The sequence below is a fragment of the Methylobacterium sp. 17Sr1-1 genome (genome assembly GCF_003173775.1).
Lineage (GTDB): Bacteria > Pseudomonadota > Alphaproteobacteria > Rhizobiales > Beijerinckiaceae > Methylobacterium.
The window spans coordinates 2,137,785-2,194,344 of record NZ_CP029552.1 but is presented as its reverse complement, the minus strand read 5'-3'; the positions used below and the strand labels follow the sequence as shown (position 1 = coordinate 2,194,344).

Annotated in this window: 50 protein-coding genes, 4 tRNA genes and 1 pseudogene (1 of these 55 running past the window's edge); 13 read left to right on the top strand and 42 right to left on the bottom strand. The window is 70.7% G+C overall.

Annotated elements, in window-relative coordinates; genetic code table 11:
- The 26 genes from DK412_RS09895 to DK412_RS09770 all read right to left on the bottom strand — a co-directional run.
- A protein-coding gene (locus tag DK412_RS09895; protein ID WP_109971812.1) for a lipoprotein-releasing ABC transporter permease subunit crosses the window boundary here: on the bottom strand, positions 1-637 show its 5' end (the start). 668 nt of this gene lie to the left of the window's left edge; 637 of the gene's 1,305 nt are visible here — the first part of the coding sequence; it begins with the start codon at positions 635-637; its stop codon lies off the left edge, out of view.
- Between the two features lie 4 nt (positions 638-641).
- The gene (gene proS / locus DK412_RS09890; protein ID WP_109971811.1) at positions 642-1,976 is read right to left on the bottom strand and encodes a proline--tRNA ligase; all 1,335 of its coding nucleotides are present in this window, start codon (positions 1,974-1,976) and stop codon (positions 642-644) included.
- 459 nt (positions 1,977-2,435) lie between these two features.
- A complete protein-coding gene (locus DK412_RS09885) occupies positions 2,436-2,768 on the bottom strand; it encodes a DUF1467 family protein (RefSeq protein ID WP_348629381.1) in 333 nt (110 codons plus the stop codon).
- Positions 2,765-3,169 carry a methylmalonyl-CoA epimerase gene (gene mce, locus DK412_RS09880; protein WP_109971810.1) on the bottom strand — a complete coding sequence of 135 codons (405 nt, stop codon included), beginning with the start codon at positions 3,167-3,169 and terminating at the stop codon, positions 2,765-2,767. Before mce ends, DK412_RS09885 begins: the two co-directional genes overlap by 4 nt.
- Before the next feature lie 325 nt (positions 3,170-3,494).
- Entirely contained in the window at positions 3,495-5,168 is a 1,674-nt protein-coding gene (locus DK412_RS09875; protein WP_109975173.1) for a ribonuclease J, read from the bottom strand.
- Between the two features lie 203 nt (positions 5,169-5,371).
- Complete coding sequence (locus DK412_RS09870; protein ID WP_109971809.1) at positions 5,372-6,172, bottom strand: biotin--[acetyl-CoA-carboxylase] ligase; 801 nt, start codon at positions 6,170-6,172, stop codon at positions 5,372-5,374.
- Positions 6,173-6,176: 4 nt separating this feature from the next.
- Positions 6,177-7,622 carry an NADH-quinone oxidoreductase subunit NuoN gene (gene nuoN / locus DK412_RS09865; RefSeq protein WP_109971808.1) on the bottom strand — a complete coding sequence of 482 codons (1,446 nt, stop codon included), beginning with the start codon at positions 7,620-7,622 and terminating at the stop codon, positions 6,177-6,179.
- Between the two features lie 10 nt (positions 7,623-7,632).
- A complete protein-coding gene (locus DK412_RS09860) occupies positions 7,633-9,153 on the bottom strand; it encodes an NADH-quinone oxidoreductase subunit M (protein WP_109971807.1) in 1,521 nt (506 codons plus the stop codon).
- Between the two features lie 22 nt (positions 9,154-9,175).
- Positions 9,176-11,323 (bottom strand): NADH-quinone oxidoreductase subunit L, encoded by a 2,148-nt coding sequence (nuoL, locus tag DK412_RS09855; RefSeq protein WP_109971806.1) that lies wholly within the window; start codon positions 11,321-11,323, stop codon positions 9,176-9,178.
- An 80-nt stretch (positions 11,324-11,403) separates the two neighbouring features.
- Positions 11,404-11,709 (bottom strand): NADH-quinone oxidoreductase subunit NuoK, encoded by a 306-nt coding sequence (gene nuoK / locus DK412_RS09850; RefSeq protein ID WP_048425446.1) that lies wholly within the window; start codon positions 11,707-11,709, stop codon positions 11,404-11,406.
- Between the two features lie 122 nt (positions 11,710-11,831).
- A complete protein-coding gene (locus DK412_RS09845; protein WP_109971805.1) occupies positions 11,832-12,452 on the bottom strand; it encodes an NADH-quinone oxidoreductase subunit J in 621 nt (206 codons plus the stop codon).
- A gap of 191 nt (positions 12,453-12,643) precedes the next feature.
- Positions 12,644-13,132, bottom strand: a complete 489-nt coding sequence (nuoI, locus tag DK412_RS09840) for an NADH-quinone oxidoreductase subunit NuoI (protein WP_048447551.1) — start codon at positions 13,130-13,132, stop codon at positions 12,644-12,646.
- A 23-nt stretch (positions 13,133-13,155) separates the two neighbouring features.
- Complete coding sequence (nuoH, locus tag DK412_RS09835; protein ID WP_109971804.1) at positions 13,156-14,178, bottom strand: NADH-quinone oxidoreductase subunit NuoH; 1,023 nt, start codon at positions 14,176-14,178, stop codon at positions 13,156-13,158.
- A gap of 13 nt (positions 14,179-14,191) precedes the next feature.
- Positions 14,192-16,273 carry an NADH-quinone oxidoreductase subunit NuoG gene (nuoG, locus tag DK412_RS09830; RefSeq protein ID WP_109971803.1) on the bottom strand — a complete coding sequence of 694 codons (2,082 nt, stop codon included), beginning with the start codon at positions 16,271-16,273 and terminating at the stop codon, positions 14,192-14,194.
- Between the two features lie 9 nt (positions 16,274-16,282).
- Positions 16,283-16,492, bottom strand: coding sequence for a hypothetical protein (locus DK412_RS09825; protein ID WP_109971802.1), 210 nt, complete (start codon positions 16,490-16,492; stop codon positions 16,283-16,285).
- A 5-nt stretch (positions 16,493-16,497) separates the two neighbouring features.
- Positions 16,498-17,799, bottom strand: coding sequence for an NADH-quinone oxidoreductase subunit NuoF (nuoF, locus tag DK412_RS09820; protein ID WP_099905378.1), 1,302 nt, complete (start codon positions 17,797-17,799; stop codon positions 16,498-16,500).
- 49 nt (positions 17,800-17,848) lie between these two features.
- Positions 17,849-18,940 carry an NADH-quinone oxidoreductase subunit NuoE gene (gene nuoE / locus DK412_RS09815; protein ID WP_109971801.1) on the bottom strand — a complete coding sequence of 364 codons (1,092 nt, stop codon included), beginning with the start codon at positions 18,938-18,940 and terminating at the stop codon, positions 17,849-17,851.
- Positions 18,941-18,998: 58 nt separating this feature from the next.
- The gene (locus DK412_RS09810) at positions 18,999-20,189 is read right to left on the bottom strand and encodes an NADH-quinone oxidoreductase subunit D (RefSeq protein ID WP_109971800.1); all 1,191 of its coding nucleotides are present in this window, start codon (positions 20,187-20,189) and stop codon (positions 18,999-19,001) included.
- Positions 20,190-20,195: 6 nt separating this feature from the next.
- Positions 20,196-20,858 (bottom strand): NADH-quinone oxidoreductase subunit C, encoded by a 663-nt coding sequence (locus tag DK412_RS09805; RefSeq protein WP_109971799.1) that lies wholly within the window; start codon positions 20,856-20,858, stop codon positions 20,196-20,198.
- Positions 20,859-20,866: 8 nt separating this feature from the next.
- Complete coding sequence (locus DK412_RS09800) at positions 20,867-21,448, bottom strand: NADH-quinone oxidoreductase subunit B (protein WP_048453079.1); 582 nt, start codon at positions 21,446-21,448, stop codon at positions 20,867-20,869.
- A 53-nt stretch (positions 21,449-21,501) separates the two neighbouring features.
- Positions 21,502-21,867, bottom strand: coding sequence for an NADH-quinone oxidoreductase subunit A (locus DK412_RS09795; RefSeq protein ID WP_048453080.1), 366 nt, complete (start codon positions 21,865-21,867; stop codon positions 21,502-21,504).
- A gap of 332 nt (positions 21,868-22,199) precedes the next feature.
- A complete protein-coding gene (locus DK412_RS09790; protein WP_245447534.1) occupies positions 22,200-22,676 on the bottom strand; it encodes a CAP domain-containing protein in 477 nt (158 codons plus the stop codon).
- Positions 22,677-22,844: 168 nt separating this feature from the next.
- Positions 22,845-24,512 carry a cache domain-containing protein gene (locus DK412_RS09785; protein WP_245447532.1) on the bottom strand — a complete coding sequence of 556 codons (1,668 nt, stop codon included), beginning with the start codon at positions 24,510-24,512 and terminating at the stop codon, positions 22,845-22,847.
- A gap of 144 nt (positions 24,513-24,656) precedes the next feature.
- A tRNA-Asp gene (locus DK412_RS09780) sits at positions 24,657-24,733 on the bottom strand.
- Positions 24,734-24,789: 56 nt separating this feature from the next.
- Positions 24,790-24,866, bottom strand: a tRNA-Asp gene (locus DK412_RS09775).
- A gap of 44 nt (positions 24,867-24,910) precedes the next feature.
- Positions 24,911-24,987 (bottom strand) — tRNA-Asp (locus DK412_RS09770).
- Between the two features lie 205 nt (positions 24,988-25,192).
- Between DK412_RS09770 and DK412_RS09765 the strand changes: the two genes are divergently transcribed.
- Positions 25,193-25,268 (top strand) — tRNA-Val (locus DK412_RS09765).
- Positions 25,269-25,404: 136 nt separating this feature from the next.
- Here DK412_RS09765 and DK412_RS09760 read toward each other — a convergent pair.
- The 3 genes from DK412_RS09760 to tpiA all read right to left on the bottom strand — a co-directional run bounded on the left by DK412_RS09760 (position 25,405) and on the right by tpiA (position 27,024).
- On the bottom strand, positions 25,405-25,770 hold the full coding sequence (locus tag DK412_RS09760) for a BrnA antitoxin family protein (protein WP_245447530.1): 366 nt from the start codon (positions 25,768-25,770) through the stop codon (positions 25,405-25,407).
- Positions 25,721-26,014, bottom strand: coding sequence for a BrnT family toxin (locus DK412_RS09755; RefSeq protein WP_109971796.1), 294 nt, complete (start codon positions 26,012-26,014; stop codon positions 25,721-25,723). The genes DK412_RS09760 and DK412_RS09755 overlap by 50 nt, the downstream gene beginning before the upstream one ends.
- Before the next feature lie 248 nt (positions 26,015-26,262).
- Positions 26,263-27,024, bottom strand: coding sequence for a triose-phosphate isomerase (tpiA, locus tag DK412_RS09750; RefSeq protein ID WP_109971795.1), 762 nt, complete (start codon positions 27,022-27,024; stop codon positions 26,263-26,265).
- A gap of 165 nt (positions 27,025-27,189) precedes the next feature.
- Here tpiA and DK412_RS09745 point away from each other — a divergent pair, with 165 nt between their 5' ends.
- Both DK412_RS09745 and trpE read left to right on the top strand, forming a co-directional pair.
- Positions 27,190-29,094, top strand: a complete 1,905-nt coding sequence (locus tag DK412_RS09745) for a peptidylprolyl isomerase (RefSeq protein ID WP_109971794.1) — start codon at positions 27,190-27,192, stop codon at positions 29,092-29,094.
- A 4-nt stretch (positions 29,095-29,098) separates the two neighbouring features.
- The gene (gene trpE / locus DK412_RS09740) at positions 29,099-30,613 is read left to right on the top strand and encodes an anthranilate synthase component I (protein ID WP_109971793.1); all 1,515 of its coding nucleotides are present in this window, start codon (positions 29,099-29,101) and stop codon (positions 30,611-30,613) included.
- A 258-nt stretch (positions 30,614-30,871) separates the two neighbouring features.
- On the opposite strand, the gene DK412_RS09735 is transcribed toward trpE, so the two are convergent.
- From DK412_RS09735 to DK412_RS09725, 3 genes are all read right to left on the bottom strand, one after another.
- The gene (locus DK412_RS09735) at positions 30,872-33,973 is read right to left on the bottom strand and encodes an efflux RND transporter permease subunit (RefSeq protein WP_109971792.1); all 3,102 of its coding nucleotides are present in this window, start codon (positions 33,971-33,973) and stop codon (positions 30,872-30,874) included.
- A gap of 98 nt (positions 33,974-34,071) precedes the next feature.
- Positions 34,072-35,292, bottom strand: a complete 1,221-nt coding sequence (locus DK412_RS09730; RefSeq protein ID WP_109971791.1) for an efflux RND transporter periplasmic adaptor subunit — start codon at positions 35,290-35,292, stop codon at positions 34,072-34,074.
- Positions 35,289-35,963, bottom strand: a complete 675-nt coding sequence (locus DK412_RS09725) for a TetR/AcrR family transcriptional regulator (RefSeq protein ID WP_245447528.1) — start codon at positions 35,961-35,963, stop codon at positions 35,289-35,291. Before DK412_RS09725 ends, DK412_RS09730 begins: the two co-directional genes overlap by 4 nt.
- A 139-nt stretch (positions 35,964-36,102) precedes the next feature.
- Here DK412_RS09725 and DK412_RS09720 point away from each other — a divergent pair, with 139 nt between their 5' ends.
- Positions 36,103-36,282: a hypothetical protein gene (locus tag DK412_RS09720; RefSeq protein ID WP_099901822.1), complete on the top strand. Its 180-nt coding sequence runs from the start codon at positions 36,103-36,105 to the stop codon at positions 36,280-36,282.
- Positions 36,283-36,667: 385 nt separating this feature from the next.
- Here the strand turns inward: DK412_RS09720 and DK412_RS09715 are convergent, their stop codons facing one another.
- The gene (locus DK412_RS09715) at positions 36,668-37,336 is read right to left on the bottom strand and encodes a DJ-1/PfpI family protein (RefSeq protein WP_109971789.1); all 669 of its coding nucleotides are present in this window, start codon (positions 37,334-37,336) and stop codon (positions 36,668-36,670) included.
- Positions 37,337-37,435: 99 nt separating this feature from the next.
- Entirely contained in the window at positions 37,436-38,284 is an 849-nt protein-coding gene (gluQRS, locus tag DK412_RS09710) for a tRNA glutamyl-Q(34) synthetase GluQRS (protein ID WP_245447527.1), read from the bottom strand.
- Positions 38,285-38,290: 6 nt separating this feature from the next.
- Here gluQRS and DK412_RS09705 point away from each other — a divergent pair, with 6 nt between their 5' ends.
- Positions 38,291-38,992 (top strand): DNA-3-methyladenine glycosylase, encoded by a 702-nt coding sequence (locus DK412_RS09705; protein WP_109971788.1) that lies wholly within the window; start codon positions 38,291-38,293, stop codon positions 38,990-38,992.
- A 49-nt stretch (positions 38,993-39,041) separates the two neighbouring features.
- Entirely contained in the window at positions 39,042-39,722 is a 681-nt protein-coding gene (locus DK412_RS09700; protein WP_109971787.1) for an alpha/beta fold hydrolase, read from the top strand.
- 16 nt (positions 39,723-39,738) lie between these two features.
- Here DK412_RS09700 and DK412_RS09695 read toward each other — a convergent pair whose 3' ends face one another.
- Positions 39,739-40,521: an aldolase/citrate lyase family protein gene (locus tag DK412_RS09695; RefSeq protein ID WP_109971786.1), complete on the bottom strand. Its 783-nt coding sequence runs from the start codon at positions 40,519-40,521 to the stop codon at positions 39,739-39,741.
- A 357-nt stretch (positions 40,522-40,878) separates the two neighbouring features.
- Here DK412_RS09695 and purC point away from each other — a divergent pair, with 357 nt between their 5' ends.
- Positions 40,879-41,673: a phosphoribosylaminoimidazolesuccinocarboxamide synthase gene (gene purC, locus DK412_RS09690; protein ID WP_109971785.1), complete on the top strand. Its 795-nt coding sequence runs from the start codon at positions 40,879-40,881 to the stop codon at positions 41,671-41,673.
- 173 nt (positions 41,674-41,846) lie between these two features.
- Here the strand turns inward: purC and DK412_RS09685 are convergent, their stop codons facing one another.
- The 4 genes from DK412_RS09685 to DK412_RS09670 all read right to left on the bottom strand — a co-directional run bounded on the left by DK412_RS09685 (position 41,847) and on the right by DK412_RS09670 (position 46,589).
- A complete protein-coding gene (locus DK412_RS09685) occupies positions 41,847-43,460 on the bottom strand; it encodes a glycosyltransferase family 2 protein (protein ID WP_109971784.1) in 1,614 nt (537 codons plus the stop codon).
- Positions 43,457-45,292 carry a glycosyltransferase family 2 protein gene (locus tag DK412_RS09680; protein WP_245447728.1) on the bottom strand — a complete coding sequence of 612 codons (1,836 nt, stop codon included), beginning with the start codon at positions 45,290-45,292 and terminating at the stop codon, positions 43,457-43,459. The genes DK412_RS09685 and DK412_RS09680 overlap by 4 nt, the downstream gene beginning before the upstream one ends.
- A 143-nt stretch (positions 45,293-45,435) precedes the next feature.
- The gene (locus DK412_RS09675) at positions 45,436-46,065 is read right to left on the bottom strand and encodes a hypothetical protein (protein ID WP_109975169.1); all 630 of its coding nucleotides are present in this window, start codon (positions 46,063-46,065) and stop codon (positions 45,436-45,438) included.
- Between the two features lie 20 nt (positions 46,066-46,085).
- The gene (locus DK412_RS09670; RefSeq protein ID WP_244539420.1) at positions 46,086-46,589 is read right to left on the bottom strand and encodes an invasion associated locus B family protein; all 504 of its coding nucleotides are present in this window, start codon (positions 46,587-46,589) and stop codon (positions 46,086-46,088) included.
- Between the two features lie 292 nt (positions 46,590-46,881).
- On the opposite strand from DK412_RS09670, the gene DK412_RS09665 reads away from it, so the two are divergent.
- Positions 46,882-47,280, top strand: coding sequence for a hypothetical protein (locus DK412_RS09665; RefSeq protein ID WP_109971782.1), 399 nt, complete (start codon positions 46,882-46,884; stop codon positions 47,278-47,280).
- Positions 47,281-47,282: 2 nt separating this feature from the next.
- Here the strand turns inward: DK412_RS09665 and DK412_RS09660 are convergent, their stop codons facing one another.
- Together DK412_RS09660 and phaZ are read right to left on the bottom strand one after the other, a co-directional pair.
- Entirely contained in the window at positions 47,283-48,026 is a 744-nt protein-coding gene (locus DK412_RS09660; protein ID WP_109971781.1) for a SprT family zinc-dependent metalloprotease, read from the bottom strand.
- A 148-nt stretch (positions 48,027-48,174) separates the two neighbouring features.
- Complete coding sequence (gene phaZ, locus DK412_RS09655) at positions 48,175-49,446, bottom strand: polyhydroxyalkanoate depolymerase (protein WP_109971780.1); 1,272 nt, start codon at positions 49,444-49,446, stop codon at positions 48,175-48,177.
- 317 nt (positions 49,447-49,763) lie between these two features.
- On the opposite strand from phaZ, the pseudogene DK412_RS09650 reads away from it, so the two are divergent.
- The 3 genes and pseudogenes from DK412_RS09650 (at position 49,764) to DK412_RS09640 (ending at position 52,783) form a co-directional block, all read left to right on the top strand.
- Positions 49,764-51,166: pseudogene (locus DK412_RS09650) on the top strand (ActS/PrrB/RegB family redox-sensitive histidine kinase).
- 42 nt (positions 51,167-51,208) lie between these two features.
- On the top strand, positions 51,209-51,808 hold the full coding sequence (locus DK412_RS09645; protein ID WP_093567068.1) for an ActR/PrrA/RegA family redox response regulator transcription factor: 600 nt from the start codon (positions 51,209-51,211) through the stop codon (positions 51,806-51,808).
- Positions 51,809-51,979: 171 nt separating this feature from the next.
- On the top strand, positions 51,980-52,783 hold the full coding sequence (locus DK412_RS09640) for a class I SAM-dependent methyltransferase (protein ID WP_162596168.1): 804 nt from the start codon (positions 51,980-51,982) through the stop codon (positions 52,781-52,783).
- A 7-nt stretch (positions 52,784-52,790) separates the two neighbouring features.
- Here the strand turns inward: DK412_RS09640 and DK412_RS09635 are convergent, their stop codons facing one another.
- Complete coding sequence (locus tag DK412_RS09635) at positions 52,791-54,389, bottom strand: gamma-glutamyltransferase family protein (protein ID WP_109971778.1); 1,599 nt, start codon at positions 54,387-54,389, stop codon at positions 52,791-52,793.
- Positions 54,390-54,578: 189 nt separating this feature from the next.
- Here DK412_RS09635 and DK412_RS09630 point away from each other — a divergent pair, with 189 nt between their 5' ends.
- Together DK412_RS09630 and DK412_RS09625 are read left to right on the top strand one after the other, a co-directional pair.
- On the top strand, positions 54,579-54,758 hold the full coding sequence (locus DK412_RS09630) for a hypothetical protein (protein WP_204165599.1): 180 nt from the start codon (positions 54,579-54,581) through the stop codon (positions 54,756-54,758).
- 114 nt (positions 54,759-54,872) lie between these two features.
- Entirely contained in the window at positions 54,873-56,432 is a 1,560-nt protein-coding gene (locus tag DK412_RS09625) for a glucan biosynthesis protein D (protein ID WP_109971776.1), read from the top strand.
- Positions 56,433-56,560 lie beyond the last annotated feature (128 nt).

The following is a 56,560-nucleotide window of genomic DNA, read 5'->3' as shown; positions in this document are numbered from 1 at the left end:
CGACGTTGTAGCTCTTGATCCGCGGCGCGGTGCCGAACGGCGTCGTGGCGCCCTTCGGCGTCGCCAGCGTGATCGTGTCGCCGGCCTGGAGCCCGAGGGATTCTGCGAGCCGCTTGCCGATGGCGACGCCGCCGCCGGTGTCGAAGTTCTCCAGCGTGCCGCCCCGGATGGTCTTGGCGACGGACGGGATTTTTTGCAGGTCGTCGGCCCGCACGCCGCGCACCAGCACGCCGGAGCCGCCGAATTGCGACGAGGCGAAGGCCTGGCCCTCGACCATCGGCAGGGCGAGGTGGACGCCCGCCACCTTGCCGAGCCGGTCCGACAGATCGGCGAAGTCGGTCAACGGCCGGTCGATCGGCGCGACGAAGATGTGGCCGTTGATGCCGACGATCTTGCTCAAGAGCTCCTTGCGAAAACCGTTCATCACCGAGAGCACGATGATGAGGGTGGCGACGCCCAGCATGATCCCGAGGAACGAGAACAGGGCGATGACCGAGACGAAGCCCTCTTTCCGCCGGGTGCGCAGGTAGCGCCCGGCGATCGTCCACTCGAAGGGCGCGAAGGGCAGCGTGGCGCCCCCGCCGAAGATGCGCCCGCCGAATTTCGGAAGGCGGTCGCGGATCGCGGCGAGGGCCATCGGCTCAAGCGGTCCGGTTCTGGCGGAGGAACTCGGGCACCGCGTCGGGCGCCACGGTCTCGCGGGCGCCGGTGGCGCGGCGCTTCACCTCGACCTTGCCGTCGGCGAGGCCCTTCGGGCCGACGATGACCTGCCAGGGCAAACCGATCAGGTCGGCGGTGGCGAACTTTCCGCCCGGGCGCTCGTCGCGGTCGTCGTAGAGCACGGTGAAGCCGGCGGCCTCAAATTCGCCCTGGAGCTTGGCGCAGGCCGCATCGGTGGCGGAATCCCCGACCTTGAGGTTGAGGAGCGCCACGTCGAACGGCGCCACCGCATCCGGCCACACGATGCCGGCCTCGTCGTGGCCCGCCTCGATGATCGCCGCCACCAGCCGGCTCGGGCCGATGCCGTAGGAGCCCATATGGACCGGGCGCTCCTGCCCGTCCGGCCCGGTCACCTTCGCGCCCATCGGCTCCGAGTACTTGGTGCCGAAGTAGAAGATGTGGCCGACCTCGATGCCGCGGGCGGCCATCTGCTCTTCCGCCGGCACCTCGGCGAAGGCGGCGGCGTCGTGCATCTCGGAGGTGGCGGCGTAGCGCGAGGTCCAGTGATCGACGGTGGCTTGCAGGCCCGCGACGTCGTCGAAGTCGGTCGCGGCCTTGGGCGTCGCGAAGTCGAGATAGGCGCGGTCGCAGAAGACCTCGCTCTCGCCGGTCTGGGCCAGGATGATGAATTCGTGGCTGAGGTCGCCGCCGATCGGCCCGGTCTCCGCCCGCATCGGGATCGCCTTCAGGCCGAGCCGCGCGAAGGTGCGCAGGTAGGCGACGAACATCTTGTTGTAGGAGTGCCGCGCGCCGGCCTGGTCGAGGTCGAACGAGTAGGCGTCCTTCATCAGGAACTCGCGCGAGCGCATCGTGCCGAAGCGCGGCCGCACCTCGTCCCGGAACTTCCACTGGATGTGGTAGAGGTTCTTGGGCAGGTCCTTGTAGGAGCGCACGGCGGAGCGGAAGATCGCCGTGATCATCTCCTCGTTGGTCGGCCCGAACAGCATGTCGCGTTCGTGCCGGTCCTTGATGCGCAGCATCTCCTTGCCGTACGCGTCGTAGCGGCCCGACTCGCGCCAGAGATCCGCCGACTGGATCGTCGGCATCAGGAGCTCGACCGCGCCGGAGCGGTCCTGCTCGGCCCGGATGATGTCCGCTACCCGGTTGAGCACCCGCAGGCCCAGCGGCAGCCAGGCATAGATGCCGGCGGCCTCCTGACGGATCATGCCGGCGCGCAGCATCAGCCGGTGCGAGACGATCTCGGCTTCCTTGGGCGTCTCGCGCAGGATGGGCAGGAAATAGCGGCTGAGACGCATGTCGGACCTTGACGTGGCAGGCGGTGGCTTCGCCGGGACGCTCCCCGGGGAACGCCCTTTTGCACGCTTCCGGCCCTGTTCGCAAAACATGAAACGCGGACCGGTGCGCCGTCCGGCCCGCCTCCCCCGCGCCCGGCGCGGGCCGGAGAAGGAAAATGCGGGGGCCATGCAAAAAAACGCATCAGCCTGCTCGTAGCCAGGTGACAATGCGAATTCTTCTTCCTATAAGCGTCCTCGCGATGATGCGCAGGCAGGCCGAACGGCGCCGCGCAAGGTCCGAGTCTCGGGAGGAAAAACCAGCCTCAACGCCCCAACGGGTGAACAACAGATCATAGGCTGGTCAAAACATTCAGAAAGCTATCAAGCAAGGCTTCCGAGCCTTGCTTTTTTATTTGTGCCCTGACGAAGAGTACCCGCATTTCGCTGGTGCGGGCCGCGACCTCGAACGGTCGCGACCCGTTACAGTCCGGCGAGCGGGAAGGCCGCGACCGCCAGGATGAACACCACGTCGGACACGAGCGTGGTCCACACAGCCTTGCGGCGCATCTGCGGCTTGTGCGGCGCGCCGAGATCCTGCCCCGGCACGATCACCTCGGTGCCGTCGGGCGCGGCGCGGAACGGCAGCACCGCGAACAGCACCGTCCACCACACCACGAAGTAGAGCGCGCCCGCGCCGAACCCGCTGAGGCGGAAACCCCAGACCGCCAGCGCCAGCATCGGCAGCATCAGGAGCACGCACACCGCGAGGGTGCGCGGGATCGAGGCGGTGGCGCGGTCGAGGAGGGCGGTCACGCCTGTTCCAGCTCGACCAGGGTGCCGAGGAAGTCCTTCGGGTGAAGGAACAGCACCGGCTTGCCGTGGGCGCCGATGCGCGGCTCGCCGCTGCCCAGGATGCGTGCACCCTGCGCCTTCAGCTTGTCGCGGGCGGCCAGGATGTCGTCGACCTCGTAGCAGACGTGGTGGATGCCGCCGCCCGGGTTGCGCTCCAGGAAGGCATTGATCGGCGAATCGGCGCCCAGCGGCTCCAGCAACTCGATCTTGCTGTTGGGCAATTCGACGAAGATCACCGTGACGCCGTGCTCGGGCTGCGGCAGTGGGGCAGAGAGGGTCGCGCCGAGGGTATCGCGATACACCTTCGCCGAGGCCTCGAGATCCTTCACCGCGATGGCGACGTGGTTGAGCCGGCCGATCATGGGGGTGTTCCTCCGTGTCCCTGAGTGCGTTGTTGGTTTTAGGGTGCGGTGCGGGGTGGCGCTACGGCAAGAACCGTTCTTGCTTCGGAACGAGGCCGCCTGGGGCGCGAATACTCCCTCCCCCTCTGCGGGGGAGGGTGCCCCACGGAGTGGGGCGGGAGAGGGGACGCCGCTTCCGGATAGATCTGGACCGTTCTGAGGGGCGCCACCTGGATCAGCGTCGCGCTGCCCCTCTCCCGGCCCCTGCTGACGCAGGGACCACCCTCCCCCGCAGAGGGGGGAGGGTTAATGCGCTCCATCCAGCAACGTCAGTGAACGACGCTCCTCACACCTCCACCACCATCACGTGGCAGGCCGGCTTCTTGCCCCAGACCTCGTTGACGGCGGAGCGGATCGCCCGGTCGACGGCGTTCTCCACCGCCTCCGAATCCCGCCGCTTGGCCCGCGCCAGCCCGTTGAGCGTCCGCTCGACCGCGTCGCCGATGATGTCGATGATGACCTCGCCCTTGCGGCCGTAGCTCGGCAGGCCCATCAGGTCGATCGAGGGCTCGCCCTTGAGCTCGCCGTTGCGGTCGAGGGCAATGGCCACCGAGACGATGCCCGTGAAGGCGAGCTTGCGCCGCTCGGGGATCGCACGGTCGTTCGAATCGACGAGCACGTTGCCGTCCTTGTAGATCCGCCCGCTCTTGACGTGGGTGACGATCTCCGGCTCGCCCGGCGCCAGCCGGATCAGGGTGCCGTTGCGGGCCTTGACCACCTGATCGACGCCCTGCTTGCGAGCGAAGGTGGCGTGCTCGGCGAGATGCAGGGCCTCGCCGTGCACCGGCACCGCGATGCGGGGCTTGGTCCAGCGGTACATCGCCGCCATCTCGTCGCGCCGCGGGTGCCCGGAGACGTGGACGAGCTCGGTGCGGTCGGTGATGACCTGGATGCCGGCCTCGATCAGGTCGTTGATGATCGCGCCGACGGCCCGCTCGTTGCCGGGGATCGCCCGCGACGAGAAGATCACCCGGTCGCCGGGCGAGAGCGCGATCTCCGGGTGCTCGTCGCGCGAGACCCGGGCGAGCGCGGCCCGCGCCTCGCCCTGCGAGCCGGTCAACAGCGCCACCACCTTCTCCCGCGGCAGGTAACCGTAGGCCTCGGCGCCGCGGATCTCAGGGAGCCCGTCGAGGTAGCCGCACTCGCGAGCGACGTCGATCACCCGGTCCATCGCCCGGCCGACCGCGACGACGTCGCGGCCGCAGGCCTGCGCCGCGAGGCAGACCGCGCGCATGCGCGCGACGTTCGACGCGAAGGTCGTGACCGCGACCCGATGCGGCGAGTTGCGGATCAGTTCGGCGAGGTGGTCGGCGACCTCCGACTCGCTGGGCGAGCGCCCCTCGCGGGTGACGTTGGTCGAATCGCAGACCAGAGCCAGCACGCCCTCCTCGCCGAGGCGGGTGAAGGTCTCCTCCGAGGTCGAGTTGCCGGCGACCGGGGTGTCGTCGAGCTTCCAGTCGCCCGTGTGAAGCACCATCCCGAGCGGCGTGCGGATAGCCAGCGCGTTGGCCTCCGGGATCGAGTGGGCGACCGGCACGTACTCGATCGAGAACGGCCCGAGATTCAGCCGCCCGTCGGCCGGGACCTCGCGCATGTCGACCTTGGGCGCGCCCGGCTCGCCGAGGCGGCGGGCCTCGATCAGGTTCTTGGTGAAGCGGGTGGCGTAGATCGGCACCTTGAGCTTGGGCCACAGCTCGCCGATGGCGCCGATATGGTCCTCGTGGCCGTGGGTGATCAGGATGCCGAGCAGGTTCTCGCGATGCTCCTCGGCGAAGCTGAGATCTGGGTACATCAGGTCGACGCCCGGCATGTGCTCCTCGCTCGCGAAGCCCATGCCGAGATCGACCATGATCCACTTGCGGTGCTTCGGCGGCCCGAAGCCGTAGAGCGCGGCGTTCATGCCGATCTCGCCCACCCCGCCGAGGGGCACGAAGATCAGCTCATCTCCCTTGTTCGACATGTCCATACCATCATCACACGGACCGCCGTCGCGGTCCCACTCGAGGAACGGCCTCGTCTGCCGTCACGGTCACGGCGCCGTCATGTTGCGTGTGCGGCCGGGAACGGCCGCGCGGCGGCGGCGCCGTGAGGCGCCCCGCCGGGAAGACTTCGAACGTGTCGGGGAAAGCGTCGTCGCCGCGCCGGCGCCGGACCGCCTCCCCGTCAGGCCGCGCTGGCGGCCGCTCCGAAATGCACCTCGCCGGCCGCGACCGCGATGCGGTTCCCCTCCGGCAGCCGGACGACCAGACGGCCGCCCTCGTCGATCGTCTCGAACGTTCCCGTCACGGTGCGCCCGCCGGACTGGACGTTCACGGGACCGCCGAGACCCGCAGCCGAGGCGAGCCAGGCCTCGCGGATCCGCGGGAAACCCCTTCCCTCGTCCCACAGCCGCTCGGCCTCGACCCAGGCGCCGGTGAGCAGGCGAAACAGCCCCGGCGCGTCGACGGCGTAGCCCGCCTGCGCGAGCGAGGTCGCCGCGTAGGGCAATCCCTCCGGCGCGCCGGTCACGTTGATGCCGATGCCGACGGTGACGACCGCGCCGCGGCCCGGCAGCGTCTCCATCTCGAGCAGGATGCCGACGAGCTTGGCGCCGCCGAGCAGCACGTCGTTCGGCCATTTGAGCCGGAAATCGGGCGCTCGCCCGTCGAGTCCCGGTCCGCAGGCGCGGCGCAGGGCCCGGTCCACCGCCACGCCGGCGACGAAGCCGAGCGTCGCGACGCGGTCCGGCGCCAGGCCCGCCGGCACCGGCCAGAGCAGGCTCGCGGCGTGATTGCCCTGGATCCAGCTCCAGCCCTTGCCGCGCCGGCCGCGTCCGCCGGTCTGCTCCCGGGTCACGATCCACAGCGGCCCTGTCGCACCTTCGCGGGCACGGTCCAGGGCCTGCGTGCTCGTCGAGCCGAGGCTGTCATGGACCTCGATACGGTATCCCGCGGCCATGGCCGCGGGGTCGAGCACGAAGGTCATTCGCCTAGAACAGCGACTTCGCGGCGGTGCCGGCGAGGCCGACCAGCGGGGCCGGGATCAGCCAGAACAGCAGCACCACCACGCTCGACAGGCCGAGCACGATGCGCAGGCCGGGGCCCATCGGCTCGTAGGCCTCGGCCGGCTCGTCGAAGTACATCACCTTGACGAGGCGCAGGTAGTAGTAGGCGCCGACCACGCTGGTCACCACGCCGATCACCGCCAGGGTCACGAGGTTCGCCTTGATGGCCGCGGCGAAGACGTAGAACTTGGCGAAGAACCCGGCGAGCGGCGGGATGCCGGCGAGCGAGAACATCATCATGGCGAGCAGGAAGGCGACCCAGGGATGGGTGCGCGACAGGCCCGACAGGTCGTCGATGGTCTCGTACATCTTGCGGCCGCGGCGCAGCGACAGGATCACCGCGAAGGCGCCGAGCGTCATGGCGAGGTAGATCGCCATGTAGATCACCACGCCGCGCACCCCCTCCTGCGTGCCGGCGGCGAGCCCGATGAGCGCGTAGCCGACATTGGCGATGGAGGAATAGGCCATCAGGCGCTTGAGGCTGCGCTGGCCGATCGCCGCGAAGGAGCCGAGGGCCATCGAGGCGATCGACACGAACACGATGATCTGCTGCCACTCGGGCGTGATCACCGGGAAGGCGCCGATGAAGACGCGCACGGCCATCGCCATCGCGGCCATCTTGGGGGCCGACGCGAAGAAGGCGGTGACCGGGGTCGGCGCGCCCTCGTAGACGTCCGGCGTCCACATGTGGAACGGCACGGCGGCGAGCTTGAACGACACGCCGGCGGCGACGAACACCACGCCGAGCACCACGCCGAGGCCCGAGCCCTCGCGGAGCGCGGTGGCGATGTGCGGGAACGAGACGGTGCCGGTGAAGCCGTAGACCAGCGAGGCACCGTAGAGGAGCATGCCGGAGGACAAGGCGCCGAGCACGAAGTACTTCAGGCCCGCCTCGGTCGAGCGCACGTCGTCGCGGTGGAACGAGGCGATGACGTAGGCCGCCAGGCTCTGCAGCTCGAGGCCCATGTAGAGGCCGATGAGATCGTTGGCCGACGCCATGATCATCATGCCGATCGTCGAGAGGACGATCAGGATCGGGTACTCGAACCGGGCGATGCGCTCGCGCTCGAAATGCTCCTTGGCGAGGAGGATCGCGGCGGCGGAGCCGATGAGGGTCAGCGCCTTCATCACCCGGGCGAACCCGTCGACGATGAAGGAGCCGTTGAAGGTGGCGATCTTGGCGCCGAAGGGCTGGCTGACCACCGCGAACAGGGCGAGGATCAAGAGGATCAGGGCCCCGACGCTGACGCCCTCGGTGGAGCGCTCGCCCTTGAAGGCCCCGTAGAGGATCAGCACCAGGACGCCGACCGACAGGATCAGCTCCGGCAGGGCGGGCCCGAGGGCGGGCATGACGATCTGAGCGGCGTTCATCGCGAAAAACTCAGTGCGGGACCGGCAGGGCCGCGGCAGCGGTCTGGGTCGTGGAGAGGGCGGCGCGCAGGCCTTGCATCAGCGCGTCGGTCGAGGGCGCGAAGACGTCGAGGATCGGGCCGGGATGGACGCCGTAGTAGATCGTCAGCGCCACCAGCGGCGCGAGGATCAGCATCTCGCGGCGGTCGAGGTCGGTGATCCCCTGCAGGCTCGGCTTCTCGAGCTTGCCGTAGACCACCCGGGCGAACAGCCACAGGGCGTAGGCCGCCGACAGGATGATGCCGAAGACCGAGAAGAACGACACCATCGGGTTGGCCCGGAAGGCGCCCATCATCGCCAGGAACTCGCCGACGAAGCCCGAGGTGCCCGGCAGCCCGACATTGGCCATGGTGAACACCATCATCGCCACAGCGTAGAGCGGCATCCGCTTGACGAGACCGCCATAGGCCGAGATCTCGCGGGTGTGCATCCGGTCGTAGATCACGCCGACGCAGAGGAACAGCGCGCCCGAGACGATGCCGTGGGAGATCATCAGGAACAGGGCGCCCTGGATGCCCTGCTCGTTCAGCGTGAACAGGCCGAGCGTCACGAAGCCCATATGCGCCACCGAGGAGTAGGCGATCAGCTTCTTGATGTCGGTCTGCACCAGCGCGACCAGCGACGTGTAGATGATCGCCACCACCGACAGCGTGTAGACCATCGGGGCAAAGTAATGGGAGGCGTCCGGGAACATCGGCAGCGAGACCCGGATGAAGCCGTAGCCGCCCATCTTCAGCAGGATACCCGCCAGGATGACCGAGCCGGCGGTCGGCGCCTCGACGTGCGCGTCGGGGAGCCAGGTATGGACCGGCCACATCGGCATCTTCACCGCGAAGGAGGCGAAGAAGGCGAGCCAGAGCCAGATCTGCATGTTCGCCGGGAAGCGGGTCTGCAGCAGGGTCGGGATGTCGGTCGTGCCGGCCTGCCAGTACATCGCCATGATGGCGAGCAGCATCAGCACCGAGCCGAGCAGGGTGTAGAGGAAGAACTTGAACGACGCGTAGATCCGGCGCTTGCCGCCCCAGATGCCGATGATCAGGAACATCGGGATCAGGCCGGCTTCGAAGAACAGGTAGAACAGCACCAGGTCGAGGGCGCAGAACACGCCGATCATCGTGGTCTCGAGGACCAGGAACGCGACGAAGTACTCCTTCATCCGGTGCTCGATCGAGAGCCAGGAGGCGCCGATGCAGAACGGCATCAGGAAGGTGGTGAGCAGCACCAGCGGCATCGAGAAGCCGTCGACGCCGAGCTTGAACCGGATCGTGTCCGTCAGCCAGGCATGGGTCTCGACGAGCTGGAACTGCGCGGTCGAGGCGTCGTAGCGGCCCCAGGCCACGAGCGACAGCAGGAAGGTGGCGAGGGTGGCGATCAACGCCGCCCAGCGGGCGTTGCGCCGGACCGACTCCTCGTCGCCGCGGAGCGTCAGGATGAACGCGGCGCCGACGAGGGGCAGGATGAGGAGGCCGGAGAGGATCCCGAGGCCGAGCATGATTCTCTGTTCTCCGGTCAGGTCAGTGGGTGGCCGCGGAGACGCCGGTCATCAGGTACCAGCTCACCAGGGCGGCGACGCCGACCAGCATCACGAAGGCGTAGTGGTAGACGTAGCCGGTCTGGAAACGGACCACGCCGCGGGTGATGTCGACGACGCGGGCGGCGATGCCGTTCGGGCCCATCCCGTCGATGATCCGGCCGTCGCCGACCTTCCACAGGAACTCGCCGAAGCCCTTGGCCGGGCGGACGAAGATCCGGTCGTAGATCTCGTCGAAGTACCACTTGTTGAGCAGGAAGCGGTACAGCAGCGGCTGGCTCTGGGCGAGCTGGTTCGGCAGCTCCGGCCGGCGGATATACATCCAGAAGGCGAGCAGGAAGCCCAGGACCAGCATCACGAAGGGCGAGTTCTGCACCCAGCCCGGCGCGTTGTGGATGTCGTGCATGATGTGGTTGTCGGGGCCGTGCGCCAGCGCGCCCTTCCAGAACTCGTCCATGCCCTCGCCGATGAACCGGTTCTTGAACACCAGGCCGGCGAAGAGCGCGCCCAGGGCGAGGATCGCCAGCGGGATCGTCATCACCCGCGGGCTCTCGTGCGGGGTGTGGGCGTGGTGGTCGTCGTGGTGCTCGATCGCCGAGTGCGAGGCCGGCTCTATGTCGTGGCCCTTGTCGTCGTGGGCGACGCCCTCGTGGTGGCCCGGCGCGCCGTCGGCCTGGGCCGCAGCATGGGCCACCGCCGGATGGTGTGCGGCGTGCACGTCGGCGTGGTGGTCGTCATGCCCGTGCGCATGGCTGCCGCCATGGGCGTGCGCGTTCTGCCAGCGGGCCCGACCCTCGAAGGTCATGAAGAACAGGCGCCAGGAATAGAACGAGGTGAAGAAGGCCGCGATGACGGTCGCCAGGAAGGCCAGCACGTGGCCCGGCCGGGTCGACATGTAGGCCGCCTCGATGATGGCGTCCTTCGAGTAGAAGCCGGCGGTGAACGGGAAGCCGATCAGCGCGAGCGTCCCGATCGCCATCATGGCGGTGGTGAAGGGGATGTAGCGGCGGAGCGCACCCATGTTCCGCATGTCCTGCTCGTGGTGCATCGCGTGGATGACCGAGCCGGCGCCGAGGAACAGCAGCGCCTTGAAGAAGGCGTGCGTGAAGAGGTGGAACACGCCCGCCGCGTAGGCGCCGACGCCGAGCGCGACGAACATGTAGCCGAGCTGCGAGCAGGTCGAGTAGGCGATGACGCGCTTGATGTCGTTCTGGACGAGGCCGACGGTGGCGGCGAAGAAGGCCGTGATGCCGCCGATCACCGTGACGACGATGAGGGCGTTCGGCGCCGCGTCGAAGAGGGGCGACAGGCGGGCGACCATGAACACGCCGGCGGTCACCATGGTGGCGGCGTGGATCAGGGCCGAGACCGGGGTCGGGCCCTCCATCGCGTCCGGCAGCCAGGTGTGCAGCAGGAACTGCGCCGACTTGCCCATCGCGCCCATGAACAGCAGCAGGCAGCAGATGGTCAGCGCGTTCCAGTCGTAGCCGAGGAGGTGGAACGTCGCGTCCTTCAACTCCGGCACCTTCGGGAAGATGCCGTCGAAGGCGACCGCGCCGAACAGAACGAAGCAGAGGAAGATGCCGAGCGAGAAGCCGAAATCGCCGACGCGATTGACGATGAAGGCCTTCATCGCCGCGGCGTTGGCCGAGGGCTTCTCGTACCAGAAGCCGATCAGCAGGTAGGAGGCGAGGCCGACGCCCTCCCAGCCGAAGAACATCTGGACGAGGTTGTCCGACGTCACCAGCATCAGCATGGCGAAGGTGAAGAGCGATAGGTAGGCGAAGAACCGCGGCCGGTGCGGGTCCTCGTGCATGTAGCCCATCGAGTAGAGGTGCACGAGCGCCGAGACGCTGTTGACCACGACCAGCATCACCGCGGTGAGCGTGTCGGCCCGGAAGGCCCAGTCGACCGTCAGGCCGCCGGCGGTGAACCAGGTCGCGACGTGGTGCTTGGTGGCGCCGTGGCCGTGCCCGCCGGTCACCTCGAAGAAGGCGACCCAGGAGAGCAGCGCCACGAAGATGAGGATGCCGGTGGTCACCACCTCGCTGGCCCGCGGGCCGATGCGGCGCCCGAACACGCCGGCGATGAGGAAGCCGATCAGGGGCAGGAAGACGATCGCGTGGTACATGCTCGGGGTCCGGCCTCGCGTGACGGGTGCCGCTGCGGCGCTGGTTCTGGGGAGAAGGGGTGAAGGCCCGGAAGCCTGCGTCAGCCCTTCATCATGTTGACGTCCTCGACGGCGATCGAGCCGCGGTTGCGGAAGAACACCACCAGGATGGCGAGGCCGATCGCGGCCTCCGCGGCGGCGACCGTCAGGACGAACAGGGCGAAGACCTGGCCGACGATGTCGCCGAGATGGGTCGAGAACGCCACCAGGTTGATGTTCACGGCGAGCAGGATGAGCTCGACCGACATCAGGATGACGATGATGTTCTTGCGGTTGATGAAGATGCCGAGCACCCCGAGGGTGAACAGGATCGCGGCGACCGTCAGGTAATGGCTCAAACCGATCATCGTGCCTCTCGGCCGCGGGCGGCCGCCTTCGTGTCGCGAGGCGCGATCCGCCCCGCCGCTCGTGTCATCAGCCTCGCGAGACCGTCAGGCCCCGCACGAACTCGTCGGACCCGCGATCCCCGTCAGACCTCGACGCCCTGCCCCGTCGGGACCTTGCGCACCTCGACGGCGTCGGCCTGGGTGCGGGCGTTCTGGATCGCGATGTCCTGGCGCTTGACGCCCGGCCGGTCGCGCAGGGTCAGCACGATCGCGCCGATCATCGCGACCAGCAGGATCAGGCCGGCGACCTGGAAGAAGAAAAAGTAGTTGGTGTAGAGAACGAGACCCAGGGCCTGCGTGTTGGTCATCGTCTCCGTGCCCGGCGTCACCGCCAGCGGTCCGTGGACGAGGCCCGGATCGATCGCCCAGGAGCCGACGACGAGGAGCAGCTCGACCAGGAACACGGCGCCGATCAGGCCGCCGACCGGCAGGTAGTCCTGGAAGCCCTGGCGCAGCTCGGCGAAGTCGACGTCGAGCATCATCACCACGAACAGGAACAGCACCGCGACGGCGCCGACATAGACCACGACCAGGAGCATGGCCAGGAACTCCGCCCCCATCAACACGAACAGCCCGGCGGCGTTCACGAAGGCGAGGATGAGGAAGAGCACCGAGGTGACGGGGTTGCGCGAGGCGATCACCATGAAGCCCGAGGCGACGGTGATCGCGGCGAACAGATAGAAGAAGGCGGCGGCTGCGGTCATGCGCTGAATTCACGCCGCCTGGCGGCGGCCTCCTGCCCGACCCCCGGGAGCATTCCGGCGGCCCGTCTATAGAACCCGCTCCCGCGGCGCACAACCGGGGGAGCGGCGAATGTGGCGTCGATGTGGGGAGGATCAGCGCCCTCCCCGCTTGTGGGACCCCGGGAAGGGCGAGCGCCCTTCCCGCGGCACGGTCAGCGGTAGGGAGCGTCCGCCGCGATGTTGCGGGCGATCTCGCGCTCCCAGCGGTCGCCGTTCGCGAGCAGCTTGGCCTTGTCGTAGAGGAGCTCCTCGCGGGTCTCCACCGAGAACTCGAAGTTCGGCCCCTCGACGATGGCGTCCACCGGGCAGGCCTCCTGGCACATGCCGCAATAGATGCACTTCACCATGTCGATGTCGTAGCGCGTCGTGCGGCGGGTGCCGTCGTTGCGGCGCGGACCGGCCTCGATGGTGATGGCCTGGGCCGGGCACACCGCCTCGCACAGCTTGCAGGCGATGCAGCGCTCTTCCCCGTTGGGGTAGCGCCGCAGGGCGTGCTCGCCGCGGAAGCGCGGGCCGCGATGGCCCATCTCGAACGGATAGTTGATCGTCGCCTTGGGCTTGAAGAAGTAGCGCATCGCCAGGGCGAACCCGGTGACGAACTCCTTCAACAGCAGGCCGCGGGCGACCTGGTCGAGCTTCATGGCTCGTTCTCCGACGGTTGGGGTCAGGAGACCGGCGCGAGGCCGGTCAGCTTCAGGACGAAGGCGACGACGAAGACCATGACGAGCGAGAGCGGAAGGAAGACCTTCCAGCCCAGCCGCATGAGCTGGTCGTAGCGGTAGCGCGGCACCATGGCCTTCACCATGGCGATCATGAAGAACAGGAAGCTGGCCTTGAGGGCGAACCAGATCAGGCCCGGCACCCAGGTGAAGGGAGCGAACGGGATCGGCGAGAGCCAGCCGCCGAGGAACAGGATCGTGCCGAGCGCGCACATCGTGACGATGGCGACGTACTCGCCGAGCATGAACAGCAGGTACGGGGTGGAGGAGTATTCCACCATGTAGCCGGCGACGAGCTCGGACTCGGCCTCGGGCAGGTCGAAGGGCGGGCGGTTCGTCTCGGCGAGCGCCGAGATGAAGAACACCACGAACATCGGAAAGAGCCAGAGCCAGTACCAGCCGAGGACGCCGAGCGAGGTGTCCTGCGCCCGGACGATCTGCGACAGGTTGAGCGAGCCGGCGCACATCAGCACCGTCACGATCACGAAGCCGAGCGAGACCTCGTAGGACACCATCTGGGCCGCGGAACGCAGCGCGCCGAGGAAGGCGTATTTCGAGTTCGAGGCCCAGCCGCCCATGATGACGCCGTAGACGCCGAGCGACGAGATCGCGAAGATGTAGATGATGCCGACGTTGATGTCGGCGATCGGCCAGCCCTCGGCGAGCGGGATCACCGCCCAGGCGGCGAGCGCCAGGGTGGCGAAGATCAGCGGCGCCAGCAGAAAGAGGCTCTTGTTGGCGCCCGCCGGGATCACCGGCTCCTTCAGCACGAACTTCAACAGGTCGGCGAAGGACTGGAACAGGCCCCAGGGCCCGACCACGTTCGGGCCGCGGCGCAGCTGCACCGCCGCCCAGATCTTCCGGTCGGCGAGCAGCGCGTAGGCGATGAAGACGAGCAGTGCCACGAGCAGCACGACGCTCTTCAGCGCAACGAGGAGGACGGTGCCCAGCACCTCCCAGGCGGTCATCGGTCGGTGCTCCTCATTCGGCCGCTTCGAGGGCCCGCCCGCGGGCGAGACCCGAGCACTCGGCGAGCACCCGCGAGGCGCGGGCGATCGGGTTGGTGAGATAGAAGTCCTGGATCGCCGCCCGGAACGGCTCGCGGCCGGGCTCGCCGGAGAGGCCCGCCAGCGTCGTCAGCGCGGCCACGCCGTCGGCCGGGGCGACCTGGTCGATGCCGGCGAAGTGCGGGTGGGCGGCGTAGAGCGCCTTGCGCAGGGCGCCCAGCGAGTCGAACGGCAGGCGCTGGCCCAGCACGTCCGACAAGGCACGCAGGATCGCCCAATCCTCGCGGGCGTCGCCCGGCGGGAAGGCGGCCCGGTTGGCGAGCTGCACCCGGCCCTCGAGGTTGACGTAGGTCGCCGACTTTTCGGTGTAGGCGGCGCCCGGCAGGATCACGTCGGCGCGGTGGGCGCCCTTGTCGCCGTGGGTGCCCTGGTAGATCACGAAGGCGCCCGGGCCGACCTCGACCTCGTCGGCGCCGAGGTTGAACAGCACGTCGAGCGCACCGCCCTGAGCCATCTCGGCGAAGGTCAGCCCACCCTCCCCCGGCACGAAGCCGAGATCGAGGGCGCCGACGCGGGCCGCCGCGTTCTGGAGCACGCCGAGGCCGTTCCAGCCCTCGGCCTTGGCGCCGAGGCCCTGGACGAGCTTGGCGACGGCGGAGAGGAGAGCCGCGCCGTCCGGACGGGCGAGCGCCGCCTGGCCGACGATGACCAGCGGCCGCTCGGCGGCCTTGAAGCCTTCCGCGAAGCTGTGACGGCCCGCCGCCACCTCGGCCAGTGTCTCCGGACCCGCACCGAGATAGGTGTGGGGATAGGTGAGGTCGACATCCTCGCCGATCACGCCGATCTGCATCGGGGAGAGCCGCCAGCGCTTGCGGATGCGGGCGTTGAGAAGCGACGCTTCCGTGCGCGGGTTGGCGCCGACGATCAGGATCGCGTCCGCCTGCTCGATGCCGGCGATGCCGGGACCGAAGGTGTAGGCGGCCCGGCCCCAGGCCGGATCGATCATCGCCCCGTCCTGGCGGCAATCGAGGTTCTGGACCTTGAGCGCGCCCATCAGGGTCTTGAGCGCGAAGATCTCCTCCACGCCGGCGAGGTCGCCGACGATCGCACCGACGCGCTTCGGATCCGCGCCCTTCAACTTGGCCGCGACGGCGCCGAACGCCTCGGCCCAGGAGGCCGGGCGCAGGCGGCCGTTCTCGCGCAGGTACGGCCGGTCGAGGCGCTGGAGCCGCAGGCCGTCGACGACGTGGCGGGTCTTGTCGGAGATCCACTCCTCGTTGATCGCCTCGTTCACCCGCGGCTCGATCTGCATCACCTCGCGGCCGCGGGTGTCGACGCGGATCGCCGAGCCGACCGCGTCCATCACGTCGACGGACTCGGTCTTGTTCAGCTCCCAGGGACGGACGTTGTAGGATTGCGGCTTGTGGACCAGCGCCCCGACCGGGCACAGGTCGGCGACGTTGCCCTGCAGCTCGGATTCCATCGCGCGCTCGAGGTAGGAGGTGATCTCCATGTCCTCGCCGCGGCCGATGGCGCCGAGATCCGGCACGCCGGCCACTTCCGCCAGGAAGCGGACGCAGCGGGTGCAGTGGATGCAGCGGTTCATCGCGGTCCGCACCAGCGGGCCGATATACTTCTCCTCGACGGCGCGCTTGTTCTCGCCGTAGCGGGTCGAGTCGACGCCGTAGGCCATGGCCTGGTCCTGCAGGTCGCAGTGGCCGCCCTGGTCGCAGATCGGGCAATCGAGAGGGTGGTTGATGAGGAGGAACTCCATCACCCCCTCGCGGGCCTTCTTGGTCAGGGCCGACTTGGTCGACACCGCGGGCGGCTCGCCGTTCGGGCCCGGACGGCAGTCGCGCACGGCCCAGGCGCAGGACGCCACGGGCTTCGGCGCGCCCTTCAGCTCGACCAGGCACATGCGGCAATTGCCGGCGATCGACAGCCGCTCGTGGAAGCAGAAGCGCGGGATCTCGGCGCCCGCCACTTCGCAGGCCTGGAGCAGGGTGTAGTCCGGCGGGACATCGACCTCGATGCCGTCGACGAGGATTTTGGTCATCGGTTCAGCTCAATGTGTCGCGTCGGCGAGATCGAGCCGGCGCTCGATGCGCTCGACGCGAATCTCAAGGCGGTCGATCCGGCGGTGCACGCCGGCCAAGTTCTCTTCGACGCCGGACACCCGTCCCTTCAGGTCGTTCACGTCGTCGATGAGGCGATCGACCTTCTCGTCGATGCGCCGCAGGTACACGAGGACCAGGTTGTCGGGTTCGCCGGCCATGGCGCTTACTCCGCCGCCATCGGCACCGGGGTCGGGTGCGGGTTGGCGGTGTAGCGGTCGATGCGCTTCTCGATCTCGGGGCGGAAGTGCCGGATCAGGCCCTGGATCGGCCAGGCCGCGGCATCGCCCAGCGCGCAGATGGTGTGGCCCTCGATCTGCTTCGTCACGTCGAGCAGCATGTCGATCTCGCGCTTCTGCGCCCGGCCTTCCGCCATGCGCAGCATCACGCGCCACATCCAGCCGGTGCCCTCGCGGCACGGGGTGCACTGGCCGCAGGACTCGTGCTTGTAGAAGTACGCGATGCGGGCGATCGTCGCGACCATGTCGGTCGACTTGTCGAACACCATCACGGCGGCGGTGCCGAGGCCCGACTTCAGGTTCTTCAGCGTGTCGAAGTCCATCGGCGCGTCGATGATCTCGGCGGCCGGCACCAGCGGCACCGAGGAGCCGCCGGGGATCGAGCAGAGCAGGTTGTCCCAGCCGCCGCGCATGCCGCCGCAATGCCGGTCGATCAGCTCGCGGAAGGTGATGCCGAGCTCTTCCTCGACGTTGCACGGCTTGTTGACGTGGCCCGAGATGCAGAACAGCTTGGTGCCGGTATTGCCCGGCCGGCCGAGACCGGCGAACCAGGCGCCGCCGCGGCGCAGGATCGTGCCCGCCACCGCGATCGACTCGACGTTGTTCACCGTCGTCGGGCAGCCGTAGAGGCCCATATTGGCCGGGAACGGCGGCTTCAGCCGCGGCATCCCCTTCTTGCCTTCCAGGCTCTCGATCAGCGCCGTCTCCTCGCCGCAGATGTAGGCACCGGCGCCGTGGTGGACGTAGATGTCGAAGGGGTAGTCGTGGACGTTGCTCTCGCCGACGAGGCGGGCGGCGTAGGCCTCGTCCACCGCGCGCTGGAGCGCGTGCTTCTCGGCGACGTACTCGCCGCGGATGTAGATGTAGCAGGCATGCGCGCCCATGGCGAAGCACGCCAGCATGCAGCCTTCGATCAGGAGATGCGGATCGTGCCGCATGATCTCCCGGTCCTTGCAGGTGCCGGGCTCCGACTCGTCGGCGTTGACCACCAGGTAGTGCGGCCGGCCGTCGGACTTCTTCGGCATGAAGGACCACTTCAGGCCGGTGGGGAAGCCGGCGCCGCCGCGGCCGCGCAGGCCCGATTTCTTCATCTCCTCGATGATCCAGTCCCGGCCCTGCTGCAGCAGGAACTTGGTCCCGTCCCACGCGCCGCGTTTCTTCGCGGCCTCGAGACCGGGGGAGTGGAGACCATAGAGGTTGGTGAAGATCCGATCCTGATCGGCGAGCATGGCGATCGTCCTACAGGCCTGCTGTGAAAGGGGACATCATAGTCGATGATTACGGCTTCGCCTTCGGGCCGGGCGGACCCTTGTCGGCCGGCTTGTCGGCGTTGGTGATGCCGACGGGCTTGGCCTGCGATCCGTCGGTCTTGTCGCTCGCGGTCGCCGGCTCGGCGCCGGCCTCGGGCGTGGTGCCCTTCGCGGCCGCCACCGGACGGCCCTCTTCGGGCTTGACCGGCGTCATCGTGTAGGAGCGGCCGCTCTGGGGCGCACCGACCGTCTCCGGCCCGGTGCGCGGCACCGCGACGGTGGTGCGGTCCGGTGTCACCTCGCCCTTGTCCGACTTCGGATCGACCGCGCCCTGCGCCGGGGTCGCCGCCGCCTTGCTCTCGTTCGGCCGGCCGGCATCGGGACGGGCGGCCTTCGGGTTCTCGGCGGCCGAGGCGTCGGTGCGGGCCTTCTCGCCGGTCGTGTCGGCGCCGGTCTCCTTCAGCCCCTCTTCCGCGAAGCGCTTGCGCCAGGCGCCGACGCGGGAGCCGTCGAACAGGGTCTCGTCCTTGAGGGTCGTGACCGCGTCCTTGGGCTCGGACGAGGTGCGGCCGATCTGCGAGCCGACCTTGACCGGGCGGCCGGCCGCGAGGTCGTCCATCAGCTTGCCGAGGAGCTCAGGTGTGAGATCCTCGAAGTAGTCGTGGTTGATCTGCGCCATCGGGGCGTTGCAGCATGCCCCCAGGCACTCGACCTCGAGCCAGGAGAAGTTGCCGTCCGGGCTGACATGGCCCGACGGCCCGAGCCGCTCGTGGAGGTACTGCTTCAGCTCGCGGGCGCCGCAGACGTCGCAGGGCGCGGTGCCGCAGACCTGGATCCAGTAGCGTCCGACCGGCTCGAGGGCGAACATGGTGTAGAAGGTCGCGACCTCCAGCACCCGGATATGCGGCATGCCGAGCTGGTCGGCCACCGCCTCGATCGCGGCTCGAGGCAGCCAGCCGCCGTTCTGCTCCTGCGCCTTCCACAGGAGCGGGATCACGGCCGAGGCCTGGCGCCCCTCCGGGTACTTGGCGATCTGCCCCTTGGCCCATTCGGCGTTCTCAGCCGTGAACGCGAAGCTCTCGGGCTGCTCGGAAACCGGGGCAAGTCTGCGGTTGGCCATGTCTCAAACGTCCATGTCTCATACGTCTCCGGCGGGTGCGGGCGGGGGCGCGAGCCCCTTACCGGTCCACCTCGCCGAACACGATGTCGAGCGTGCCGAGGATGCACGACACGTCCGCCAGCATGTGGCCGCGGCACATCCAGTCCATCGCCTGGAGGTGGGCGAAGCCCGGAGCGCGGATCTTGCAGCGATACGGCTTGTTGGTGCCGTCGGCGACCAGGTAGACGCCGAACTCGCCCTTGGGCGCCTCGACCGCGGCGTAGACCTCGCCGGCCGGGACGTGGAAGCCCTCGGTGTAGAGCTTGAAGTGGTGGATGAGCGCTTCCATCGAGCGCTTCATCTCGCGCCGCGGCGGCGGCGCCACCTTGCCGTCCTGCGTGGCGATCGGGCCCTGGCCGGCCGGCTCGCGCAGCTTGGCGATGCACTGCTTCATGATGCGCACCGACTGGCGCATCTCCTCCATGCGGATGACCTGGCGATCGTAGGTGTCGCCGTTCTTCCCCACGGGGATGTCGAACTCCATCTCGTCGTAGGCCTCGTAGGGCTGCGACTTGCGCAGGTCCCACGGGATGCCGGAGCCGCGCACCATCACGCCGGAGAAGCCCCAGGCGAGCGCCTCCTCGACGGTCACGATGCCGATATCGACGTTGCGCTGCTTGAAGATCCGGTTGCCCATCACGAGGCTGTCGAGGTCGTCGACCACCTGCGGGAAGGTCTCGCAGAACTTCTCGATGTCGTCGATCAGGCTCGGCGGCAGATCCTGGTGGACGCCGCCCGGTCGGAAGTAGTTGGCGTGGAGACGCGCACCCGACGCGCGCTCGTAGAAGATCATCAGCTTCTCGCGCTCCTCGAAGCCCCAGAGCGGGGGCGTGAGGGCGCCGACGTCCATCGCCTGCGTGGTGACGTTGAGCAGGTGCGACAGGAGCCGGCCGATCTCGCAGTAGAGCGTGCGGATCAGCTTGGCGCGGCGCGGCACCTCGATGCCGAGCAGGCGCTCAATGCCGAGGCAGAAGGCGTGCTCCTGGTTCATCGGCGCGACGTAGTCGAGCCGGTCGAAATAGGGCGTCGCCTGGAGGTAGGTCTTGACCTCGATCAGCTTCTCGGTGCCGCGGTGGAGCAGGCCGATATGCGGGTCGACCCGCTCGACCACCTCGCCGTCGAGCTCCAGCACGAGGCGCAGCACGCCGTGCGCCGCCGGGTGCTGCGGGCCGAAATTGATCGAGAAGTTGCGGATGCTGTGCTCGCCCATGTCGGCTCAGCCTTTCGCCGGTGCCTTGTCGGCCTTCTCGTCGCCCGGGAGCACGTAGTCGGTGCCCTCCCAGGGGGACAGGAAGTCGAAGTTGCGGAATTCCTGCGTCAGCCGCACGGGCTCGTAGACCACTCGGGCCTCGTCCTGGTCGTAGCGGACCTCGACGAAGCCGGTGAGCGGGAAGTCCTTGCGGAGGGGGTGGCCCTCGAAGCCGTAATCGGTGAGCAACCGGCGCAGGTCCGGATGGCCCGAGAACAGGATGCCGTAGAGGTCGTAGGTCTCGCGCTCGAACCAGTTCGCCGCCGGGAAGACGGGAATCGCGGACGGCACCGGGGTGCGCTCGTCGGTCTGCACCTTCACGCGGATGCGCCGGTTATGGCGCATCGACAGCAGGTGGTAGACGACGTCGAAACGCTTGGCCCGGGCCGGATAGTCGGCGCCGCAGATGTCGATGAAGGTCGAGAAGGCGCAGGCCGGATCGTCCCGCAGGTGGGTGAGCACCCGCAGGATCTCAGGCCCCTCGACGATGAGCGTCAGCTCGCCGAAGGCGATCGCCCGGTCGGCGATGGCGGTGCCGAGCGTCTCGGCGAGGGTGTCGGAGAGCCGCGCGAGAGCGTCAACGCCCGGCTCGCTCTGGGTATGGGCGCGGATGGTGATGCCGTTGCTCATGGCCAGCCTCAGCGCTCGATCGTGCCGGTGCGGCGGATCTTCTTCTGCAGCAGCAGCACGCCGTAGAGCAGCGCCTCGGCCGTCGGCGGGCAGCCCGGGACGTAGATGTCGACCGGCACCACCCGGTCGCAGCCGCGCACCACCGAGTAGGAGTAGTGGTAGTAGCCGCCGCCGTTGGCGCAGGATCCCATCGAGATGACGTAGCGCGGCTCCGGCATCTGGTCGTAGACCTTGCGGAGCGCGGGGGCCATCTTGTTGGTCAGCGTGCCGGCGACGATCATCACGTCGGACTGGCGCGGCGAGCCGCGCGGGGCGAAGCCGAAGCGCTCGCAATCGTAGCGCGGCATCGACATCTGCATCATCTCGACGGCGCAGCAGGCCAGGCCGAAGGTCATCCACATCAGCGAGCCGGTGCGGGCCCAAGTGATGAGGTCGTCGGCGGTGGTCAACAGGAAGCCGCGATCGGCGAGCTCGTCGCTGATCGTCAGGAAGGTCGGGTCATTGGCGCCGATCGGCTTTCCGGTGGCCGGGTCGAGGATACCCTTCGGCTGCGGCGCGATCTCGGGGGCGCGGACGGTGGTGAGGGCCATGGTGGGGTCCGGTGCTTCTCGTCTCGGGGGCGGCGTCTACGCGTCTCGGGCTTCTAGTCCCACTCGAGGGCGCCCTTGCGCCACTCGTAGACGAAGCCGACGGTGAGCACGCCGAGGAAGAGCATCATCGACCAGAAGCCGAACCAGCCGAGGTCCCCGAACGTGATCGCCCACGGGAACAGGAAGGCCACTTCGAGGTCGAAGATGATGAACAGGATGGCGACGAGGTAGAAGCGCACGTCGAACTTCATGCGCGCGTCGTCGAAGGCGTTGAACCCGCACTCGTAGGCCGAGAGCTTCTCCGGGTCCGGGCTGTTATAGGCCACCAGGAACGGGGCCACGAGGAGCGCCGCGGCGATGAAGAGGGAGACGCCGATGAAGATCACCAGCGGCAGGTAATCCGACAGGAGGCCGTTCATCGAGCATCCTCAAGGGTAGGCGCGTGGCCTTGGGTGAGCGCGAGCCATAAACGTGAGCCTTGGCGCGTGCCCGGGTGGAACCCGGCCGCCGGGGCCGTTCTCGGAACGGTTCCAAAGCCCGGAAGGTGCGCGAGGCTTAAACGAGCGGGTATTGCGAAACAAGGGGCGTTCGCACCGCACAAACCGCGAACGTCTGCAAGCAAGATAGGAGCTCATGCCCGGCGCACAACGCCCGGAAGGGTCCGGCGGGCGGGGAGGATCGTCGCAGGGGCCCGGCCTTCCGGGGTGTTTCGGGGCGTTTCGGCCCCATTCCGCGGTGCGGCAGCGCGTTTTCAGCCGTCCGACAGGATCAGCGCCCAGAACCGTTTGTAGCGGCTGCCGGGCGCATCCACCCGGGCGATGCCGACGCGGCGGACCTGCGGCATCAGCATGTTGCGGTTGTGCTCGGGCGAGACCTGCCAGCGCTTCAGCACGTCGTCGAAGGTGGCGGAGCCCGCGCTCAGGTTCTCGGCGGCGTAGCGGCCACCGAAGCCGGCGCGCTTGAGCCGCGCGTCGAAGGTGCCGCCGATCTCGTGCGAGAGCTGGCCGGCCCGGGCATTGGCCTCTGCCTGGTAGGAGGCGGCGCGGATCAGCGAGGAATCGATCACCACCGGCCCGAGGCCGTGGCTCGCCCGATAGCGCGAGATCGCGGCCGCCGCCGCGGCCTCGTCGAGGATCACCGGCGTGGTCGGCAGGTCGGGCGCGGGCAGGATCGCCGAGCCGCTGCAGCCGGCGAGCGCCAATCCTGCGCCGACGAGCACGATCGTCACGAGGCCGCGCCGCGAAACCTCCGCCGGAACGGGAGCGGGAACCGTCGAACGGAGCGGATGCGACATCGTCTCTCGAAGCCCTGGACGCGGCGGCGCCGCGCGAGAGCGCCACCTGTCGGGCGATTGTGGAGATTTTCGGGGTGGGCACGTCCGCGAGGGTTTCCGGGCTCAGGCCGCCCGCAGGGTGGCGAGGAAGCGGTTCACCTCGGCGCCGATGCTGGCCGATTGCCGCGCGACGGTGTCGGCGGCGGTGAGCACCTGCCGGGCGGCCTGGCCGGTGGCCTCGGCGTCGAGGGCGAGCCCCTCGACCGAGCCGCTCACCACGGCGGTCCCGGAGGCGGCCTGCGCCACGCCCGACACGATCGCCTGGGTGGCGCCGACCTGCGCCTCGACCGCCGTGGCTACCCGGGCCGAGACGCCGCTGATGGCGCGGGCCTGGGTCGCGACCTCGCCCATCGCGCTCGCCGCCTGGCGCGTCGTGTCCTGGATCGCCGCGACCTGGGCGGCGATCTCCTGCGTCGCCCGGTCGGTCTGGCCGGCGAGCTGCTTGACCTCCGCCGCGACCACCGCGAAGCCGCGGCCCGCTTCGCCCGCCCGGGCCGCCTCGATCGTCGCGTTGAGCGCCAGGAGGTTCGTCTGCGAGGCGACGCCGGCGATCACCGAGACCACGTCGCCGATGCGGGCGGCGGCCTCGCTGAGGCTCTGCATGACGGCCGCCGTGCGGTCGGTCCCGGTCACCGCGTCCCGCGCCATCGCGGCCGCCTCGCGCACGTCCGCGCCGACCGCCGCGACCGAGCGGCCGAGCCCGTCGGCCGCCTCCGCCAGCCCCCCGGCCTCGCGGGAGGCGTCCGCCGCCGAGATGGCTGCGGTGCCGGCCCGTCCGGCGGCCTCGGCGGCGGTGCCGGACATCGCCCGCGCCGTCGCGTCGAGGTCCCGGGCGGCGGCGTCGACCTGCGCCAGCACCTCCGCCACCTTGCTCTCGAAGGTCCTGACCGCCTGGCCGACCTGCTCGGCGCGGCGGGCCTGCGCCGCGCTCGCATCGCGCTCGGCCGCCAGCGTCTCGCGCTCCATCAGCACCAGGCGGAAGCCGTCGATGGCGCGGGCGATGCCGCCGATCTCGTCGCGCCGCCCCGTGCCCGGCACCGCGAGGTCGTAGCGCCCCTGCGCGAGCGCTGCCGTCGCCCCGCTCAGGCCCTCGAGCCCGCCGACGATGGAGCGCCACCCGAGCAGCCCGAGCAATCCGACGCCGACCAGGGCCGCGCCTGCGATGCCGCACAGCCAGAGCGCCTGCCGCCAGAACGCCGCCTCGATGTCGTCGATGTAGACGCCGGTGAAGATCGCGAGCCCCCATGGCGCGAAGCCCTGGATGTAGCTGAGCTTCGGCACGTGGGCGGTGCCGCCCGGGCGGGGGAAGACGTAGCGCAGGGTGCCGGGCGTGCCCGACCGGGCGATGTCGACGATCGCCTTGACGAGGAGCAGGCCGCCGGCGTCCTTCAGCCCGCTCATGTCCTTGCCGATCCACTCGGGCTTGGGCGGGATCACCAGGGCGGTGCCGGAGACGTCGTAGACCGCGAGGTAGTTGTCGCCCTCGTAGCGCATGTCGTGGGCGCGGGCGCGGAACGCCGCGAGGGCCGCCTCGCGGCTCATCGTGCCGGCCGCGGCCTGCGCCTCCAGGCTCGTGGCGGCGGCGAGCGCCACGTCGGAGAGGGCGCGCATCTTGGCAACCCGCTCGGCGATCAGGCTGTCGTGGTTGGCCCGCAGGGCATAGGCCACCACGGCGGAGAAGCCGATCACCGCCGCTGCCATCATCACGGCGAACTGCCGGCTCACGCTCATGTTCGACCAAGATACCCCAGACCAAGTCATCGTCGATCCCCGCCTCGTCCGGCGAGACGATAAGACGGGGATGCTTGATGGTGCCTTAGCGTCAGGCTCTTACATCGATGCTTTTGATGGAAGATCGGTGTCGTCGGCGGCGAGTGGCGCGGGCGACGGGGCTCGAACCCGCGACCTCCGGCGTGACAGGCCGGCACTCTAACCAACTGAGCTACGCCCGCGCGGCGCGCTCGCATCAACCCTGCAGCTGTGGGCTGCCCCTCCTCCGAAGGAGAAGTGGCGCGGACGACGGGGCTCGAACCCGCGACCTCCGGCGTGACAGGCCGGCACTCTAACCGACTGAGCTACGTCCGCACAGGGCGCTATGCACTACAGAAACGCCTTTCCGATGAAGGAAGTGGCGCGGACGACGGGGCTCGAACCCGCGACCTCCGGCGTGACAGGCCGGCACTCTAACCGACTGAGCTACGTCCGCCCGGCGTCTCGCAGTGCTGCGATGGCCGCGGTGTATGGGGAGCCCCCTACCCTGTCAAGCCGCCGGCTCAAGAAAGTCGGGAGGGGTGGCGGGGGGCCGAGGCCGGGATGTCGGCGGCCCTCGCGGCGGTCCCCCGACGCGGGAGCACGGGCTGCACGCGAAGCCTTGCACTCTCGGGCGAGGCGCCTTAACGATGCCGGCACCCGGGCGGTTAGCTCAGTTGGTAGAGCATCTCGTTTACACCGAGAGGGTCGGCGGTTCGAGCCCGTCACCGCCCACCAGCATCCGTCACGCTCAGGCGCTACTCACTCGGCGCCAGTCGGCACCATGGATCGCCGGCTGCGACCGTGATCCGACGTTGCCAGTCAGCCGTCCGACGCGGTCCCTGGGGGGCTCAGGCTTGGCGCCGCCGGCGCATCAGTTCACGCGCTTGTCGCTTCGCCCGCTGCTCGATCGCCTCCGCACGTCGAGATTCCGCGCGAGCGGTCGGATGGCGAGAGCCAGGATGGAGTTGATCCGGGTCTCCCAACCGGGCCCGGTCGCCCTGAACGCCTCGACCACCTCCGAATCCAGGCGCAGGGTAACGAGTTCCTGGTGGGGCGTCGCTTCCGGCTGGCCGCTACGGCTCGGCAGGGCGGCGAACACGTCCGGCGGCAGCGCCTCGCGCGCCGGGCGCATCGTGGCAAGCTCCTCGGCCGTCAACTCAGGGATGTCGCCGTCCCAATCCCAGTTCTCATCCGAGGTCGTGATCGACGGATGTTCGGGCTCGGCGAATGGGCTCAAAAGTGTTCCTCTCACCCCACCTCGCGCGCCTCGGGCTCACCAGGGACAACGCCTCGCCGCCGAGCACCACGACCTCGTCGTTCCAGCGGCCGATCAGCAGGTAGCGCGCCCGACCGGTGCGGCTCGGGGCCGTCTCGATCCGCTCGGCACTGTCGCGGTCGAAGCAGCGGGAGAAGTCCGCGAGATCGAAGCCGTGCTTCTCCAGGTTGCGCTGCCGCTTCGGCTCGTCGAACTCGATCCGCATGGATCGACGTTGGTACGGCATGCCGACCGGCGCTAGCGGGTCTTGTCGGCACAGGCCTCCGGAGCACCATCCGATCGCAGGGCGATCGGATGGTGCTCCAACGTATAGATATTGCAGAATCTTCTATGGCGAGCCGGCATCCGCTCCGCCGATAAATGCTTTCGCCGAACGCGAGACCGCGGTGCGCAAGCAAGACGGTCCCGCCGCTCCGACGAATGTCGATGATCGGACAGACGCCCCGACCAATCTCAGCGATACGCCGCCGCGATGCCTAAGAAATCCTCGGCCTTCAGGCTCGCCCCGCCCACGAGCGCGCCGTCGACATGGGGAACGCCCATCAACTCGGCCGCGTTCGAGGGCTTCACCGAGCCGCCGTAGAGGATCCGCACCTTCGCCCCCTCCCCGCCGAGCCGGCTCTCCAGCTCCTGGCGGATCAGCGCGTGCACCTCGGCGACGTCGTCCACCGTGGGGGTGAGCCCGGTGCCGATCGCCCAGACCGGCTCGTAGGCGATCACCGTGTCGGCGGCCGTCGCGCCGTCGGGGAGCGAGCCGGCGAGCTGGCCGCGCACGATCTCAAGCGTCCGGCCGGCCTCGCGCTCCTCGCGGGTCTCGCCGACGCAGATGATCGCGACGAGCCCGGCCCGGCGGGCGGCGAGCGCCTTGGCGCGGATGTCGGCGTCGCTCTCGTGGTGATAGGCCCGGCGCTCGGAATGGCCGACGATGGTATAGGTCGCACCGAGATCCGCCAGCATCTCGGCCGAGACGTCGCCCGTATAGGCGCCGCTCGCCTCGGCATGCACGTCCTGTCCGCCGACCTTGACGGGGGAGCCCTTCAGCGTCGCGGCCATCGCGCCGACCAGGGTCGCGGGCGGGCAGACCAGCACGTCGATCCGCTGCGCCAACCCCGCATCGAGGCCGTCGCGGACGGACTCGGCCACCTTCAGCGAGGCCTGGAGGCCGTTCATCTTCCAGTTTCCCGCCACCAGCGGGCGCGGCCGTTCGGTCGTCATCACGTCTCCCCGGATCGTCACCAAGCGTTGCCGGGTAACAGGTCCGCCGCCGGGCGGCAAACCGGCAGCCGGCGCCGCTCTTTGCCTAGCGGCGCTTATGCGGTATCGCGGCCGGATTCAGGGCGTCCCCGTGCGGGCGGCGCCCCCAGGTTTTCGAGGATCGCGATGCTCCAGGGGTTCCGCGCCGCCAGCCAGAGCTGGCTCGGCAAGATCGTGGTGACGGTGGTGTTCGGCCTCCTGATCGCGGGCCTCGCCATCTTCGGCATCGGCGACATCTTCCGGGGCGGCGGCAGCAACGCGGTCGCCACGGTCGGCAGCACGCAGATCCCGGCCGAGGCCCTGCGCACCGCCTACCAGAACCAGCTCCAGCGCCTGTCGCGCCAGAGCCGGCGGCCGATCACCCCGGATCAGGCCCGGGCGCTCGGCCTCGACCGGCAGGTGCTGGCCCAGCTCATCACCGAGGCCTCCCTCGACCAGAAGACCAAGGATCTGGGCCTGCGCATCCCCGATACTGCCGTGGTGCGGCTGATCCAGGAGGAGCCGGCCTTCAAGGGCGTGAACGGCGCCTTCGACGTCAACACGTTTCGCGATACGCTGCGCCAGGCCGGCCTGACCGAGCAGGGCTTTGTGCAGGAGCAACGCGCCGTGGCCGCCCGCCTCCAGCTCGCCGACGCGATCACCGCCGACCTGCCGGTGCCGCTCGCCGCCCGCGAGGCGATCCACCGCTACACCGCCGAGCGCCGCGCGGCCGCCTATTTCACCCTGCCGGATGCGGCCGCGGGCGAGATCCCGGCCCCGACCGACGAGGAGGTGAACACCTTCTACACCGAGCGCAAGAGCGCGTTCCGGGCGCCGGAATACCGCAGCGTCAACCTGCTCGTCCTCGATCCGGCGACGCTGGCGAAGCCCGACGCGGTGCCGGAGGCCGAGGCCCGCGCCCGCTACGAAGCTGAGAAGAGCCGCTTCGGCACCCCCGAGAAGCGGTCGATCCAGCAGATCGTATTCCCGAACGACGCCGACGCGGCGGCCGCGCTCGCCCGCATCCGCAGCAACGCGGTGACCTTCGACCAGGTCGCGACCGAGCGCGGCCTCGACGCCAAGGCGCTCGACCTCGGCACCTTCGCCAAGTCCGAGCTGTTCGACCCGGCGGTCGCCGACGCCGCCTTCGCGGCCGAGCCGAACGCCGTGAGCGAGCCGGTCAAGGGCCGCTTCGGCACGGTGCTCCTGCGGGTGACCAACGTGCAGCCCGGCGCCCGCAAGCCGTTCGAGGAGGTGGCCGGCGAGGTCCGCCAGGAGGTCGCCCTCGACAAGGCCCGGGACGGGCTCGAGAAGGTTCACGACGCGATCGAGGACCAGCGCGCCGGCGCCAAGCCGCTGGCCGACATCGCCCGCGAGCAGGGCCTCGCCCTCGTCACCGTGCCGGCGGTCGATGCGCGGGGCCAGGACCCGCAGGGGAAGACGGTCGACGCGATCCCCGACAAGGACGCGACGCTGGCGGCGATCTTCCGCAGCGACATGGGCGCCGACAACGAGGCCCTGCGCACCCGCTCCGGCGGCTACGTCTGGTACGACGTGACCAAGATCGACCCGGCCCACGACAAGCCGCTGGCCGAGGTCCGCGACGCCGTGGTGGCGCAGTGGAAGGCCGACGAGGTCGCGCGCCGCCTCGCCGCCAAGGCGCGCGAGGCGACCGAGCGGCTTGACAAGGGCGAGGCGATCGAGGAGGTGGCGAAGTCCCTGGGCCAGGAGGCGAAGACCGCGACCGACATCGCCCGCGGCCGCGGCCGCGACGGCCTCTCGACCGAGGGCGTCGCCCGCCTGTTCGCGACCCCGGTCGGCAAGGCCGGCACGGCCTCGGGCGACGCGACCGCCCGGGTGGTCTTCCGGGTGACGGGCGCCACGGTGCCGGCCTTCGTGCCGACCGCCGCTGGCGCGGTCGCGGTGGAGGGGCAGTACCGCACGGCGCTCGCCGACGACGTGCTCGCCCAATACATCGCCGACGTCCAGAAGCAGGCCGGCGTCTCGGTGAACGAGGGCGCCTTCCGCCGCGCCATCGGCGGCGAGTACTGATCCCGTGCTCGTCTCACCGTCCCAGGAGGCCGCCGCCGCGGCCTACGATTCGGGCCGCCCGGTCCTCCTGCGCGCCACGCTGGTGGCCGATCTCGAGACGCCGGTCGCCGCCTTCCTGAAGCTGAAGGCGGGGCGCGACGGCGCCGCCTTCCTGCTCGAATCGGTCGAGGGCGGCGCCGTGCGCGGCCGCTACTCGATGATCGGGCTCGATCCCGACCTGATCTGGCGCTGCGCCAAGGGCCGGGCCGAGCGCGCGAACGCCCCCGACCTCGCCGCCTTCAGCCCGGAAGATGCCGCGCCCCTCGACAGCCTGCGGGCGCTGATCGCCGAGAGCGCGATCCCCGCCGAACCCGGCCTGCCCCCGATGGCGGCTGGCCTGTTCGGCTATCTCGGCTACGACATGGTCCGCGAGATGGAGCGGCTCGACGCCCCCCATCCCGACCCGATCGGGGTGCCGGACGCGATCCTAATCCGCCCGACCGTGATGGTGATCTTCGACGCGGTGCGCGACGAGATCGCCCTCGTGGCGCCGATCCGCCCTACGCCCGGCCTCTCGGCCAGGGCCGCCTACGAGGCGGCCCTGGCGCGGCTGGAGCGCGCCGCCGACGCGCTGGAGGGCCCGCTGCCGGTCGAGGCGCGACAGAACCCGACCGAGATTCCCGCCCCCGCCGCGGTCTCGAACATCGCGCCGCACGATTTCCTCGGCATGGTCGCCCGGGCCAAGGAGTACATCGCCGCCGGCGACATCTTCCAGGTGGTGCTGTCGCAGCGCTTCGAGGCGCCGTTCACGCTGCCGCCGCTGGCGCTCTACCGCTCGCTGCGCCGGGTCAACCCGGCGCCGTTCCTGTGCTACCTCGATTTCGGCGATTTCCAGATCGTCTGCTCCTCGCCCGAGATCCTGGTGCGGGTGCGCGACGGCGCGGTCACCATCCGGCCGATCGCCGGCACCCGTCGCCGCGGTGCGACGCCGGAGGAGGACCGGGCGCTCGCCGAGGAGTTATTGGCCGATCCGAAGGAGCGCTCCGAGCACCTGATGCTGCTCGACCTCGGCCGCAACGACGTCGGCCGCGTGTCCGAGATCGGCAGCGTGCGGGTGACGGATTCGTTCTTCCTCGAATTCTACAGCCAGGTCATGCACATCGTGTCGAACGTCGAGGGCCGCCTCGATCCCCGGCACGATGCCCTCTCGGCGCTCGCCGCGGGCTTTCCCGCCGGCACCGTCTCGGGGGCGCCCAAGGTGCGGGCGATGCAGATCATCGACGAATTGGAGCGCGAGAAGCGCGGGCCCTATGGTGGCTGCATCGGCTATTTCGGCGCCGACGGCCAGATGGACACCTGCATCGTGCTCCGCACCGCCATCGTCAAGGATGGCCGGATGCACGTCCAGGCGGGTGCGGGCATCGTGCACGATTCCGATCCGGCCTCCGAGCAGCAGGAATGCGTGAACAAGGCGAAGGCCCTGTTCCGGGCGGCGGAGGAGGCGGTGCGGTTCGCCGCGCAGGCGCGGCGGGGGCAGTAGCGGACCTGCTTTTCTGAGAACTGCTCTATCGCCTAGTCTACGAGCAGATGAACCCCGCCCCTATCACCCTCCGCGTCATCCCGGGGCTCGGCGAAGCCGAGAACCCGGGATCCATAACCGCTGACGTGAGCGGACGAGGCGGACAGCGTTCCGCTTCATTCTGCATCCGCGGCGGTGATGGATCCCGGGTTCCGCTGCGCGGCCCCGGGATGACATCGAGGGTTTCAGCCCCGGTCGCGGGAAAGGCCTGCGCCTCCCCTACTCCGCCGCCGCCGGCCGATGCGCTGCCTCGTGCCCCGGCGGCTCGTCCACCGCGCCGACGAACCGCCCGAGCAGCCGCCCCATCAGCCGCGACAGGTCGTCCATCAGCAGGAAGATCGCCGGCACGAAGACCAGCGACAGCAGGGTCGAGACGATCAGCCCCGAGATCACCGCGATCGCCATCGGCGAGCGGAACTCGCCGCCGATGCCGAAGGCCATCGCGCTCGGCACCATGCCGGCCGCCATGGCGATCGTCGTCATCACGATCGGCCGGGCGCGCTTGGCGCCGGCCTGGGTGATGGCGGTGACGCGGTCGACGCCGCGGCCCATCTCCTCGACGGCGAAATCGACCAGCATGATGGCGTTCTTGGTCACCACGCCCATCAGCATCAGGATGCCGATCACCACCGGCATCGAGATCGGCCGGTTGAAGATCAGGAGGCCGAGGATCGCGCCGCCGATCGACAGCGGCAACGAGAACAGGATGGTCAGCGGCTGGAAGAACGAGCCGAAGAGCAGGATCAGGACGCCCAGCACCATCATCAGGCCGGCGCCCATCGCCATCGCGAAGCCCTCGAACACCTCGCCCATCACCTCGGCGTCGCCGGTCTGGCGCAAGCTCACGCCGGGCGGCAGGTTGCTGGCGGTCGGGGTGCTCATCGCGAGCTTGATCTGCTCGCCGAGCGCGTCCGAGCCCTGCATGTTGGCCTCCAGTGCCACGCGCACGGCGCGGTCGTAGCGGTCGATCGCGGTCGGCCCGCGGCCGAGGCTAATGTCGGCCACCGCCGAGAGCGGCACCGAGGCGCCGTTCTTCGCCGGCACCTTCAGGCTCTCCAGCGCCGAGAGGTCGCCGCGCAGGGCCATTGGCAGCTGCACCCGGATCGGAATCTGCCGGTCGGTGGCGTTGAACTTGGCGAGGTTCTGGCCGATGTCGCCAATCGTGCCGACGCGCACTGTCTCGGCGATGGTGTCGGTCGAGACGCCGAGATCGGCGGCGACGCCGGGCTTGGGGCGGATGCGCACCTCGGTCCGGTCGAGCGGCGCGGTCGACATCACGTTGACGAGGTTCGGCAGGGCCGCGACCTCGCGCTGCATCTTCTCCGCCACCTCGGTCACCGTGGCGGTGTCGCCGCCGGCGACGATGAGGCTGAAGTCGCGCTGGCCACCCTCGCGGAGCGACCAGTAGCGCACGTCCGGCTCGTCGCGCATCAGGTCCATGATCGCCGCTTCCACGTCGGCCTGCTTGCGCACCCGGGCGTTCTTCGGCGTCAGGTTGATGGTCAGGGTGGCGAGCCGCACCTCCTTCTTGCCCGGCAGCTGGCGGCCGCCGTCGACGAAGACGGATTTCACCTCCGGCAGGGTGCGGATGCGCTGCGCGACCCGGTCGGTGACCGCGATCGTGTCCTCGAGCCGCGCCCCCGGCGGCAGCTCGACCACCATCAGGGTGCGGGCCGCGTCCTCCTTGGGCAGGAAGCCGGCGGGCAGCAGGCTCGTCGACATGATCGAGGCGGCGAACAGCGCGAGGCCGACCACCAGGGTCACGTATTTGTGCCGCACCGACCACAGCACGACCCGGTTGTAGGTCCGCATCACCGGACCCTCGCGCTCCTCGTGGTGGCCGTGGTCGCGCAGGAAGTAGGCCGCCATCATCGGGGTGATGAGGCGGGCGACCAAGAGCGACATGAAGACGGCCGCCGCGATGGTGAGGCCGAACTGCTTGAAGTACTGTCCGGCGATGCCGCCCATGAACGACACGGGGGCGAAGATCGCGATCAAGGTCGCCGTGATGGCGATGACCGCGAGCCCGATCTCGTCGGCGCCCTCGATCGCCGCGCGATAGGCCGACTTGCCGAGCCGGACGTGGCGGACGATGTTCTCGATCTCCACGATCGCGTCGTCGACCAGGATGCCGGTGACGAGGGTGATGGCCAAGAGGCTCACCGCGTTGAGCGAGAAGCCCATCGCGCTCATCGCCCAGAAGGTCGGGAAGACCGAGAGCGGCAGCGCCACCGCGGCGATCAGCGTGGCGCGCCAGTCGCGCAGGAACAGGAACACCACCAGCACCGCGAGGGCCGCGCCCTCCATCAGGCTGTGCATGGCGGATTCGTAGTTGCCGATGGTGTTGGTGACCGAGGAGTCGATCCGGTCGAAACGAACGCCCGGATACTCCTTGGCGAACTCGTCGATCTTCTTCGCCACCACCTCGCCCACCGAGGCGTCGCTGGCGCCGCTCGCCCGCGAGATCGCGAAGGCGACGACCGGCTCGCCGTTGAGGCGCGCGAAGGTGCGCGGCTCCTCGGCGCCGTCGGTCAGGGTCGCGAGGTCGTCGAGGCGCACCTTGCGCCCGCCCGGCAGCACGATCGAGGTCGCCGCGAGGGTGTCGAGGCTCGCGGAGGCGGCGAGCGTGCGGATCGACTGCTCCTGGCCGCCGACCTCGGCCCGGCCGCCGGCCATGTCGGCGGAGGTCAGGCGCAGCTGCTTGTTGACGTCGGCGGCGGTGATGCCGAGCGCCAGCAGCCGGTCGGGCTTCAGGGTCACCCGCACCTCGCGGGCGACGCCGCCCAAGCGCTCGACGCCGCCGACGCCGCGCAGGCCCTGGATCTGGCGCGCCACCACGTCGTCGACGAACCACGACAGGTCCTCGGGCGTCATCGCGGGCGCCGAGGCGCCGTAGACCATGATCGGCAGGCCGGCGATCTCGACCCGGGTGATGATCGGCTCGTCGATCGTCCGGGGCAGGTTCATCCGGATCTTGGCGATCGCGTCCTTGACGTCGTTGACCGCCCGGTCGGTGTTCACCTCGAGGCGGAACTCGATCGTCGTGGCCGAGGTGCCCTCGGTGATCGCCGAGGTGATGTGCTTGACGCCCTTCACCCCCGCCACCGCGTCCTCGACCCATTTGGTGACCTGGGTCTGGAGTTCGCTCGGCGCGGCGCCGGCCTGCGTCACCGTCACCGAGACGATCGGCACGTCGATGTTGGGGAAGCGGGTGATCGGCAGGCTGCGGAAGCTCACGAGGCCGAGCAGCCCGAGCACCAGGAAGAGCACGATCGAGGGGATCGGCTTGCGGATCGCCCAGGCGGAGACGTTCAGGCGCATCGAGCGGACCCGTTCACGAGAGAGGAGCGAAGCTCATATTTTTGCATCATTTTCGCCGCCGAACCGGTGACCTCTTCGGCGAATGATGCAGGGAGGCGTCAGGGACGCCCGGCCTCGGCGGTGGCCGGCAGGGCGGGGTAGATCGGGCGGACCCGGTCGCCGTCGCGCAGGAAGCTGCCCGCCCGGGCGACGACCGCCTCGCCGGCCTTGACCCCGTCGCGGGCCTCGATGAAGCCGCCGGCCGAGAGGCCGGTGCGGATCGATCGCGCCTCGACCCGCTCGCCGGAGACCACCAGCACGGTCGGGCCCGAGGCCCCGTAGACCACCGAGGCGATCGGCACCGCGACGCCGGTGCGCCGCGCCGCCTCGACCGCGCCGCGGGCGAAGGCGCCGATGCGCAGGCGCGGATCGGCCTCGAGCTTGACCCGGACCTTGCCGAGCCGCGTCGCCCGGTCGATCTCCGGGTAGACGACGCGCACCTTGCCGGAGACGGCGACCGGCCCCTCCGTCGTGTCGAGATCGAGGCTCGCCGGAGCGCCGGCGCGCAGGCGAGCGAGGCCGGTCTCCGGGACCTCGCCCTCGAGCTCGATCTCGCCGCGGGCGATCAGCCGGAACAAGGGCTCGGCGGAAGCCGAGGCCGTGGCGCCGACCCGGGCGGTGCGGCGGCTGACGATGCCGCCCTCCGGCGCACGGATCTCCGTGCGGGCGAGCTTCAGGTCGAGCTCGCTGCGCTGGGCGCGGGCCTGGGCGAGGTCGGCCTGGGCGATGGCGAGGCCGTTGCGGGCCGCCGACAGCTTGCCCTCGGCGGCCTTGGCGGCGGATTCGCGCTGCTCCAGCACCGCGGCGGTGCCGTTGCCGGACTTCATCAGCGACTGGGCACGCTCGAACGAGAGCGCCGCCTCGACCTGGGCGGCCTCGGCCTGCACGATGGTGCTGCGCGCCTGCGCCACCGCGCCCTCGGCCCGGGCGATGGCGGCGGCGTTCTGGGCGAGCTGGGTGTCGAGCATCTCGCGCGAGAGCCGCGCCAGCACCGCACCCTTGGCGACCCGGTCGCCCTCCTCCACCAGCAATTCGGTGATGCGGCAGCCCTCGATCTCGGGCGAGACCAGGATCTCGTCCCGCGGCACCAGGGTGCCGGTGACGACGGCGCGCTCGACGATCTCGCGCTCGGCGGCCACCGCCACCGTGACGGCGGGCGCCGGCGCCGCCGTGACGACCGGGCCGGCCGTGGGCAGGGTCTCGGCGGCCCCCGCGGGGGCAGCGACGAGGAGGGCGACGAGGGCGGCCGGAACGCCGGCGTGGCGACGGAGGCGGGTCATCGGGCAGGTTCCGGATGGGACGGCAGAGTGGACGGCACGGCGCCGGTCGGATCGAAGCGGCCCTCGAGCGCCGCCCCGATCAGGGTCAGCATGGCGTCGATGACGGGGCCGGGGGCGAAATCGGGCGAGAGGGCGCGGCGGACCAGGAGGCCGTCGGCCATCACCATGACGAGGCGGGCGAGCGCCTCCGGGTCGGCGCCGGGGATCGGCTGCACGGCGCGGGCCTGCTGCCGGCGGTAGAGGCCGGAGAGGCGTGCCGCGATCTCGCGCTCGAAGTCCCGGCAGATCGCCGCCATGGCGGGGTTGCGGGTCGCCTCGGCCCACATCTCCAGGCACAGGACGGCCTTCTCGGCCGGCGCCTCGGCGAGGTGGCGCTGCGCCAGGGCGGCGAAGGCCTGCATCAGGTCCGGGGCGGTCTCGATGCCGGAAAAGTCCTCCGCCACCGCCGCACGGTCGCGCTCGGCGAGGCCGGCCACGATCGCGTCCTTGGAGGGGAAGTAGCGGTAGAGGTTGCCCGGGCTCATCCCGGCCTCGGCCGCCACGTCTTGCATCGTGGCACGATGGAAGCCGTGACGGACGAAGCAGGCCTCGGCCGCATCGAGGATGCGGGTGCGGCGCTCCTCGGCCGAGTCGAGGCGGGTGGGGTTCGCAGGGTTCGGTTGCGACGGCACGCGGGGGAGGTCCTGAGAATGAACGTTCATTCTCTACACCCAAAGGGGCCGTTCCTGCAACGTTCGATCCGGTGCAACCTCCACCGACCGGCTCGCGTTGACCGTCCGGATATCAGTCTTCAGCGGGAGGACAGTTTTCATGGCCATCTTCCAGGTCAGGCAGGCCGCGACCGGCGCCATCCTCTGGACCGGCGGTGCCGAGAACGAGCAGCAGGCCCTCGACGCGATGGCACGCGAGGCGGGCTACGCGGATTTCTCGGCGATCCCGGAATCGTTGCGCGGCGCGGGCACCAAGGTGGACCGCCTGAATCTCGGCTGAGCCGGGACGCGTCGTAATCGTCGCCGATGAAGAGCCGGGGTTCGCGCCCCGGCTTTTTTCATGCGCGACCAGGGTCGGGCGGAATGGTTAAGGAAAGGTTGCAAGGTGTCTCGCCGGTGTTTCGGGCGATTCTGCGGCCCGTCCGGCGGTGATGGTGCGCGGGGGCATCAAGCGGCGACGCCCGTTGCTGGGACGGCTCGGATCGCGGCAAGAATTCCGGTCATCCCGGGGCCGCGCAGCGAAGCCCGGGATCCATGACCGCCGACGGTTCATGATGAAGCGGAACGCGATCCGCCTTGTTCTCCGACGTCGGCGGTTTGGATTCCGGGTTCTCGCCTGTGGCGAGCCCCGGAATGACACGGAGGGATGTCGACCGAACAGCCTCTCAGGTGATCCGCCCGATGATCGCCTCCCGGGCCGCCCTCGACCCGGACAGCCGCTTCTTGGCGCGTTCCAGCACCTCCGGCGGGGCCTCGGCCGGGGTCCCGGCGCCGAAGGGCGGGGCCGGCGCGTATTCGAGGGCGAGCTGGACCGTCTCCGCCTCCTCGCGGCCGAGGAGTTCGGCCACGACCGCCAGCCCGAAATCGATGCCCGAGGTCACGCCGCCGGCGGTGATCAGGTTACCATCGCGCACCACGCGGTCCTGCACCGGTACGGCGCCGAAGCGGGCGAGGAAGTCGTGCGCGTACCAGTGGGTGGTGGCCCGCTTCCCCTCGAGCAGCCCGGCCGCGCCGAGCACCAGCGCTCCGGTGCAGACCGAGGTGAGGTAGCGGACCTCCTTCGCGCGGGCCCGCACGAAATCCAGCACCGCCTCGTCCTCGAGGAGCGCGTTCACCCCGGCGCCGCCGGGGATGCACAGAACGTCGAGGGGCGGGCAGGTCTCGAAGGTCGCGGTCGGCACGAAGGGCAGCCCGGTCGCGGAGCGCACCGACTCGCCGTCCTTCCAGATCAGGTGGACGGCGCTGTCCGGCACCGAGGCGAAGACCTCGTAGGGACCGGTGAGGTCGAGCTGCTGGACCTGCGGAAAGACGAGGATTCCGAAGCTGAGCGACAAGGGCGGGCCTCCCGTTTGCGCGGCAGGATCGTATGCGGAGGGATGGGGTGCAAGGGTCGTGAGCATCTCTCCTCCCCGCGTGCGGGTGGAAGGCGTCGATCACGTCTGGTCCTGAGGCGGCACCTCGCCGAACCCCAGCCGCGCCCGCACCTCCGCCGCCCTCACCCCCCGCTCCCGCAACGCCGCCAGCGCCTCGGAGCGCAGGCTCTTCGACAGCTTGTCCCCCGCCTCGTCCCGGATCAGCCCGTGATGGTGGTAGCGCGGGGTCGGCAGGCCGAGCAGGCGCTGGAGCAGGACGTGGAGGTCGGTGGCGGCTTCGAGATCCTGGCCGCGGACCACGTGGGTGATGCCTTGCGCGGCGTCGTCGAGGACCACGGCGAGGTGGTAGCTCGTCGGCACGTCCTTGCGGGCGAGCACCGCGTCGCCCCAGCGGGCCGGGTCGGGGTTGCGGGCCGCCTCGGGCGCGCCCGGGGTGAAGGCGGCGTAGGCGAAGGGGCCCGGGCAGAGCGCGAGCGCGCGGGCCATGTCGAGGCGCCAGGCATGCGGCTCGTTCGGCACGGGCCGGCCGCGGCAGGTGCCGAGATAAAGCGGCGCCCCGTCCGGGTCGCGGGCGCCGCCGGCCGCGTCCTGGATCTCCCGGCGGGTGCAGGTGCAGGGATAGATCAGGCCTCGCGCCTGCAACGACGCGAGGGCGGCGCGGTAGGTGGACATCCGGGCCGACTGGCGCCAGACCGGCTCCGGATAGGTCAGCCCGAGCCAGGTGAGGTCGGCGACCAGCGCCTCGGCCAGCTCCGGCCGGCAGCGGACCGGGTCGATGTCCTCGATGCGCAGCAGCACGGTACCGTGCAGCGCCCGCGCGATCTCCGCGTTGAGGAGGGCCGAGTAGGCGTGACCGAGATGCAGGCGCCCGTTCGGGCTCGGGGCGAAGCGCAGGCGGGGAGACGGCACGGCGGGATGCGGACGCGACAGACCCACCACCCCATAAGCCCGCCGGGCCCCGGCGTCACGGGCCGGCTGCTCGATTGCGAGGCGGCGTTGCAGGAGGGCGTGGCAGCCCTGAAGGCCCTCGATCCGGTGATGGCGCGGCTGGTGGCCGAGGGCGCTGTGCCCGCCTTGCGCAAGCGCGCGCCGGGCTTCGAGGGGCTGGCCGGCATCGTGGTGTCGCAGCAGATCTCGACCGCGAGCGCCGCAGCGATCTGGGGCCGGCTGACCGCCGCCCTGCCGGACCTCACCGCGGAGGCCCTGTCGGCCGCGCCTGACGACCTGCTGCGTAGGGCCGGCCTGTCGGCGCCGAAGATCCGTACCCTGCGGGCGGCGGCCGCCGCGATCGTCGCGGGCGACCTGCCGCTCGACGGCCTGCACGCGCGTCCGGCCGACGAGGCCCACCGGCTGATGGTGGCCGTGCACGGCATCGGGCCCTGGACCGCCGACGTCTACCTGCTGTTCTGCCTCGGCCACCCGGACGCCTTCCCGGCCGGCGACCTCGCCCTGCAGGAGGCGGCGCGCCTCGCCGACGGGCATGAGACGCGCCCGAACGCTGCCGCCCTAACGGCCCGGGCCGAAGCCTGGCGGCCGTGGCGCGGTGTCGCCGCCAAGGTGCTGTGGGCTTATTACCGGGTGGCGCGAGCGCGCGACGGCGCGCCTCTCTCACCTTGAGACCTCGCGACAGCGCCCCCCTTCCCTCACCCGAACGGAACCCGACCCGATGCCGATCCTCACCGGCCCGCGCCTGATGCCCCGCTCCGGCGCGAAACCGCGCCAGCTCGTCGTCCTGCTGCACGGCTTCGGTGCCGACGGCAACGACCTGATCGACCTCGCGCAGGAATGGCAGCCTCTCCTGCCCGACGCCGCCTTCGTGGCGCCGCACGCCCCCGAGCCCTGCATCCAGGGCTTCGGCCGGCAGTGGTTCTCCCTCACCTTCCGCGATCCGCACGAGCGCTGGCGCGGGGTGAACCGGGCCGGCCCGACGCTCGACGCCTTCCTGGATGCGGAACTGGAGGCCCACGGCCTCGGACCCCACCAGCTCGCGCTGGTCGGCTTCAGCCAGGGCTGCATGATGGCCCTGCACGTCGCCTTGCGGCGCCCCGCCCCGGTGGCGGCGGTCGTCGGCCTGTCGGGCATGCTGGTGATGGAGGAAGGCACCGGCCCCGACGGCCTGAAGCCGCAGGTCCGCGCGGTGCCCCCGATCCTGCTCGCCCACGGCGACCAGGACGAGGTGATCCCGGTCGACGCCCTGTTCCTCTCGGCCGAGGCGCTGGCAGCCGCGGACGTCCCGGCGGAGTGGCACCTCTCCGCCGGGATCGGCCACGGCATCGACGACGGCGCCCTGCACCATGGCGGGCGGTTTCTCGCCGCCGGCCTCAAGCGGGCGGCGCGGCGGAGCTAGCCTCCGCCGCCGGGAGTCAGCCCCGCGCCTCCCTGAGGGCGGCCGCGGCGCCGGCCCGCAGGAGGGCGCCGTCGCCCGAGAGCGCGATCAGGTCGAAGCCCTCGGCGATCAGCTCACGGGTGCGCGGGCCGGACAGGGAGTAGATGCCGATCCGCTTCCCCGCCGCCCGGGTGCGGGCCATCGCGTGCTTGAGCGCGTCGCGCACCGCCGCGCCGTCGGGGTCGAGGCCGGCGCCGTTCGACAGGGCGATCGAGAGGTCGGAGGGGCCGATGAAGATGCCGTCGATCCCGTCCACCGCCAGGATGTCGTCGAGGGCGGCGAGCGCCTCCCGGGTCTCGATCATCGCCAGCGTCTGGCAGAAGCCGTTGGCCTCCTTGAGGTAGACGTCGGGCGCGAGGCCCGACAGCATCAGCGCCGGGTTCGGACCCCAGCTGCGCTCGCCGAGCGGCGGATACTTGGCCATCGCGGCGAAGCGCCGGGCATCCTCCACGGTGTTGACCATCGGGGCGATGATCCCGGAGATGCCGGCATCGAGGAGCCGCGAGACGGTGGCGAAGCCGCCGACCGGCACCCGCGCCAGGGTCGGCTTGCCGCGGGCCGCCACCAGGGCGATGGTGCGGTTGATGCTGTCGAAGTCGTGGGCCCCGTGCTGCATGTCGAGGGTCACGGTGTCGAAGCCCTCCGCGGCGAGCAGCCCCGCGACCGCGGGCTCGGGAATGCCGCACCAGGCCGTGATGAGCGGCTTGCCCTCGCGGAATCGCGCCGCCAGCGCGGCCACCGCTCCACCTCGTTCCGCCATCGTGGTCCCTCCCGGATCGGCCGCGTGGGTGCCGCGGCTCGTCGCGCGAGCTTAGGTCAGCCCCGGGTGCGCCGTCGAGGCGCGAACGCCCTCGCCCGCGACATGCCGCCCCCTCCCGCCACGCTTGCAACACCGCCGCGCGATGCGCATATCGGCGCGACCAACGACCGCAATCCATCGCAGCGGCGTCCGGGCTCTCCCCGGCGCACCGGCTAACGCGTTGTGCTGCCTTCGCGGTTCGGGTAATTTGCCCCCGGCTGCCGGGACGCCCCGGATCGACGCGTCCCCCGGCCCGACCTCTTGTCGTCAGAGGTCGCCGCGCCGCGGGTCCCACACGTCGTCAGGAGCCTCGGCCCCATGGACTTCCTCAAACCACGGTACACGCCTATGAACCGCCGCCGTCGCATCTACGAGGGCAAGGCGAAGGTCCTCTACGAGGGTCCCGAGCCCGGCACGCTCATCCAGCATTTCAAGGACGACGCGACCGCCTTCAACGCCAAGAAGCACGAGGTGATCGACGGCAAGGGCGTGCTGAACAACCGGATCTCCGAGTTCGTGTTCCAGCACCTCAACGACATCGGCGTGCCGACGCACTTCATCCGCCGGCTGAACATGCGCGAGCAGCTGATCCGCGAGGTCGAGATCATCCCGCTCGAGGTGGTGGTGCGCAACGTGGCGGCGGGCTCGCTGGCGACGCGGCTGGGCCTGGAAGAGGGCACCCAGCTCCCGCGCTCGATCATCGAGTTCTACTACAAGAACGACCAGCTCAACGACCCGATGGTGTCGGAGGAGCACATCACCGCCTTCGGCTGGGCGACGCCGCAGGAGATCGACGACATCATGGCGCTGGCCATCCGGGTCAACGACTTCATGTCGGGTCTCTTCCTCGGCGTCGGCATCCGCCTCGTCGACTTCAAGATGGAGACCGGCCGGCTCTGGGAAGGCGACATGATGCGCATCGTCGTCGCCGACGAGATCTCTCCGGATTCCTGCCGCCTCTGGGACATCAAGAGCCAGGACAAACTCGACAAGGACCGCTTCCGCAAGGACCTCGGCGGCCTGATCGAGGCCTATACCGAGGTGGCCCGCCGCCTCGGCATCATGGGCGAGAACGAGAAGGTGCAGACCGGCGGGCCGCGGCTCGTGCAGTGACGCGCTCCGGCTGACGCCGGATTCGGGATCGAGGGCGGGGCCGCTTCCGGGAGGGGGCGGCCCCGTCGTCGTCTCTGACATCCTCCATCGTCATCCCGGGGCTCGCCGGAGGCGAGAACCCGGCATGACATTGGAGGGTGTCATGATCGTCGAGATGTCCGTCGACGACCCGCTCAACGCGGACCCGCCCCCTCCCATTCCCGTATCCGCACATACGTCCCGCCCCGCGGATCGAACCCCGGATGGTACCAGGGATCTGCCTCGAGCCGCCTTCCCCACCGCGCCCGCAACGCCGCCACCTCGGCCTCGTGGCGGTGGCGCGCCTCCGGGTTCCAGCGCCGGCTCGCCGCCTCGTGGTGGTAAAGCACGGCGCCCGGCACCATCATCGTCCGGTAGCCCGCCGCCTCCAGCCGCAGGCAGAGATCGACGTCGTTGAAATCGACTGCGAAGGCCGCTCCGTCGAAGCCCCTCACCGCCCGGAATTTCTCGGCCTCCACCACGAGGCACGCCGCCGTCACCGCCGAGACCCGGTGCGTCGCCCGCAAGGAGGCGAGGTAGCCCGGCGCCGTGCCGGGGAAGTGGCGATGGGCGTGGGTGACGAGGCCGCCGGTGCCGAGCACGATGCCGCCATGCTGGATCCGCTCGCGGATGTCGAGGAGCTTCGCCCCCACCGCCCCGACCTCCGGCCGCAGGGCCTCCTCGGCCATGCGGCGCAGCCAGTCGCTCCGGTGGGCCACCACGTCGTTGTTGACGAAGACCAGCAGCGCGCCGCGCGCCTTCGCGGCGGCCCGGTTGTTCATCGCCGCGAAGTTGAACGGGCCCGGGCAGGGCAGCACCCGCACCCCCTCCTCCGCCAGACGCTGGAGATAGGCGAGCGTGCGCGGATGGCGGCTGTCGTTGTCGCAGACGATGATCTCGAGGGACGGCCAGTCGGTCTGGGCGCGCAGGCTCTCGATGCAGGCCTGCAGGAGTTCGACCCGGTCGCGGGTCGGGATGATCAGGCTGGCGAGCGGCGGCGCGGGCAGGTCGCGGCGCAAGGCGAGGATGCCGCCCGCCGCCTCGACGCGGCCGGCCCCGGCGAGGTGGCGCTCGGCCAAGGCCCGGCGCGACTCCGCCCAGCCCGCCGGAGGCGCGGCCGCGGAGGGAGCCCAGGTCGAGAGCGGGCGGGGCAGGTGACGCACCTCCCCGGCCGCGAGCCGCAGCAGCAGGTCGGCGGCTTCCGCCCCCGGCAGGGCGGGATCGAGCCCGAGCCGGTCCAGCACCGCCCGGCGACAGGCGACCACCGGGCCGATGTAGTCCGCGGCGAGCAGGTAATCGGGGTCGAAGGCCGGGCGCAGCACCGGCAGACGCGGCGCCCCCTCGGGCCCCAGCACCACGGCGTCGCCGTAGAGGGCTTCGATGGCGGGATCGGCCGCGAACGCCTCGGCGATGGCGGTGGCCGCCCCCGGCACCAGCCGATGGCCCGGCGCCGTCAGCACCACGATCCCGGCCGATCCGGCGCCGCCGGACAGGATCTCCGCCGGCGTCGCCACGCGCAGGCCGGGCACAACCTCGGCCTCGCCCGCCGGCACGGGCGGCGGCGTCAGGGCGTGGCGGGCGCCCCAGAGAATCGCGGCGCGGTCGCGCGCCCGCACCCTTTTGCCGGTGAGGAGGGCCCGGGCGACCTCCCAGGCCTCGCCCGGGCGCTTCAGCGCCAGGAGCAGCCGGACGAGCCAGCGCCGGGCGGGACCGGGCCGGTCTTCCGCGAAGCGTAAGGTATCGAAGGCCGGATGAGGCGGCAGCCTCATTCCAGCTCCTCCCCGAAGGTCGTGACCGAGAAGGCCGGGTGGTAATACGGGTCGTCGCGGATCACCGCCCGCCAGCGGGCGGCGAAACGGTTGCCCTCCGCCTCGAACCGCGCCCGGGCCGGGCCGACGCTCGGGCCGCGGCTGACCGATTCGTGGTGGGCGAGCGTGGCCCGCGGGGTCCAGAGCGAGCGCCAGCCCGCGGCGGCGAGGCGCAGGCAGAGGTCGATATCGTTGAAATCGACCGGAAACGACTCGGCGTCGAGCCCGCCGACCGCCTCGAACTTGCGGCGCGTCACGGCCAGGCAGGCGGCGGTGACGCCCGCGACCTCGTGCGCGACGGTGAGCCGGCCGAGATGGCCGGGCGTGTCGGCGGGGCGGTTGCGCAGGATGTGCCCGGCCCGGCCGCCGAGCCCGACCACCACGCCGGCATGCTGGATCCGACCGTTGCCGAACAGGAGCCTGGCTCCGACCGCTCCGACCTCCGGCCGCAGGGCCTGGCGCACCATCGCCGAGAGCCAGTCGGGGTGCAGCACCTCGACGTCGTTGTTGAGGAGCACCAGGATCTCGCCGCGGCTCGCCGCGGCGCCGTCGTTGACGAGGCGCGAGAAGTTGAACGGGCCCGGCCGGTCGAGCCGGCGCACCCGCGGATCGGATTCCCACTCGGCGTAGAGGGCGGCCACCGCCGGATCGGTCGAGCCGTTGTCGACGATGACGAGTTCGAGCGCCGGATAGGTGGTGTCGTGCAGCACGCCCCGCACGGCGACGCGCAGCAGGTCCGGCCGGTCGCGGGTCGGGACGATGACCGAGACAAGGGGAGCCGGGTCGGGAAGCGGCCAGTCGAGGTCGAGGGTGTCGCCGTTCCGCACCAGGGCGGCGGGCGAGCCGGCCCGATCGAGGGCCCGCGCCAGGTCGGCGGCGTGGCCGTCGGGATCCGGCAGGTCCGGCGCGACGCGGCAGAGGATACGGGGAATGCGGCGCACCCGCTCGGGGCCGGCGAGGGCGGCGGCGAGGAGGAGCGCCCGGGCCCCCTGCCCCGGCGCCCAGCCGCTGCGCTCGACGAGATCCCTCGCGATCAGGACCGGCCGCCCGGGATAGAGCGTGGTCAGGGCAAGGTCCGGGCTCCAGCCGGGCTTGAGCCGGGGGCGCAGACCTTCCGGCGTCTCGGCCTCGCTGTCGGCATAGGCGAGGTCGGCGGGCGTTGGCCCTGCGAAGGCGGCGGCGAGATGGGTGAGCGCGTCGGGTGCCAGCGCATCGCCGGGGTTCAGGACACCGATCGCGACCCCGTCCGGAAGGGCATTCGCGGAGATCCGCGGGTCATCGGCGAAGTCGGTCGGCGCCGGTCCGCGCCAGTGCAGGGCGAGGCGCCAGTCTCGGTGCCCTTGTGCCAGCAGGGTGGCGAGGGTGCGCCGCAAGGCCACCTCGTCGCCTGGGCCCGCCTCGAGGATCAGGCCGAGGCGCGGCAGGTCCGGCGGCACCCGGTCGAAGGCCGGCTCGAACGGCCGCGCCCGCTCGGCCTTCCAGAGCGGGTACTGCGCCAGCGGCCGCACGGCGGCGGCGATGCGCAGGGTGTTGCGCAGGCGGCGCGCGTCGCGGCGCAGCCATTGATAGAGCGCGACCGGCATCTTGTCCGGCCGGCGCCGGGCGCAGAGGGCGAGGACCGCCGTGCGGGAAAGGAGCCGCGCCGCCTCGATCCGGAACCCCTCCGCCGGGGCGGCGAGCCGGATCTCGTCCGTGCCCGGCGGCACGGGGCCGAGCCAGGCGGCGCGGCCGAGCACCGGGCCCGGCAGCAGCGCGTCCTCGTGCGACCCGTCCGCCCGCGCGAAGCGCAGCATCGGCCGCACCGGCGCGGCGAAGCGGTCGAGGGCGTAGTCGAGGGCGAGCCAGCGCCCGGCGGTCGGCCGCTCGAAGACCAGGGCGCGGGCGAAATCCGGATCGTCCGGGCGGGGGGCGATGCGCCAGGGCGCCACCCTGTCGGTCAACCGTCGGCCGGCGCCGGGGCGGCGGGCTTGCGCCGCGGCGCCCGCGCGGGCTTCGACCCGCCGCCGAGGCCGACCTCGATCTCGAAATCCTGCGCGAGGTTGGCCGGGACGGAGATCCCCTCTTCCACCACCGTGAAGCTGCCGTTGGCGCTGCCGGCGGGAATCGTCGCCGCGGCCTGGCGGCTGCGCCGGGCGATGATCTGGGTGCCGTGCTTGACCGTGATGGTCACGGGAGCGTTGAAGCGGCCGGGGGCGCCGCCGGGCCCGAGCAGGACCACGCCCTGCACGCCGACCGCGACGGTGACGCTTCCGTTCGGCCCGGGCTGGCAGGAGCGGCTGATCTGGCCGAGGCGGATCTGCGTGCGCACCGTGCCGCCCGCCATGGTCTGCAGCGAGGAGCCGCCCTCGCTGACGTCGAGGGTCGGGCAGTAGACGTCGTCGGGGTTCGGGGGCGCCTCGGGCGGCTTGGTGGTGCCGCCGTACTTGAAGATGTTGAGGAGCGGATTGCCCCCCTCCTGCGGCGCCGCGTCCTGCGCCCGCGCCGGGGTGGCGAGCCCACCGAGCGCCGGGGCTACGCCCAGCAGCGCCAAAGCGAGGCCGAGGGTGCGGAGACTACGAGCCGTCACGGTCCTCTCCCGATCGTCGATCACTTCAGGCTGTCGAAGCCTTCCTTGAACCCCTTGAGGGAGAGCGGGATGCCCACCCCCTCCTCCGGCGTCTGGAAGACGATGAAGGTGGCCTGCTGGCCGCCCTTGAGCTGGCTGATGAGCTTGTCGTCCATCACCACCTCGGCGACGCAGCCGGTGGAGAGGCAGCGCACGAAGGAGGTGCGGCCGATCTCCGCCTGGTCGACCTTCAGGCCGAGGCCGGAGGGCAGGAGCACGCCGAGCGGCGCCACCACCCGCAGCAGGATGCCGCGGTTGTCGGCGGTCTTCAGCACGATCACCACCAGGGAGAGGTTCGGCCGGTCCTCCGCCGCGACGTACTGCACCAGGGCGCATTGCTCGGCCTTGGCGCCGGCGGGCGTCTCGCAGCGCAGCTGCCAGTCGTCGAAGCTCTGCTTGACCGCGCCCTGCGCCAGGGCGGCCCCGGCTGGCAGGCCGAGCGTCAGCGCGAGTCCGAGGGTGGCGGCCCGCACCCGGCGTCCGATCCGTCGCAAGCTGTCTCCCACGCCGCTCACCGCTCCGCTGTCCGGGCCATCCGCCGGCCCGGGGGCGTTCCGACCACGGGGCCGGGATGCTGTCAAGCCGAGGCGCCGTTTCGACATCGGGAACTCTTGCGGGAACCCTTGCCGGAACCGGCGGCGCCGGACAGGCTTAGCTTTATCACCGAGCCGGGCTGCATCCGTCGTCATCCGCCGTTAGTGGTTGTGCATGGTTTCCGGTTCATATCGGATCGACCGATCCGGATTCGCCCTCTCACCCTCCTCGCGAGAGCCCCCGATGAGACCCGCCGCCACCTCCCTCGTCCTCCTTGTCCTGGCCGCCGGCCCGCTCGCCGGACACGCGGCCGCCCAGTCGCTGCTGGTCGACTCGCTGCCGGTCGACGAGACCACCTATGTCGAGCGCTCGCTCAACCGGGACGCGATGCTGACGATCGAGCACCCGCCGGTGCCGCGCAACCCGCGCGGGCGCCGGGCCTCGCGCTCGGCCGAGATCGCCGGGTTCTGCCGCGACGGCGGGGTGATCCGGCGCCGGGGCGAGCAGGGCGAGATCATCCTGCGCCAGCGCGAGATCTGCGACAGCATCGCGCCGCGCACCCTCGCCCCGGGCGAGGTCGATCCGCGCCCGGCCTGGCCGGTGCGGCGCCAGCGCGTCGTGGTGGTGCGCACCAAGGGCTGAGGTCAGCCGTAGCGGTGCAGCTCGGTGCCGTGCCGCTTCAGCCAGGCCTCGGGCTCGTCGTAGCCCGGGGAGAGTTTCTGGACCACGCGCCAGAACCGGTCCGAGTGGTTCATCTCGGCGAGGTGCGCGACCTCGTGCGCCGCCAGGTAGTCGAGCACCGGGGGCGGCGCCATGATCAGGCGCCAGGAAAAATTCAGCTGGCCCGCCGCGGTGCACGAGCCCCAGCGGCTGCGGGTGTCGCGCACGGTCAGGCGCTTCGGCGTGCGGCCGAGCGCCCCGGCGTGGCGCGTCACCGCCGCGGTGAGGTCGCGGCGCGCCTCGGCCTCCAGGAAGTCGCGCACCCGCCGCGCCACGTGGGGCAGCCCGCACGACACCGCGATCACCGGCACGCCGTCGGCATCCGTGGTGGCGACCGTCGGGCCCGACGTCGCCGACCAGTGCAGGATGCGATGCGGCACGCCGCGCAGCGGCACCACCGCGCCGGGCACGAAGGCGACGCGTTCAGGGAGCTTCGCCACCCGGGCGGCGATCCAGGCCCCGTGCGAATCGGCGAAACGCTGCGCAGCGGCGAGGTCGGTGCGCTCCGGCAGGGTGAGGACGATCTCGCCGGTGGCGCTCGACACCCGCAGGGTGATGCGCCGCGCGGCCGCGCGGCGGCGCACGGTGACCGGGTAGCAGGTGCCGGCGTGGATGACGGTGACGTGGGTGGGTTCGGGCGCCGAACGGCGCAGGAGCGCGACTCGCATGCCACCTTTGTACTCGGGAGACCCGGAGCCTGTCAGCGTCCCGCGTGATCGAGCGAGGCCGACGAGGTGCGCGAACCAGGAGCGCAAGGAGCGGGCCGGGAACATCGGCGGGAGCCGGCGCCGCCTCAGGCGGCGCCGAACGGGACGATCAGGAGGCTGCGCGCAGCTCCTCGACGGCCTGGGTGCCCTGCATCGCGTGCATGAAGGCGGAGATGCGCGGCGCGATGTTGGCGCGGAAGCGCGAGCCGTTGAAGACGCCGTAATGGCCGACGCCCTTCTGCAGGTGGTAGAGCTTGCGCTCTGCGGCCAGGTTGGGGGTCAGGTCGTGGGCCGCCAGGGTCTGGCCGACGCCAGAGATGTCGTCGTTCTCGCCCTCGACCGCCATGATGGCGCAGTGGCGGATCGCCGTCGGGTCGACGGGCTTGTCGCGGTGGCGCATCTCGCCCTTCGGCAGGGCGTGCTCGACGAACACGGTGTTGACCGTCTGGAGGTAGAACTCCGCCGTCAGGTCCATCACCGACAGGTACTCGTCGTAGAAGTCGCGGTGCTTCTCGGCTGAGTCGCCGTCGTTGCGCACCAGGTGCTTGTACATGTCCCAATGGGCCGTCAGGTGACGGTCGAGGTTCATGCCCATGAAGCCGGAGAGCTGGAAGAAGCCCGGATAGACCTCGCGCCAGGTGCCGGGATAGCCCGGCGGCACAACGGTGATGCAGTTGCGCTTGAACCATTCCGAGCCGCGCTCCGCGGCGAGGCAGTTCACCGCGGTGGGCGAGCGGCGGGTGTCGATCGGGCCACCCATCAGGGTCATCGAGGTCGGCACGCCCGGCATGCCGTCCGCCTCCATCCGGGCGACGGCGGCGAAGACCGGCACCGACGGCTGGCAGACCGCGATCACGTGCAGGTCCGGCCCGAGGGCCTGAAACATCTCGATCAGGTAGTCGATGTAGCTGTCGAGGTCGAACCGGCCGGCCTCGAGAGGCACCATGCGGGCGTCGATCCAGTCGGTGATCATCACCTCGTGGGAGGGCAGCAGCGCCTCGACCGTGCCGCGCAGGAGCGTGGCGTAATGGCCCGACATCGGCGCCACGACCAGAACCTTCGGCTGGGCCTGGGTCGTCGGGCGCTTCAGGGCCCGGTCGAACTTGAGGACCTGGCAGAACGGCTTCGACCACACCACCCGCTCGGTGACCTCCGTCACCAGACCCTCGACCACGGTGGTAGGCAGGTTGAAGGCCGGCTTGCCGTAGCGGCGCGTCGTGCGCTCGAACATCTCGCAGGCCGCCGACACGGTCCGGCCATAGGGCGTGTAGGTGATCGGATTGACGGGATTCTTGAACACGAGCTGCGTGGCGTCGGCGGCCGCTCGGGCAGGCGTCAACATCCAGTGCGCAGCTTCATACCAGAAATAGGAGAGATCCATGACGCCACCGTCCAAGATTGACCCAACGACGCGCGCACCCGCCGTTATGAGACGCCTGTCCCGACTGGGAGCCAGGACAATAGAGGCCTGATATAGAAGGGCAACATCTGCGGAAATCCAAGGTGTCAAAAGGTGGAACTGTGCCTTTTTTGCCTCAACTCCCGCGTGTGCCTTGTGCAGTGCGATAGCCGGTGCAGAATCGCCCCGTCGGCGATCCTGAGCCCGGGACTGCACCGTCGACAATAACGCACTGGACCGCGAAGGGTTTCCGCCCCGTCGCCCTGGCCGGCGGGCGGCGGCGCGCTATGGTTTCCGCCATGTTCGAGACCTTGCAGACCGATCTGGTGCGCGATGCCCGCCACCTGCGCCTCGATACCCTGGTGCGCCTGCGCTGGCTCGCGGTGGCCGGCCAGGGCGCGGCGGTGGCCGGCGCCCATCTCGGGCTCGGCCTGCCCCTGCCGTTCGGCTGGTGCTTCCTCGTCATCGCGGCCTCGTCCTGGCTCAACCTCACCCTCCGGATCCGCTACCCGGCGAGCCACCGGCTCAGCGACGACGCCGCGGTGCTGCTGCTCGCCTTCGACATCATCCAGCTCGCCGCCCTGCTCTTCCTCACCGGCGGCCTGCAGAACCCGTTCGCCCTCCTGTTCCTCGCCCCGGTGCTGATCTCGGCCACCGCCCTCCCCCGGCCCGGACCCTCGCGCTCGGCCTCCTGGCGGTCGGCCTCTCGACGCTGCTGGCGCTGGTCTACCGGCCGCTGCCGTGGTTCGCGGGCGAGAAGCTCGAACTGCCGTTCCTCTACGTCTCGGGTGTCTGGACCGCGATCCTGCTCGGAACTGCTTTCACGGGGGTTTACGCCTGGCGCGTCGCCGAGGAGGCGCGCCAGCTCGCCCAGGCTCTGGCCGCGACCGAGCTGGTGCTGGCCCGCGAGCAGCACCTGTCGCAGCTCGACGGGCTCGCCGCGGCGGCCGCCCACGAGCTCGGCACGCCGCTCGCCACGATCACGGTGGTGGCGAAGGAGCTCGACCGCCAGCTCGGGCCCTCCGCCTCACCGAGCGTGGCGGAGGACTTGGCGCTCCTGCGCGACCAGGTCGAGCGCTGCCGCGGTATCCTTTCCAAGCTCACCTCGCTCGATGCCGACCAGGGCGGCTTCATCGAGACCATCACGCTCAGCCACCTCGTCGAGGAGCTCGTCGCGCCGCAGCGTGCGCTCGGCATCGTGCTCGACGTCAAGACGAAGGGCGACGGGCCGGAGCCGGCCTGCCGTCGCAATCCGGGCGTGATGTTCGGCCTCGCCAACATCGTCGACAACGCGGTCGACTTCGCAGAGAGCTGCGTGGCGATCGAGGCGCGCTGGAGCCCGGACCGGGTCTCGCTCGAGATCCGCGATGACGGGCCGGGCTTCGCCCCCGAGGTGCTGCTGCGGGTCGGAGAGCCCTATGTCAGCACCCGCAGCGCGGCCAAGACGGTCGCCAAGAGCGCGCAGGAGCAGGCCGGACCGGAGGGTGGAACCGGCCTCGGCCTCGGCCTGTTCATCGCCAAGACCCTGATCGAGCGCTCGGGCGCGCAGCTGAACCTCGCCAACGCGGTCGATCCCTCGACCGGCGCGGTGGTGCGGATCGTCTGGCCCCGTCACGTTTTCGAGAGGGAGGCCAAAGGCCACCGAAACCCGGGCACGGGGGGCGCCGCACCCCTGACGCAGGCGCGCGACGTTCCTATATAACGCTCTGAAGAGACTGACTGAAATCGCAAGGAGCGTCGCCTGATGACGCAGTACGGAACACTGAGCCCGGAGGCCGCGGCCGGCACCATCCCGGAGGGCGACGCCCTCCTCAACCACGCCGACCGCAGCCTGCTGATCGTCGACGACGACAAGCCGTTCTCGACCCGCCTCGCCCGGGCGATGGAGGCGCGCGGCTACCGGGTGCACGTGGCGGAGAGCGTGGCCGAGGGCGTCTCGGCGGTCGACGCGCAGCCGCCGGCCTTCGCGGTCATCGACATGCGGCTGGGCGACGGCAACGGCCTCGACGTGATCGCCCGCCTGAAGGAGCGCCGGCCCGAGGCCCGCGGCGTGATCCTGACCGGCTACGGCAACATCGCCACGGCGGTGACCGCGGTGAAGCTCGGCGCCTTCGACTACCTGGCGAAGCCCGCCGACGCCGACGAGATCCACGGCACCCTGATGGCCGAGCCCGGCGAGCGGGCCGACCCGCCCGAGAACCCGATGTCGGCCGACCGGGTACGCTGGGAGCACATCCAGCGCGTGTATGAATTGTGCGGCCGCAACGTCTCGGAGACGGCGCGCCGGCTCAACATGCACCGGCGCACGCTGCAGCGGATCCTGGCGAAGCGCGCGCCGCGCTAGAGCCGGTCGGGATGGATGGCCAAGGGCCCGGTACCGCGAGGTGCCGGGCCCTTGGCATGTGTCGCCGCCATGCGCGAAGGTCACGCCATGTAACGGGTGTTCGTCTTCATGGTCCTACGACAATATGACAATATTCCCGGAAAGGCTCCTCGGCTGTGGAGCGGAAACGCCATGACGGCGAACCTCCAACGCCATTTCGGCGGCGCGATCCCGGATTTCTACGAGCGCGGCATGGCGCCGGTGATGTTCGCGCCGGCCGCCGCGGTGACGGCGACCCGGGTCGCCGCCCACGCCCCGGAGCGGGTGCTCGAGACCGCCGCCGGAACCGGGCAGGTGACCCGGCTCCTGGCGATGCGCCTGCCGGCCGGGACGGCGATCACCGCCACCGATCTCGCCCCGGCGATGCTGGCGCTCGCCGCGGAGACCCTGTCGGACGCCCCCGCGGTCGAGCTGCAACCCGCCGACGCCCAGGCGCTGCCTTTCGCGGACGCCGCCTTCGACCTCGTGCTCACCCAGTTCGGCGTGATGTTCTTCCCCGACCGGGCCGGCGCGATGCGGGAGGCGGCGCGGGTGCTCCGTCCCGGCGGGCGATTCGTGTTCACCACCTGGGATTCCCGCGAGACCAATCCCTATGCCGCGGTCGCGGCCGACCTCGTCGTCGAGGCGACCGGCGAGCCCGGGGTCTTCGGCCTCGCCTACGGCCTGACGAGCCTCGACGCCGTTCGAACGCTGGTGGAGGAGGCGGGCTTCACGGGCTTTCGCGCCGAGGTGGTCCGCCTCGACGCGCCGGTGCCGGATGTCGGGCTGTTCGCGGCCGGCCTCCTGCGCGGCAACCCGACCGCCGCCCTGCTGCACGAGCGCGGGGTCGAGCCGGAGCCGCTCGTCGCGGAACTGGAGCGCCGGCTCCGGGACACGCTCGGCGACCCCGCGACGGCCCGGTTGCAGATGCTGCTGTTCGAGGCGGTGAAGCCGTGAGACGAGGCTAGAGCCCGGCCGCCCCGCCATCCGAGCGCGGGTCGTGCGTCGCCTCGACCCGACCGTTGCCCGGGTGGCGCACCAGCAGCCCGGCATGGCCCAGCGAGTCGATGTAGGATCCGCCCAGTTCCTCGACCTCGTGGCCCATCCGCGCGAGCGCCGCGATGCAGGACGAATCGAACCGGTCCTCGACCTTCACGGTCATGGATTCCGCGCCCCAGGTGCGGCCGAACAGGAAGCGCGGCGCGTCCACCGCGTCCGCGACGCCCATCCCGTAGGTGGCGTAGCGGGTGAAGACCTGCGCCTGGAATTGCGGCTGCCCGTCGCCGCCCATGCTGCCGTAGGCCATCACCCGCCCGTCGGCGAGCACGGCGAGAGCGGGATTGAGGGTGTGGAACGGCCGCCGCCCCGGCTCCAGCGGGTTCACGGCCTTCGGATCGAGGGAGAAGGCGAGACCGCGATTCTGCCAGGTGATGCCGGTGCGCGGCAGGACGAGCCCGGAGCCGAACTCCCAGTAGACCGACTGGATGTAGGAGACCGCGACGCCGTTTCCGTCGATTGCCCCCATCCACACCGTGTCGCCGTCGCCGACCGGGCGGACAGGATAGGGCGAGGCGCGGTCCATGCGGATCGCCGCGGCCTCCGCCTCCAGGCGCTCCGGCGCCAGGAAGGTCGCAGGGTCGTGGCGCAAGCGGTCGAAATCGGTCACCACCACGTCGCGGATCCGGAAGGCCCGCTTCGTGGCCTCGATCAGCCCGTGATAGTGCGCCGCCGTCTCGGGGCGGATGGTGCCCAGACGCTCGTAGAGGCCGAGGATCAGCAGGGCGGCCAGCCCCTGGCTCGGCGGCGGGCAATTGTAGACCGTGCCGCCCGATAGCTTCAGCGCGAGCGGCGCCCGCGACACCGCCCGGTAGCGCTCGATGTCGCTCCGTGTGACCGGGCTCCCGGCGCGCTCCAGGTCGGCGGCGACCTCGCGGCCGATATCGCCGCGGTAGAAATCCTCCAGCCCGGCATGGCCGAGCTGCTCCAGCGTCGCGGCCAGAGCCGGCAGCGCCCGCTTCGTCCCGGCCTTCGGGGGCTTCCCGTCGATCAGGAAGGTCTCGCGAAAACCCGGCTGGTCGTGCAGCGTATCGAGTTCCTTGGGGACGTAGCGCGCCTCGGACGGCGACACCGCCACGCCCTCGCGGGCATGCCGGACCGCGTCGGAGAGGAGCAGGGGCAGCGGCAGGCGCCCGCCGAGGTCGCGGGCGATGCCGTGGGCGAGCGCCCAGCCGCCGACCGCGCCGGCCACCGTCAGCGCCGCGTCGGGCCCGCGCTCGGGGATCGCGTCGTAGCCCTTGTCGCGGTAGCGCTTGACCGTCGCGAGGCTACCGGCCGGGCCGCAGGCCTCGATCGCCCGCACCACGCCGTTCGGGCCCCGGATCAGCCAGAAGCCGTCGCCGCCGATGCCGTTCATGTGGGGGTAGACCACCGCGATCGTCGCCGCCATGGCGAGCATCGCCTCGACGGCGTTGCCGCCCTCGTCGAGGATCGCCCGGCCGGCCTCGGCCGCGAGGTGGTGGGGAGCCGCGCAGGCGGCGCGGGAGAAGACGGGGGTCTCGGGCATCTCACCGATGGATGATAGGGCGGAACGGGCCCGCGCGGTTGCGCCGGCCCTGCGGTTCAGGCTAGTCCCCGCAGCCATGAAACGATAGGCGTCCTCTCGCCCGTCGCCCTGCCACCAGGACAAGGATCAGGCCGCGTGCCCGCATCAGGTTCCCTCAAGCCCCGCAGCCTCGTCACCATCCTCAGCATCATGGTGCTGGTCGGCGTCGAGGTCTTCGCGGTCGCGATCGCGGCGGGTTGGGCGCTCGCCGGCATCTTCGAGCTCGGCGACACCGTCGGCCACGTCCTGATGGTGCTGTTCAGCCTGGGCGCCCTGTCCATCATGGTTCAGCTCTGGCGCCGGGCCACCAGCATCGAGCCGATCCGCTAGAGCCCCATCCGATCGGAAGACGATCGGATGGGGCTCTAGGACTTTGATCTTGCCGCATTTTCTTCGACGAACCGGTATCCACTTCGTCGGAAAATGCTTGAGAGGCACCCCGCGATGATCGACCGCCGTACGCTCCTCGCCGGCGCCGCGCTGCTGCTCGGCTCCGGCCCCGCGGTGCTGTCCGCCGAGCTGCCGCTGGGCACCCCCGAGCCCTTCAGCTTCGACAGCCTCAAGGCCCGGGCGCGGGACCTCGCCGCCCGGCCCTACACGCCGCCGGCGATCCCCGACCGCGACGTCCTGCAGGCGATCGACTACGACGCCCACGGCAAGCTGAAGTACAAGCCCGACCACGCTCTGTGGGCCGACGGCCCGAGCGCCTTCCCGGTCACGTTCTTCCATCTCGGCCGCTACTTCCAGAAGCCGGTGCGGATGCACGTGGTCGAGGGGGGTAAGGCGCGCGAGATCATCTACGACCCGGCCGCCTTCGAGATGCCGGCGGATTCGCCAGCCCGGCGCCTCCCGCCGAATCCGGGCTTCGCGGGCTTCCGCTTCCAGGAGCGCCGCGGCGGCCCTCTCGACTGGCGCCGCAACGACTGGGTCGCGTTCCTGGGCGCCTCGTATTTCCGCGCGATCGGCGAGCTCTACCAGTACGGCCTGTCGGCCCGGGGGCTCGCCCTCGACACCGTGATGCCGGACCGCCCCGAGGAATTCCCGGACTTCACCCATGTGTGGTTCGAGACCCCGGCGCCGGAGTCCGACACCGTCACGGTGCTGGCCCTCCTTGACGGCCCCTCGGCCGCCGGCGCCTACCGGTTCCGCATGCGCCGCACCAAGTCGGTGGTGATGGACATCGAGGCGAGCCTGCACCTGCGCAAGGATGTCGGCCGCTTCGGTCTGGCGCCGCTGACCTCGATGTACTGGTTCTCCGAGACCGCCAAGCCCACGGCGACCGACTGGCGCCCGGAGGTGCACGATTCGGACGGACTCGCGCTGTGGACCGGCGCCGGCGAGCGGATCTGGCGCCCCTTGCGCAACCCGCCCCGCACCATGGTCTCGGCCTTCTCCGACGAGCGCCCGCGCGGCTTCGGCCTGATGCAGCGCGACCGCCTGTTCGACCACTACCAGGACGGCGTCTACTACGACCGCCGGCCCTCGCTCTGGGTCGAGCCGCTCGGCGACTGGGGCCGGGGCAGCGTGCAGCTGGTCGAGAACGCCACCGACGACGAGATCCACGACAACGTCGTGGCGATGTGGGTGCCGGCGGAACCCGCCCGCGCCGGCTCCTCGCACGACCTCGCCTACCGCCTGCACTGGGTCGCGGACGAGCCCTATCCGAGCAACCTCGCCCGCGTGGTCGCCACCCGCGAGGGCAATGGCGGGCAGGCCGGCACCGACCGGCCGAAGGGCGTGCGCAAGTTCGTGGTCGAGTTCCTGGGCGAGCCCCTGGGGCGCCTGCCGGCCGGGGTGAAGCCGGAAGCCGTGCTGACGGCCTCCCGCGGCACCTTCCCGCTCGCCCGCACCGAGGCGGTGCCGGACGACGTGCCGGGCCACTGGCGGGCCGAGTTCGACCTCGCGGTGACCGGGCCGGAGCCGGTGGAGCTGCGGCTGTTCCTGCGCCGGGGCGACGAGACGCTGAGCGAGACCTGGACGTATCAGTACATTCCGGCGGCCTAGGTCAGGCCGACGATTCTCATACCCTCGATGTCATCCCGGGGCTCACCGAAGGCGAGAACCCGGGATGACGCCGTGGAACGTCTACATCGGTCAGTTTAGCTTTAGAGCAGAAAGCCCCGCGGCTCGCG

Coding starts and splice junctions, on each gene's coding strand:
- nuoI (WP_048447551.1), bottom strand. CDS start 13,132: ATGAAGCTCGACCAGGTCGCCCGCGGCCTGCTGTTGAAGGAGTTCGTC.
- DK412_RS09645 (WP_093567068.1), top strand. CDS start 51,209: ATGACGCAGTACGGAACACTGAGCCCGGAGGCCGCGGCCGGCACCATC.
- DK412_RS09810 (WP_109971800.1), bottom strand. CDS start 20,189: ATGGGCGAGCACAGCATCCGCAACTTCTCGATCAATTTCGGCCCGCAG.
- DK412_RS09870 (WP_109971809.1), bottom strand. CDS start 6,172: ATGACCTTCGTGCTCGACCCCGCGGCCATGGCCGCGGGATACCGTATC.
- nuoN (WP_109971808.1), bottom strand. CDS start 7,622: ATGAACGCCGCTCAGATCGTCATGCCCGCCCTCGGGCCCGCCCTGCCG.
- nuoF (WP_099905378.1), bottom strand. CDS start 17,799: ATGCTCGCCGATCAGGATCGGATCTTCACCAACCTCTATGGTCTCCAC.
- DK412_RS09625 (WP_109971776.1), top strand. CDS start 54,873: ATGATCGACCGCCGTACGCTCCTCGCCGGCGCCGCGCTGCTGCTCGGC.
- DK412_RS09805 (WP_109971799.1), bottom strand. CDS start 20,858: ATGAGCAACGGCATCACCATCCGCGCCCATACCCAGAGCGAGCCGGGC.
- DK412_RS09705 (WP_109971788.1), top strand. CDS start 38,291: ATGCGGACGCGACAGACCCACCACCCCATAAGCCCGCCGGGCCCCGGC.
- DK412_RS09680 (WP_245447728.1), bottom strand. CDS start 45,292: ATGCTGCGCTTCGCGCGGGCGGACGGGTCGCACGAGGACGCGCTGCTG.
- DK412_RS09800 (WP_048453079.1), bottom strand. CDS start 21,448: ATGGCCCTCACCACCGTCCGCGCCCCCGAGATCGCGCCGCAGCCGAAG.
- tpiA (WP_109971795.1), bottom strand. CDS start 27,024: ATGACGACCGAACGGCCGCGCCCGCTGGTGGCGGGAAACTGGAAGATG.
- DK412_RS09755 (WP_109971796.1), bottom strand. CDS start 26,014: ATGCGGATCGAGTTCGACGAGCCGAAGCGGCAGCGCAACCTGGAGAAG.
- DK412_RS09695 (WP_109971786.1), bottom strand. CDS start 40,521: ATGGCGGAACGAGGTGGAGCGGTGGCCGCGCTGGCGGCGCGATTCCGC.
- DK412_RS09700 (WP_109971787.1), top strand. CDS start 39,042: ATGCCGATCCTCACCGGCCCGCGCCTGATGCCCCGCTCCGGCGCGAAA.
- DK412_RS09875 (WP_109975173.1), bottom strand. CDS start 5,168: ATGTCGAACAAGGGAGATGAGCTGATCTTCGTGCCCCTCGGCGGGGTG.
- DK412_RS09785 (WP_245447532.1), bottom strand. CDS start 24,512: ATGAGCGTGAGCCGGCAGTTCGCCGTGATGATGGCAGCGGCGGTGATC.
- DK412_RS09735 (WP_109971792.1), bottom strand. CDS start 33,973: ATGCGCCTGAACGTCTCCGCCTGGGCGATCCGCAAGCCGATCCCCTCG.
- DK412_RS09845 (WP_109971805.1), bottom strand. CDS start 12,452: ATGACCGCAGCCGCCGCCTTCTTCTATCTGTTCGCCGCGATCACCGTC.
- DK412_RS09795 (WP_048453080.1), bottom strand. CDS start 21,867: ATGAACGGCCTCCTGTCGGATTACCTGCCGCTGGTGATCTTCATCGGC.
- mce (WP_109971810.1), bottom strand. CDS start 3,169: ATGATCGGCCGGCTCAACCACGTCGCCATCGCGGTGAAGGATCTCGAG.
- DK412_RS09860 (WP_109971807.1), bottom strand. CDS start 9,153: ATGCTCGGCCTCGGGATCCTCTCCGGCCTCCTCATCCTGCCCCTCGTC.
- DK412_RS09630 (WP_204165599.1), top strand. CDS start 54,579: ATGGTGCTGGTCGGCGTCGAGGTCTTCGCGGTCGCGATCGCGGCGGGT.
- proS (WP_109971811.1), bottom strand. CDS start 1,976: ATGCGTCTCAGCCGCTATTTCCTGCCCATCCTGCGCGAGACGCCCAAG.
- nuoG (WP_109971803.1), bottom strand. CDS start 16,273: ATGACCAAAATCCTCGTCGACGGCATCGAGGTCGATGTCCCGCCGGAC.
- nuoL (WP_109971806.1), bottom strand. CDS start 11,323: ATGTACCACGCGATCGTCTTCCTGCCCCTGATCGGCTTCCTCATCGCC.
- phaZ (WP_109971780.1), bottom strand. CDS start 49,446: ATGGATCTCTCCTATTTCTGGTATGAAGCTGCGCACTGGATGTTGACG.
- nuoE (WP_109971801.1), bottom strand. CDS start 18,940: ATGGCCAACCGCAGACTTGCCCCGGTTTCCGAGCAGCCCGAGAGCTTC.
- DK412_RS09730 (WP_109971791.1), bottom strand. CDS start 35,292: ATGACCCGCCTCCGTCGCCACGCCGGCGTTCCGGCCGCCCTCGTCGCC.
- purC (WP_109971785.1), top strand. CDS start 40,879: ATGGACTTCCTCAAACCACGGTACACGCCTATGAACCGCCGCCGTCGC.
- DK412_RS09665 (WP_109971782.1), top strand. CDS start 46,882: ATGAGACCCGCCGCCACCTCCCTCGTCCTCCTTGTCCTGGCCGCCGGC.
- nuoH (WP_109971804.1), bottom strand. CDS start 14,178: ATGACCGCCTGGGAGGTGCTGGGCACCGTCCTCCTCGTTGCGCTGAAG.
- DK412_RS09720 (WP_099901822.1), top strand. CDS start 36,103: ATGGCCATCTTCCAGGTCAGGCAGGCCGCGACCGGCGCCATCCTCTGG.
- DK412_RS09825 (WP_109971802.1), bottom strand. CDS start 16,492: ATGGCCGGCGAACCCGACAACCTGGTCCTCGTGTACCTGCGGCGCATC.
- DK412_RS09635 (WP_109971778.1), bottom strand. CDS start 54,389: ATGCCCGAGACCCCCGTCTTCTCCCGCGCCGCCTGCGCGGCTCCCCAC.
- DK412_RS09685 (WP_109971784.1), bottom strand. CDS start 43,460: ATGAGGCTGCCGCCTCATCCGGCCTTCGATACCTTACGCTTCGCGGAA.
- DK412_RS09660 (WP_109971781.1), bottom strand. CDS start 48,026: ATGCGAGTCGCGCTCCTGCGCCGTTCGGCGCCCGAACCCACCCACGTC.
- DK412_RS09640 (WP_162596168.1), top strand. CDS start 51,980: ATGACGGCGAACCTCCAACGCCATTTCGGCGGCGCGATCCCGGATTTC.
- nuoK (WP_048425446.1), bottom strand. CDS start 11,709: ATGATCGGTTTGAGCCATTACCTGACGGTCGCCGCGATCCTGTTCACC.
- DK412_RS09745 (WP_109971794.1), top strand. CDS start 27,190: ATGCTCCAGGGGTTCCGCGCCGCCAGCCAGAGCTGGCTCGGCAAGATC.